This is a genomic window from Aquimarina intermedia (assembly GCF_008124785.1).
GTDB classification, from domain to species: Bacteria; Bacteroidota; Bacteroidia; order Flavobacteriales; family Flavobacteriaceae; genus Aquimarina; species Aquimarina intermedia.
The window spans coordinates 346030-403700 of the sequence record NZ_VNHU01000002.1; the positions used below are offsets into that span (position 1 = coordinate 346030).

The window sequence follows — 57671 nt, forward strand, 5'->3', positions numbered from 1 at the left end:
CCAAAATTTCGGAAGCCGAAGCTGATAATTCATTTACCAAAATTACCAACGGACCATCCCAAAGAATGCTTCGATCCTTATCACTCAATACTTCAGGAGATTCTTCTTTTGTACGAACTTGCACGATAGGTCCTTTTTCGATAAACAAACCGGCAATATCAACGACAGTTTGCAAAGATCCTCCACCATTATCTCGCAAATCAATAACCAATCCATTCATATTTTGTTCTTTTAAACGGATAATCTCTTGTTTAACATCTTTGGCAGCATTTCTTTGATTGTAGTCCTGCATATTAAAATAGAACTTTGGTAAATTAATAATTCCGAAGTTCTTACCATTCTTTTTTACCAAAGAAGATTTGGCATATGTCTCTTCTAACTCGACAACATCTCTTACGATATCAATATTCTCAATGGTACCGTCCACCTTTTTAACAGTTAGGGTAACCTTGGTACCTTTTGGACCTTTAATAAGACTTACAGCATCATCCAAACGCATTCCGACTATACTTACGGGTTCTTGTTCATCTTCCTGCTTTACCTTCATAATAAGGTCTCCAACCTCAACTTTATTTCCTCGCCAAGCCGGACCTCCTGAAATCACCTCAATAATCTTAACATTGTCGTTCTTTTTTTGGAGTCTCGCCCCAATACCTTCAAGTTTACCGGACATAGCGATATCAAAACGATCTTTATCCTGCGGTGCAAAATAATAGGTATGTGGATCAAATTCTTCAACAATAGAATTAATGTAAATTGAAAACCAATCCTTACGTTCTAAATCATCTGCAAATTCAAAGTATTCATTAATTGAGGATTGTGTTAATTTTCTCGCTTCTTCCTCAAGAACAACACCGGTTTTTCGCTTATAATTCTTATTCTTCGCTAAAGAATCCAATTGTTCCTCAACTTTATCATAATAGCTCGATAAACCATTAAACTTAAGCTGTAATCTCCATCGATTCAACATTTCCTCTTTAGTTGTAACATAGGATAGCTTATCATAATTCGTATCAATTGATTCCTGCAAATCAAAGTTGAAAGGTTTATCCAGAATACTTGCATAGAGCACTCTTGCTTCTGCCATACGTTGTTGTAATCGATCATACGTAAGATTAAAGAAAGCTATATCTTTACTTCTAATCTGATCATCTATTAATGTTTCGTATTGCTTAAACTCTTCTATATCACTCTTGTAGAAATAGCGCTTTAATGGGTCTAATGCATCAATATAATCGGAGAAAACTTCTTTAGAGAAATCATCATTTACTTCCTTGGCATCATAATGGCCTTTGCTCAGCACATAGCTAATCAAATCAATTAGTAATTTATCCTTATCGGGATCATTTTCAACATTTGTAGTAAAACTGCACGAAGCAGCAGATATTATAACGGTAAGCATCAATATCAGAAAACTCTTTTTCATACGCTTATTTAATTTAGGGATTTTAAGCAAAATACATTAAAAATCGTGCCAATGAAGAGTAATAATACTAAAATTTTCTTAAACAAACTAATTCTTTAACCGATCTCGAAGTATTCCTAAATTCAGAATAAAATGATGTATTTTTACCTCTTAATTTATTTTTTACATGGCTGATAAAAAACCTCTCATATTAGTAACCAACGATGACGGAATCACCGCTCCCGGAATACGAACGTTAATAGCTGTCATGAAGGAAATTGGCGATGTCATTGTGGTTGCACCTGATAGTCCGCAAAGTGCTATGGGTCATGCAATTACCATAAACAACACCTTGTACTGCGATCCGATAGAGATTGAAAAAAATGCATCTCACAGTGAGTACAGTTGTTCTGGCACCCCGGTAGATTGTGTCAAAATGGCCACCCGTCAAATATTAAATAAAAAACCGGACTTGTGTGTTAGCGGTATTAATCATGGATCAAACTCTGCGATAAATGTTATTTATTCGGGTACAATGAGTGCTGCCGTAGAAGCCGGAATAGAGGGAATACCTGCAATAGGATTCTCGTTATTGGATTACAGCATGACCGCCAACTTTGAGCCTTCAAAAAAATATGTGAAAGCAATTGTAGAAAATGTGCTCACCAATGGCTTACCGAAAGGTGTTGTCTTAAATGTGAACATTCCTAACCTGAAATCCGTTGATATTAAAGGAATTAAAGTGTGCCGACAAGCAAATGCACATTGGAAGGAAGAGTTTGATAAAAGACAGAATCCTATGGGTAGAGATTATTATTGGCTGTCCGGAAAATTCATCAATGAGGATAAGGGAGAAGATACAGATGAGTGGGCCTTACAACATGGCTTCGTCTCTGTAGTACCCACACAGTTTGACTTAACAGCTCATCATTACATACAAGAATTAAATAACTGGAATTTAAATGATTAAGAAAGAAATAGGACTTGGCTTAGCCATCGGGTTGATTGCGAACACTTTTGGTTTTATACTATGTGTACTGGTGTTTTCTATGTTATCGGTATCAGGGCTTTCTTTTACAGAAACACTCGCTGCATCTATTAAGAATGATACATTTGGTAATTTAATTACCCTTGGTGCTATTCTAAACCTGGGGGCTTTTTTTCTTTTTCTGAAACAAAACAAGCCATATCGCGCTCGTGGCGTACTTCTTGCTACGCTTTTTGCAGCAATAGTAATTATGATAAGTAAATTTTTATAACCATATCGTACGCTGTACTTATAAACTGTAATCCTATGAAGTATTATCTTATCGCCGGGGAGGCCTCTGGAGATTTACATGGTTCTAACCTTATGAGGTCTATATTGCAACATGATGAACATGCTGAATTTAGATATTGGGGCGGAGAACTTATGCAAGAAGTAGGTGGTAGCTTGGCTAAACATTATCGAGACCTTGCAATAATGGGGTTTATTGAAGTTATCTTGAATCTAAATACGGTTCTAAAAAATATTGCTTTTTGTAAGCAAGATATTGATGCCTACAACCCGGATGTGATCATTTTTATAGATTATCCCGGAATTAATTTAAGAATTGCAAAGTGGGCCAAACAAAAGGGTTACAAAACCCATTACTACATATCTCCCCAAATTTGGGCCTGGAAAGAAGGTCGAATTAAAAGCATCAAACAAAATGTTGATGCCATGTATGTAATTCTGCCGTTTGAAAAATCATTTTATGAAGAAAAGCATAATTATCCAGTTAATTTTGTCGGACATCCTCTAATAGATGCCATAGCTGCTCATAATCAAATTACACCCCAAGAGTTTAATGACAAGCATGGTCTTGACAACCGACCAATCATAGCAGTTCTTCCCGGAAGCAGAAAACAGGAAATCTCTAAAATGCTCGAAGTGATGTTGAGTGTAGTAGATGATTTTACCGATTATCAGTTTGTTATTGCGGGAGCACCAAGTCAAGATCCGGAGTTTTATCAACAATTTATTGGCAACGAGCGTGTTCATCTTGTTATGAATCAAACGTACGACTTACTAAGTTTGAGTAATGCTGCCCTAGTGACTTCTGGTACTGCTACTTTGGAAGCCGCCTTATTTAAGGTTCCGCAAGTAGTTTGTTATAAAGGAAGCAGTATCTCTTATGAGATTGCTAAAAGAATTGTGAATCTTGACTACATCTCGCTGGTAAATTTGATCATGAATAAGCCGGTAGTTACAGAGTTAATACAAAAAGATTTTAATAGTAAACGCCTCAAGGAAGAGCTTTCGGTGATAACCGATGGTTATAAAAGAGCAGTCATGTTTTTGGATTATTACGACTTAGAGCAAGAATTAGGTGGCAAAGGTGCAAGTGACAAAACTGCTCGGTTAATTGTTGCATCTGTCTCATGACCTAAGCCTCAAATAAACTGTTAAGAAATCTTTTATTATATTCGTAAGAATTCAAGATATACATTACCCATGTTTATGAGATATTTAGGTCCTACACTAATTTTGATCTTTCTTTTAGTCTCCTGCGGACCTTCAAAAAAGGCTGCAGTTATAACCAAACCCACCGCTACCAAAGCTGCTATCATACCTTCCATCCCAAAAGATGAAATGGCAAATAGCATCATCCAATACGCTCAAACCTTTAATGGTACACGTTATAAATATGGAGGTACTACAAAAAAAGGAATGGATTGTTCGGGACTTATCTATACTTCTTTTAAGAAAGAAAATATTGTTTTACCCAGAACATCCCGGGCCATGTCTACGCAAGGTGAATGGATCCCCCTACGCAAAGCGGAAAAAGGGGATTTGGTTTTCTTTAAAACTAACAAAAAGAAAAATATTATTAACCACGTAGGACTTGTTATTGAAACTGGAAGTACGCTGAAGTTTATACATGCATCTGTTTCTAAAGGAGTAGTTGTATCAAGTCTGGATGAGCGCTATTGGAACAATTGTTTTTCGGGAGTGCGTAGAGTTTTATAGCATATAAAATGAGGCTAGTAAACAAACCTTTATTAGCGTTAACTACTTGCATTGTTTTAGGTGTCATTTGCTCTCATATCTTTCAGATTTCTCTTTTACTTTCTTTTCTTTTATTTGGCGCTTGTTCATTATTGCTATGCATTGCATTTATTTGTTCGATGCAAAAAAGATGTAAACCGTTACTATTTTCCCTCATCACCCTAGTAACGTTCTTCTCTTTTGGAAACTTAATCAGCCAAGTTCATCAGCCCAAAAACTACGTATCCCACTATACAAATCAATTCTCACAAGCTCAATTTTCGGATCAAAAGTATGGATTACTTTTGGTTATCGACCAAAGAGTCAATTCTTCAAATTACTATGACAAATATATTGTTAAGGTAAAAGAAGTAAATACAATACATGCACGAGGAACACTTTTGCTCCGTATACCAAAGGTATCACCCCTACGACCTTTAAAACCCGGAATGACTGTAAGCATTCATGCCTTCATTGAGGAACTTCCGAAAGTTTTAAATCCTAATCAATTTGATTACGCGGGCTATTTGAATTCAAAATTTATTTATCATCAAGTAACTGCCAAGGCAGATAAAATAAAAATCCACTCCCACTTTACTTTTTCTTTAAAAGGATTGGCATTCGAATTTCGATCCAAACTATTAAGTTCGTTGAGGCAACACAATTTCAGTGAATCTGATGTAGCGTTCATGAATGCACTCATTTTAGGTCAAAAACAAGACCTCAGTAAAGACACCTCAACAGCTTTCCGAAATGCCGGTGTCATTCATGTATTAGCGGTCTCAGGTTTGCATGTGGGTATTATTTTACTGTTTTTAAACATGGCTTTAAAACCACTGGATCGTTTTACCAAATTCGGCAGGATCATAAAGCTACTTACCATCTTACTACTCCTTTGGGTATATGCAGTAGTATCAGGGTTATCGCCATCTGTTCTTAGAGCTGTAACAATGTTTACCTTTATTGCTATAGCTATTCAAACACAAAGGCGATCCGCTACCCTCAATGCTTTAATAGCTTCCTTATTAGTGTTGCTATGCTATGAACCTTATTATCTTTTCGAAACCGGCTTTCAATTGAGTTATATGGCTGTAGCAAGCATCCTGTTTATCTATCCTAAAATCAGCCAGCTCATACGTCCTAAAAATACTTTTCTAAAAAAAATCTGGGAGCTTTCAAGTGTAACGCTTGCAGCGCAGATAGGTTTATTACCCTTACTGCTATATAATTTTCATCAATTTCCGCTACTTTTTTTACTCTCGAATATTGTTATACTGCCCATCATCACTATTTTATTATTTAGCGGTATTGTGATAAGCATGCTCTCCTTAACTAATAGTTTACCGGATATACTTCGTCAGGGGTATTCATCGTTACTGGACCTGAATCAAAATATAATACACGTTATAGCTTCGTACGACTCACTGATTTTAAAAAATATCCATTTTTCATCGACACTATTAGTCTCAGGATATATAGCCTTACTACTAATAGTAATTGCTTTTTATACCGCACGCAAAAAGAGATTAATGCTCACAGCAATTGCTCTACTCGCTATCTCAACAGGATTTATTATAGAAGACATGCGATTGGCAGGTAAAAAAGAACTCGTAATTTTTCATAAAACAAAGCATTCAATACTAGGGATCTTAGATACAGATCACCTTTTAATTTATGCATCAAATTTAAATTTTGGAACAGGAAGTAACCGCTCTTTTGATCCTTATTTGCGTGCAAACAAAGCTTCGCTCCATACACTTTTTGCTCTGGAGAATGCCTACACCTATTACCGGTTAAAACTCCTTAGAGTAAATTCTGAAACCATTGCGATGAATAGTGATACTACAACAGATATTTTATGGCTCACCGATTCTCCTAAAATACACCTCCTCAAAGTAATAAATGACTTACAACCAAGTCAAATTATTGCTGACGGCAGCAACTACAAGCGTGATATGGATCGATGGGAAAAAACTTGTAAAAAACTAAACATTCCTTTTCATCGCACCGATCAAGACGGGGCCTTTATTATTGAACCAAAATAATGAGATTTAATCATTCATCACTTCATCATATAACTCGCTTATTTTTGGTATAGCTTCTTTGGCATAGGCAGTTGGACTATTAAATAAGATACAAATACCTAAATCCTCTTCGGGGAAGATAGCAATCTCGCTTCGATAATTATTTACGCTACCTCCATGGTGAACCATAATTCTCGGTTTCTCAGCAGTAGTATCTTTAAAGGTATGCACCCTCCAACCTAGTGCATAATAAGATTTAAGATGACCTTTCCAACGTTGATAATATTTGCTACGACCGCCTACCTCAATTACTGGATTAAATACCTGATTAATCATTTTTGGATGCAGTACTTCCGGGTTACTTCCCAACAAAAATTTCATCCATTTAGCCATATCCGTTACACTTGCATTGACACCTCCAGCTGAGATAGCTTGGTAATATTTATGATTGAGCTTAACAGGTTTCCAGCGACCATAGGCTTTTCTATGAGGAACGGCGATATTGGTAGCATCCTCCAAAGCTTCAAAACTAGCGGATGCTGTATGCATTTGTAAGGGATTAAAAATCTTTTCATCTATCACTTCAGCAAGTGCATGTGAGGTTACTTGTTCAATAATCTTACCACTCAATGCAAAAACAGCATTTTGGTAGCTGTAAATTTTTCCCGGATGATATACAGGCGATACTTCTTTAAAACGTCCTGCTATTTTAGTTAATGGAACTCCTGCTTCAACTAGGTTTGTAAAACTGTGATAGGGTAATCCTGTAGTATGTGAAAGCACATGAGATAACGTAATTTCATTAGTAATTTGATCACTAGACATCTGGAAATTTGGCACATAATCTTTTACCTTATCTTCCCAATCCAAAAGCCCTTCTTGCACATGTATACCGGTCAGAATTCCTGCAAAACCTTTTGATAATGATCCGATTCTAAAAATTGTTTGAGAATCAATAGTATTTTGATTCTTGCTACTACGTGAACCAAAACCACCCGTGTAAATAATAGAATCACATTTCACAATGGCTACTGCTGCTCCGACTAAGTCATTATTCGAAATACCTTTACTAAAATAGGCATTGATTTTATCTTCAAGAAGTAGAAGTTTTTTCTTAAACTTTTCATCGTCCTCACTGTTTGACACAGTTTTAACAGTCGCCGGTAGAGTCGGTTTCACTGCAATGCGACGTTCATTTTTGGAGAATGATAAAAGAACAAATATAACAATAGCCATGGGGCTGGCAATAATTAATAACTTCTTCATAGGTAGGTAAACGTGTATTTGGGGATTAAATTTTATATACCATCTAATTTGGGCAAATCAGCTAGTACTTAGTCAATTGTTATTCTTCAAATGTACTTACAAAAGATTTTTCATAATCCTGCCAGGCAGCAGCATTTGTTAACTTCTTATAATCATCATTATGAATCATTTTTAAAAAAATCTCAAGCTGTTTTGGGGATTTGTATCCAACAACGGGCGCGATTACATTTCCTTTTTCGTCAAAGAAAACCATGCTCGGATACCCAGTTATTTTTAGTGCATTCGCAAAGAAGTGCTGACTATTTCTACCTTTGCGATTAGCATTATAATTTGGGTTTGTATAGGTGAAATCGTTATAGTGAATTTCTTCAGTACCCTCGGCATTAAACTTTACCGGGTAATAGTTTTTATTTACATACGCCACAACATCCTTGTTATGGAAAGTTTTTTTATCCAAGAGTTTGCAAGGGCCGCACCATTCTGTGTAGGCATCCATGAAAATCTTTTTAGGTTGTTTCTGCTGCGCTTCAAGTGCTTGATTCATAGTCATCCATTTAATCTCTTGCGCTTTTGAGACAAAGCCAGAAGCAAGAAAAAAAAATATAAGTAGGTTTTTCATATGTTCAATTTTTAGACTTAATATAGCAAAAAGCATTCCTATTTGCAAAAAGTAACCTCCCTACTTGGGCAAAGTAGGGAAGTCCTTGTTCTTTATTATCTAATGCCGTGCATCATTTTTAATAATTTCTTGTTCAGTATAAGCATGATTACTCCTGCTGCTCCCGGAATTACAGTGAAAATCAGAAAGAATACCACCATTCCGTAATCTTCAACAATAGGATCAATATAACTACCTGTTACTCCTGCCATAGTATTCGCAATAAAGTTGGCTACAAACCATACACCAAACATGAGACCAACTAGCTTAACGGGTGCTAATTTACTTACATACGATAATCCTACAGGAGACACACACAATTCTCCCAATGTATGGAAGAGGTATGCTAAAATCAAGAAGATCATACTAACGGAAGCAGTTTTTGCTCCAAGCGGTATTCCAATCGATCCAAAAGCTAAGATACCAAAACCTAATCCTAATAGGATAAGTCCTATGGCAAATTTGACAGGACCTGTCGGGTTATACTTACTCTGCCATATTTTAGAGAATAAGGGAGCAAAAGCAATAATAAAGAAAGAGTTTAATATTCCGAACCAGGAAGCCGGAACTTCTGCTGAATCCGCTACAAATTCTCTTTGCAACATCCAGATAACAATTCCCCATATTATAGCAAAACCTATTCCCAATAATGTATTTGCAAGCGGAAATTTTGCAAAGGTTTGTTTAAATAACAATATCAAGACCCATGTAATGATCATCATAGGGACCACAGTAAGCAAGGTATTGAATATTTTGAAAATCATGGCACCTTGATCAACTAACACTCTGTCTGTATAGTCTGCAGCAAATATTGTCATGGAACCTCCGGCTTGTTCAAAAGCCCACCAGAAAAAAACTGTAAAGAATGCAAACACACCTATGACAATTAATCGATCTCTTGTAATAACGGATCGTTTAGAAGCATCTACGACTTCTTCGATTGTTTCTTTAGTTTCTTCTACAGACTCCTCAATAGCATCATCAAAATCTTTACTTTGTCTAGGTGACAATCCAATTCTTGCAAAAATCTTCTGAGCAAAGTAAAACTGAAGCATTCCGATAAACATAAATATTCCGGCAAGTCCAAATCCATAATGCCAACCCACTTTCTCACCAATGTAGCCACAAAGTAAAATACCTAAAAACGCTCCCGCGTTGATACCCATGTAAAAGATGGTATATCCGGCATCTTTTTCTTTTCCTTGACTTTTATACAATTGACCAACCATAGATGAAATATTGGGCTTGAATAAACCATTACCAATGATTAACAACCCTAAACCAATATAAAAAAAGTAATCCGCAGAAACTTCAAGCGCCATAGAAGCATGCCCCAGAGTCATTAAGAGTGCCCCGATTACTACCGCGTTTCTGTATCCCATTATCTTGTCTGCGATTAAGCCGCCAAATATTGGAGTAATATAAACTAGACCCGTGTACCAACCATACAAAAGTAGTGCACTATCACGTTCCCATCCCCATCCTTCTTCCATAATAGAAGTTACTAAGAATAACACGAGTAATGCGCGCATTCCGTAGTACGAAAATCGTTCCCACATTTCGGTGAAAAAGAGAATAAAAAGACCAGAAGGATGGCCAAGAACAGTTCTTTGATTTGTTTCTGAACCGCCAAATTTAAATTCCATAGAGTTATTTTAAGTTAGTAAAATTATAAAGGATTATACTATAAATTAGTTTTAATAAAATTTGTCATTTTAGTATATAAATGAAGTCGTGTATTACCGCCGTATATACCGTGATTTTTATCAGGATAGATTGCCCAGTCAAACTGTTTGTTAGCCTGTACCAAAGCCTCTATAAGACGCATTGTATTCTGAACATGAACATTGTCGTCTGCACTTCCGTGCACCAGCAAATATTTACCTTTTAAACCATCCACATAATTGATAGGTGAATTATTGTCATAACCAGATGCATTCTCTTGTGGTGTCGTTAAATAACGCTCTGTATAAATAGTGTCATAGAACCTCCAGCTTGTCACGGGAGCTACTGCAATTGCCATTTTGAAGGTATCGGCTCCTTTAAACAAACAATTACTGGACATAAAACCACCATAACTCCATCCCCATATGCCAATTCGTTCAGCATCTACATAATCCAAACCACCAAAATATTTTGCAGCAGCAATTTGATCCTGTACTTCAAGGTTTCCTAAATCATTCTGGGTAGCTTTTTTAAACTTAGCGCCCTTAAATCCTGTACCTCTACCATCAACACAGGCCACTATATAACCTTGTTGCGCTAACATCATATACCAATAATCATTCGCACTATACCATGAATTTTTAACGGATTGCGATCCCGGTCCGGAATATTGATACATTAACAACGGATACTTTTTTGTAGGATCAAAATCTTTTGGTTTGATTATCCAAGCATTGAGCTGCTCACCATTGATATCGATTGTAGAAAATTCTTTTGGACGCACATCGTATTGTGCGAGCTTATCCAAAACTGCTTTATTGTTCTTAATTTCTCTAACAATCTCACCATTTTTTGCTTTATTCAAAGTTATAACAGAAGGTGTGGTACTGTTTGAGAAATAGTTTATATAATAGGTGTAATCTGCACTAAAATCAGCAGAGTTAGAACCTTCTTTTTTACTCAAACGAATCTTATCTTTTCCGGTAAGTGCTATCGAATAGACGTCTCTGTTAATACTTCCATTCTCCACACTTTGATAATAAATCTTTTTAGTTTTAGCATTATATCCGTAGTATGAAGTGACATCCCAGGCTCCTTGTGTTATTTGATTGATCAATTTTCCAGTAGCATCGTAATGATAGATATGATTAAACCCATCCTTTTCACTCGTCCAGATGAAGCTATTATCCTGTAAAAAAGTTAGGTTATCGGTTATATCTACATACGCTTCGTCTTTTTCATTAAGCACTACAGATGCCTTTTTGGTCGAAGCGTCTACAAAAACTAAATCTAAATCATTTTGATGTCGATTTAAAACCTGAACACTTAGAATATCTGCTTTTTGCGTCCAAGACAGTCTTGGTATATAATAATCTTTATAATCACCTAAATTAATTTTATCTACAGACATACTTTCTAAATCAGCTAGGTGTAAAGATACTGTTGAATTTTTCTCACCCGCTTTTGGATACTTAAAAACATCTTGTTTTTGATATAAAGCGCTACCATATACATCCATAGAGAATTCAGGAACCGCAGTTTCATCAAAACGAATAAAAGCTAATTTATTACTGTCAGCATTCCAGTCAAAAGCTCTTACAAACGCAAATTCTTCTTCATATACCCAATCAGTAATTCCGTTAATAATCGTATTCTTCTTTCCGTCATCTGTGAGTTGAATCTCTTGTCCCGTCTCAAAATTTATAACATAAATATTATTGTTTAAAACATAAGCGACCTTTTTACCATCAGGTGATAAGGTTGGCTCTTGAATTTTCTCATCACTTAGCTTAAGAATTTTTTGTGTCCCAACATCGTATAAATAATACACACCGCGTTTAGAGTGGCGATATATCTTTTCTGAATCTGTAAGTAATAAAATTAGATCTTCATTTGAACTAAAAGTATACTCCTGAAAACCCGACAGCTCAGAAATGGCTTGTGAATTCAGTATAGTTTTCACCTTTTCTCCCGAAGCATAATCATATACTTCTATACTAGTTGATCCATCTTCTTTATTGCGTTCGAGAACCGAATATTCTGTTCCGTTATTCATTGAATGAAGGGATTGCAATCCTTCTGTATTAAAGTTACCTCCCCATATTTCTTCTAAGGTAAACGCTTTGTTTTGCCCAGTAGCCACTAAGGCTATCCAAAAAAACAGACCTATAAATAGTTTGGTTCCTTTCATTTTTTTCCTTTAAAAATTTGTTAACGCCAAGAATACTAAAAAATCTCCGAAAAATACAATATTTGTTGTTAAATACAATGTCTCACAAGGTAGTCTGCATGATATTGTTGTTTATTTTATTAAATATGCAATAGAAAACTATGAGCGCGCTATAATTATTTCAAAGATTGCATCTGCTCGTGCAAGCAAATCATGAAATAAACCAGCAGAATACTATCTTTGCCTTTGATTAATAAAGATTCCCTAGAATGGCTCCAGAAATTTCCGGTTTTTCCAAACTTAGTAAAACAGAAAAAATTAAATGGTTAGCGTCTCATCATTTTACAGATGATACGAAAGCTGCTGAAATCTTAAAGCGCTATTGGAACACCGACAAGAAGCTACAACAATTACATGATGAGTTTACAGAAAACACCCTAACAAACTACTATCTGCCGTTCTCAGTTGCTCCCAATTTCAAAATTAATGGAAAACGCTACACGATTCCCATGGCGATTGAAGAGAGTTCTGTGGTAGCAGCAGCTAGTAAGGCAGCCAAATTTTGGATGAAACGAGGTGGTTTCAAAGCTAAAGTTGTTTCTATGGTTAAAGTAGGACAGGTTCACTTCTCCTACTCAGGAAATTATAATGTCCTAAAACGTTTTTTTGAAAACATACAACCTGAGTTATACCAAGCAAGCAAGCATCTTACTGAAAATATGGTAAAGCGCGGCGGCGGAATTCGATCTATCGAGTTAATTGATAAAACAAATGAGTTAAAGAACTATTATCAATTGCATTGCACCTTTGAAACTGCTGATGCCATGGGAGCAAATTTTATCAACTCATGTTTAGAGCAATTTGCGCTTACCTTGACAGAAGAAGCAGAAAAATACCTGCCATTCATTGAAACCAATACGACATTAGATATCATCATGAGTATTTTATCTAATTATGTTCCTAATTGTTTGGTTAAAGCCTCTGTCAGCTGCCCCATTAAGGATTTACCAGAAACAGAAGATCAGTCCGCTGAAGCATATGCATCCAAATTTATACAAGCCATCAAAATTGCAGAAATCGAACCTTATCGTGCTGTTACCCATAATAAAGGCATTATGAATGGTATCGATGCCGTTGTATTGGCTACCGGAAATGACTTTAGAGCTATCGAAGCAGGCGCTCATGCCTATGCATGTCGTAATGGAAAATATACGAGCTTGACAAAGGCATGGATAGAAAAGGATAGTTTTCATTTTTCTATTGAGATTCCTTTAGCCCTGGGAACCGTAGGTGGACTCACATCGTTACACCCCTTAGTAAAACTTGCTATGCAATTATTGGGTTCGCCTACAGCAGAAGAGTTGATGAAAATAACCGCAGTGGCCGGACTGGCACAAAATTTTGGAGCCATTAATTCGTTAATCACCACAGGTATTCAACAAGGTCATATGAAAATGCATCTTATGAATATCATGAACCAATTTGAAGCTACTAAGGACGAAAAAAAGCAGCTTATTTCACATTTTAAAACAACTACAGTTACCCATGCTAAGGTTGTAGAAGCGCTTAAAAAAATCAGGGAATAATGACACAATCTTTTTATAGTCATGGTAAGCTTTTACTAACAGGAGAGTATCTGGTTCTTGATGATGTAGAGGCACTTGCCCTACCCACTAGGAAAGGACAGCATCTTTCTGTTGTCCCGGCAGACAAACCGGGTCTTCACTGGGTAAGCAAAGATCAATTTGGCGAGAATTGGTATGAGGCTTCATTTTTTATTTCAGATCAATCCATTGAATGCGCTACTAACGAACAATTAAAAAATCCAATTACCGAGAAACTACTATTGCTTCTTAATTCAGCAAGATCATTAAATCCGAAATTTCTATCCAAGCTGACTGCTATACGCGTAGAAACAAAGCTTGAATTTGATCGCTCTTGGGGACTTGGTTCTTCGTCTACGTTGATTAACAATATTGCTCAGTGGGCACAAATAGATGCTTTTAAACTTTTGGAAATAGGTTTTGGAGGCAGTGGTTACGATATTGCATGTGCACAGCACAATACTCCACTATTGTACAACCGAAATGATGGTCACCCCAAGGTTAAAGAAGTACAATTCAATCCAAGCTTTAGAGACCACCTCTTTTTTGTCTATCTAAATCAAAAACAAAATAGTAGAGATTCTATCAAACACTACCAGTCATTACCGCTTACTAATTTTGAAAGGGCAGCTCAGAAAATTTCTGAAATTAATGCGCTCCTTTTATCATGTAATGAACTTCACGTTTTTGAAGATCTTATTTCTAGACATGAGACTATTATATCAACTATCATAAAAACTCCGACAGTAAAGTCTGAACGTTTTCCTGATTATCCGGGAGCGATTAAAAGTCTTGGGGGTTGGGGTGGAGATTTTATTTTAGCTTCGGGGACTGAAAGCGACAAACAATACTTCATTGATAAAGGATATACTACTATCATTCGGTATCAAGATATGATTTTATAAAAAAAACTCCTTAGAATTAGATTCTAAGGAGCTACACTATATTTTAATAAATCTTACTACAACTCTAATGCTCTTTTGACATCATTATCCATCAACAACTCCTGAGGATTTTCTAACGCCTCTTTTACTGCCACTAAGAATCCTACTGATTCTTTACCATCGATAATTCGGTGGTCATAGGATAAGGCAACATACATGATTGGCGCAACCACGATTTGACCATCCCTAACTATTGGACGTTCAACAATGTTATGCATTCCTAAAATAGCACTTTGTGGTGGGTTAATGATAGGTGTAGATAACATACTACCAAAAACTCCTCCATTAGTAATGGTAAACGTACCACCGGTCATCTCATCAACAGTAATTTGACCGTCACGAGCGCGAACTGCTAAACGCTTAACTTCGGACTCAACCCCTCTAAAACTTAAATGCTCTGCATTGCGAATTACCGGAACCATTAATCCTTTAGGACCCGACACTGCTATACTTATATCTTGAAAATCATAAGAAATCATATGGTCTCCATCAATCATAGAATTAACCGCAGGATACATTTTTAATGCTTTAACACAAGCCAGTGTGAAAAACGACATAAATCCTAATCCAACCCCATGTCTTGACTTAAACTCTTCTTTATATTGATTACGCAGATCAAATATCGGTTGCATATCTACCTCATTGAACGTAGTTAGCATTGCCGTTTCATTTTTAACTGAAACCAAACGCTGCGCTACTTTACGACGTAACATTGATAATTTTTTCTTGCTTTCACTTCTTGCTCCTGATCCAGGTGTACCCATAGAAGGTTTCGCCTCAATCGCATCTGCTTTTGTGATACGTCCGTCACGACCTGTACCTTGTATTTGCGAAGCGTCTAACCCCTTTTCTGCAATTACTTTCTTAGCCGCTGGAGAGGCAGTTCCTGTAGCATAAGAATCCTGCTTTTGTACTGGAGTTGTCGGTTTTGATGGTGTTTGCGTTTTGGCTTCTGCTTTTGCACTATCAGCTTTGCTGCTGGACTGATCCCGTTGCTTATCGATGTCCATGGCCGCATTACCCTTTCCTCCTTCATCACCTTCATTATCTGCATTACCTTCTGGAGCTTCTGCATCCGTATCGATCAAACAAACAACTTGACCCACGGCAACAGCATCACCTTCCTCAGCTTTGAGCGTAATAATACCGCTAGCTTCGGCAGGCAACTCTAATGTTGCTTTATCACTATCAACTTCTGCTATTGCCTGATCTTTGGTAACATAATCACCATCTTCAACAAGCCATTGTGCTATTTCTACTTCTGTAATGGATTCTCCCGGAGAAGGAACTTTCATTTCTAAAGCCATAATTCTAAATTTATCAGTTGTGTTCTCCTTATTAATTTTGATAAAAAGCGAACCACATGAGTTTTAATTCTTATTATAAATATACTTATCTTCTTTGATTATTCTTTGTTGCATCAAATACAAAGTCAATCACTTCTTGATGTCTTCTTCTAAATCGTGTTGCACTACCCGCAGCAGGTGCCCCATACGGTCGTCTACTTACAAATCTGAAGTTTTTTGCTGCTTCAAAATGCATGAGTATGTGACTCAACGCACCCATATTACGTGGCTCTTCTTGCGCCCAAACCACCTCGTCTGCATTATATTTTTTGATCAAAGCCTCCATTTGTTCTGTAGGTAACGGAAATAATTGTTCGATACGTACCAAAGCAACATCCTCCCTGTTTTCTTTTTCTTTGACTTCTAAAAGATCATAGTAAAATTTACCTGTACAAAAAACAAGAGACTTCACTTTTTTAGGAGTCGCCTCCACATCATCAATTATAGTTTGAAAACTTCCGTTAACAAATTCATCTACGGTAGATACTACTTTAGGATGACGCAACAGACTCTTAGGAGTAAACACAATTAATGGTTTACGGTATTTAGCTTTCATTTGACGGCGAAGCATATGAAACAGGTTGGCCGGTGTAGTTACATCAGCAACATACATATTATCCTTTGCACACAGTTGTAGATATCGCTCCATACGAGCAGATGAATGTTCTGCTCCCTGACCTTCGTATCCGTGAGGTAATAACATAACTAATCCATTTTGAAGCTTCCATTTATCCTCGGCAGATGAAATGTACTGATCCAGCATGATTTGTGCACCGTTACTAAAATCTCCAAATTGGGCCTCCCAAATTGTCAACGTATCCGGATTTGCCATCGCATACCCGTAGTCAAAACCAACGACGCCATACTCTGAAAGCAACGAATTATAAATATAAAATTCGCCCTGTTCCTCTTTTAATCTGTTTAGCAATAAAATTTCCTCTTCGCTATCTTCAACTTTAACCACCGCATGACGGTGCGAAAAGGTGCCTCGCTCTACATCCTGCCCACTCATACGAACATCGTACCCTTCTTCTAATAAAGAACCATACGCTAATAATTCTCCCATAGCCCAATCCAGACTATCATCTTCAAAGTACATTTGGGCACGTTGATCAATCAGACGTTCTATCTTACGTAGAAACTTCTTGTCAGAAGGAAGTTTTGTAATAATCTGAGCAATTTTGTCCAGGGATTCTCGAGAATAGGTGGTATCCACTCCTTTCATCATTACATCTTCCTGAACACGATCAAAACCGGCCCACTCATCTTGCATAAAAGGAGTGATAACCGTTTTTTCTTGCTTACGAGAATCTTCTAATTCCTCTTCCAGAGATTCCTTATATTCTTTTTCAAGGGCAGAAACATAGTCTTTATCTATTATCCCCTCAGCTATTAACTTTTGCGCATAAATATCTCTCGGATTTTTATGTTTCGCTATTGCCTTATAAAGTTTTGGTTGTGTAAATCTAGGCTCATCCCCTTCATTATGGCCATACTTACGATAGCCTAACATATCAATAAAGACATCCCGCTTAAAGGTCATTCTAAACTCCAAAGCAAAATTCATAGCATGCACCACAGCTTCTGCATCATCTGCATTTACATGCATTACAGGAGATAGTGTCACTTTACCAATATCTGTACAATAGGTAGACGAACGTGCGTCCAGATAGTTTGTTGTAAATCCGATTTGGTTATTTACCACAATATGGATTGTTCCTCCTGTTTTATATCCCTCGAGTTGTGCCATCTGCACGATTTCATAAACTAATCCCTGACCGGCTATTGCGGCATCTCCGTGCACTATGATAGGCAGCACACACGATGTATTCTCCTTATAGTGACGATCTTGTTTTGCTCGGGTAATCCCTTCTACCACAGCACCGACTGTTTCCAAATGCGAAGGATTCGGAGCAATATTCATATTTATTGCTTTACCGGACTCGGTTTTACGCTTTGCAGTCCATCCTAAGTGATACTTTACATCGCCATCAAAAATATCTTCTTCATAATCTTTCCCGTCAAATTCACTGAAAATGTCTTTTGGACTCTTACCAAAAATATTGGTTAGCGTGCTCAAACGACCACGGTGTGCCATACCCATTACAAATTCTTGAACTCCCATCTCGGCTGCCTTTTCTATCAACGCATCCAATGCAGGTATTAAAGCTTCACCTCCCTCTAGAGAAAATCTTTTTTGCCCAACATATTTTGTATGCAAAAAGCTTTCGAAAGAAACCGCTTGATTCAGTTTTTTAAGGATATATTTTTTCTCGTCAGCTGAAAATTTAGTTCTGTTCGTGTTGAAATTGATTCTACTCTGAATCCATTCTCGTTCTTCAGGATTACGAATATACATATACTCGATTCCGATAGAATCACAATAAATCTTTTCCAGATGCAGTACAATATCACGCAGAGAACTTGGTCCGATCCCGACGATCTCACCTGCATTAAAAACTACATCCATATCGGCTTGGGTCAAGCCAAAATTCTCGATAGCTAATGTAGGTGCATATTTACGACGTTCGCGTACTGGATTTGTTTTAGTAAACAAGTGCCCTCGTGTTCGATATCCGTCGATAAGACGCACCACCATGAACTCTTTTTGAACATTTTGTGGCACTTCAACTTTACCCTGTGACGCTTGCTCCACATACACTGTTTCACCAGCTTCCTGAGCGCTCTCCATTCCAAAGTCAAAACCTTGAAAAAATGCTCGCCAACTAGGCTCCACACTATCGGGATGTTGAAGGTATTTATCGTATAAATCTGCAAAAAATGCGGTATGAGCCGCATTTAAAAATGAATAGTTATCCATAAGTAAGTATTCCGTTGTCTTTTTTAGTGACAAAACGCCACAAAAATACAACAATTACAATTTACTGCACATTAAAAGATTTATATTTCTATGTAAATTTTTAAGATTTTAACAGTGTAAGCTGTCATTCAACAAAATAGTTGAACCTTACGTCCGACATTGCCTTTTCTAACATTTTGACATTCTTCTCCTAAATTAATCACGAGTATCCATATCATTTCTAAATCTCACCTTATCCCATTCTCTTTTTATGAGTAAACCTATCGCTATTTCAATAATTTCTTCGCTTTTTTTCACAGTGTCGAATCGTATTTTATTTTCAGATACATCAACGGCATAAAGCAAATTAACAAAATCCGAAAAAGAATCATTCAACAGTCCGCGTAGCATCAACCTCAATTCGATAATAAAACTATGCGGATCTTTTTTAGTAAAAGTATAGGAGATACCTGAGCGATACACATCTTTTTGAAGCTGGAGGCGAATGTCAGTAAATGCTTCCAAGAAATAATCTTGTACTATCAAATCTTCTATGTCTGATAGTTTAGACACTGCGATTCATTAGATTTTCTCCAAAAGACCTCAGCAAAACTTTTCTATCCTCGGTAATATCAAGTTTCTTCAAAACACTAAACGCTTTATCCGTGTACTTCTCAATCTCTTTTCGGGTCAGTTCCCTTGCTCCGGTATCCTCATAAAGCGATTTGACTAATTCAATTTTCTGGCTTGGGTTCTCCGGGTTTAAAGAAAATAAGCCCAAGAGCTCTTTCTTTTCTTTAGGTGTACCATGTTCAAAAGCTTTGAGAAAAAGAAAAGTTTTTTTGTTCTCTATTATATCTCCACCCACTTGTTTTCCAAAGGATTTCGGATCTCCAAAAGCATCCAAATAATCGTCCTGTAGCTGAAAAGCCAACCCTAACAATCTACCAAAATCGTATATTAGTGCTTTCTCTTGATCACCTACTCCTGCAACAATAGCACCCATTTTTAAAGCAGCACCGACCAGCACAGCCGTCTTAAACTCAATCATCTTAATATACTCTGCAATGGTGACATTCTCGCGAGTCTCAAAATCAATATCATACTGTTGACCCTCACAAACCTGTATTGCGGTGATACTAAAAAGCTGTGCCAATTCTTTAAATATTTGGCTATCATAATTTTCAAATAATTGATACGCACGAATAAGCATGGCATCACCAGAAAGTATCCCGGTATTAAGATCCCATTTTTCATGCACAGTTTCCTCTCCTCTTCGCAATGGAGCATCGTCCATAATGTCATCGTGGATTAAAGAGAAATTATGAAACACCTCAACCGCAAGTGCCGCATCCAACGCCTTAGTGTAAGATGTTCCAAAAATTTCGGAACTCATTAGCACGAGAACGGGACGAAGACGCTTCCCTCCTAATTGCAGGATATACGAGATGGGTTCGTAAAGGTTTTTGGGCTCTTTCGAAATGTATTGACGTTCTAAATACTCTGAAAAATACTGCTGATATTCTGAAATTGTTTGCACTGTAGCTTTTTTTATGCTAAAGTAAACCAAACTTTTCATATGATCCATATTCTTCCAAAAGCAAGTTCAAAACTTAAGTAAATGTTAAATTATTGTAAAACTTAGGAAACTTTTAATGTTTTTAAAGTTTCCTGAACTATTTTTGCGCCAAATTACCCCACTATATGAAGGAGAAAATTATTGAAAAAGCGAATGAAATGTTTTTAACACTTGGATTCAAAAGTGTTACTATGGATGATCTCGCTTCCGAAATGGGTATATCAAAAAAGACCATTTATGCCCACTTTGAGAATAAAACCAAATTAGTTGAAGCAACAACCGAACATTTATTTTGCTGTATATGTGATGGTATTGACGATATTTTACATGAGAAAAATGAACCTATCGAAGAGCTATACGAGATTAAAGCCTTTGTTATGAAACATCTCAAAAACGAGCAAGCTTCCCCACAGTATCAATTGAATAAATATTACCCAAAGATATATAATGCTTTGAAGTTGAAACAATTCGAAGTGATGCAAGAGTGTGTGATCGAAAACCTAAAGCGTGGTATGCAAAAAGGTGTTTTTAGAGATACTATTGACGTAGAAATCATCTCGAGACTATACTTTATTGGTATGAGCGGCATCAAGGATCAAAACATGTTTCCTGCACAGCAATTTCCTATGCCGAATCTTATGGAAGACTATTTAGAATATCATATTCGAGGGATCGCCACCGATATGGGACTTAACATTTTGAACAATTTAATACAAAAATAATTTTCGAATTCACCACATTTCCACTTCTCAAACAGCAACCGGAATTTGTTTTGGTAATTCTTTTGACAACCAAAAAATAATAAGTAAAACAAATGAAAAACTATAATGTCATCCTATATCTGCTTCTCTTGGTAGCGTTACCAACAGTCGCACAAGAACCTCAATCGGGTACTGCAGTCTATTCCTTTACTTTAGAGGAAGCTATAGATTTTGCCTTAGAGAACAATTACAAGGCGATAAACGCCCGCAGAGATGTCGCCAGAGCAATTAAGAAAAAATGGGAAACGACCGCACAAGGTTTACCACAGATTGACGGTTCTGTTGACTATCAAAACCAATTAAAACAGCCTGTTACATTATTGCCGAATTCAGCTTTTGACAATAGGCAAAGCACTATTAATACGGTTGAACAATATTTTGATAATGTAAATAGAAATGGCGAACAGGTTCAGCCGCTCGAAGGATTCACACCTGTGATTTTTGGCACCAAACAGCAAATGAATCTCACCGCTACGCTATCTCAACTAATTTTTGACGGTTCGTATTTGGTTGGATTACAAGCAGCGAAAACTTTTTTAGAATACACCGATAATCTGGAAGAAAAAACTCAATTAGAAGTCCGCAAAAGTATCATCAACTCCTATGGTGCTGTATTACTTGCAAACGAGAGCGTTCGTATCTTGGAAAACAATAAAGAAACCCTAGAGACAAACCTCAACGAAACCAAGAAAATTTTTGAGAATGGTTTGACCGAAGAGGAGAATGTTGAACAGTTACAAATTACATTTTTACAGATTAGCAACCAGCTAAGCAACACCAAACGTCTGGCAGATATTGCTTTACAAATGTTTAACCTTTCACTTGGTGTTGATGTTACCAGCAATACCGTTCTGACAGATAATTTGGAGCAGCTAGCCTTAAATGATATGGATCTTGCAATTGCGGAACAACCATTTATACCGGAAAACACGATTGATTATAAAATTGGTTATAACCTCACGCAGCAAAGAGGGTTGGAGTTAAAGTTAGAAAAAAGCCGTGCACTACCTTCAATCAGCGCCTTTGTAAATTATGGCACTGCAGCTTTTGATAATGAGTTTGTTTTTTTCGATAGTGATACACGATGGTTTCAATCATCCATCCTGGGTGCCGGAATCAAAATTCCTATTTTCAGCTCACTCAAAAGAAGTGCAAAAACTCAGCAGGCACGTATTGCTCTGGATCAGGCAAACACGCAGTTTATTGAAACACAGCAAAACATTCAGCTAAATTATAATAGAGCCATGAGCGAGTATTTGTATGCCATAGAAACCTATCAAACCAGTAAGCAAAATCTTGCGCTTGCAGAACGCATAGAAAATAAAAATCAAATCAAATATACCGAAGGTCTGTCAACAAGTTTTGATCTGCGACAAGCTCAATTACAACTATACACCTCTCAACAAGAAGCGTTACAATCTATGCTGGATATAATCAACGCTAAAGCAACATTAGAAACCATTTTGAATACACCAGAAAAATAAGCTATACCATGAAAATACTTTATACCATATCCGCATTTACGCTACTATTAATATCCTGTGGCGATAGCAAAAAAGTTACCGTCGAAGAGACTATTGAAAACGGAAATTTGAGCGAGATGCGAGCAAAAAGAGCCGAAGTTGTACAATTACAACAAAACATTAATGAGGAGTTAAAACAACTGGACGCTGCGATTGCAAAAAAAGATACTGTGCAAAAGCTTCCATTAGTCACAACTGTAAAAGCAACAGATACAATCTTTAAGCATTACCTAGAATTACAAGGAAATACAGAAACTAAGAAGAATTTGGTGTTGTATCCCGAAACTTCAGGAATTTTAACGCGCGTTTACGTAGAAGACGGTCAACGTGTGAGTAAAGGCCAGCTTTTGGCAAAAATAGATGACGGCGGACTGAGTCAGCAGCTTTCGCAGGTAGAAGTTCAGGCAGAACTTGCTAAAACTACTTTTGATCGTCAGAAAAGATTATGGGAACAAAAGATTGGATCCGAAATACAATACCTACAAGCCAAAACTACTTACGAGGCACAACAAAATGCAGTAGCGCAAATTAAGCGACAATTAGCTAAAACTACGATTAACGCACCCTTTTCAGGAATAATTGATGATGTAATAACAGAACAAGGGAGTGTTGTTGCCCCGGGACAAACTGAAGTGATCCGTATCGTCAACTTAGACGATATGTATATCGAAGTCGAAGTACCAGAGAGCTATTTATCACAAATTACTGAAGGCAAGGAAGTATTAGTGGATTTCCCTGTATTAGGTAAAACGATTGACACGAAAGTGCGTCAGGTGGGTAATTATATTAACCCTAATAACCGATCCTTTATGGTTGAAGTAGCTATTCCGAATAAAAACAAGATGGTCAAACCGAATCTAACTGCTAAAGTAAAAATAAACGATTATACCAATGACAGCGCAATTTTGATTCCGCAAAGTATCTTATCCGAAAATGCAGAAGGAGAACAGTACATCTATATAACTAATGAAAAAGATAGTGACAGTGTAGCGGTTGCTAAAAGAACAATTGTCAAAACCGGAAGAACACAGGGAGATTTAATCGAAATCACTGAAGGTGTAAGTGCCAATGATCATATTATCAAAGAAGGTGCACGAAGCGTTAAAGATGGTCAAAAAGTGAAAATTTTAAACTAAGCTCAATGGAGAAAACTAAAAAAAACGTAGACAAGGAATTTGGACTATCCTCCTGGGCTATTGACAATAAAACAACCATCTATGTGATGATTGCCATATTCTTAGTACTTGGATTGTCAGCATATTTCTCTATGCCAAGAGAAAATTTTCCTGAAATTAATGAAACTAAGATTTATATCAGTGTTCCTTATCCGGGAAACACCGCTGAGGATATTGAACGACTTATTGTCGATCCTTTAGAGGATCAAATCAAAAACGTAAGTAATGTTGTAGAGATTCTATCAACTTCGCAGGAAGATTATGCAATTATCACAGTCGAATTTGATGAGGAGTTGTCAGTTCCCGAAGCGAAGCAGAAAATAAAAGACGAAGTCGATTCAGAAAAAGCAAATGAAGATTGGCCGACGTTTAACGGTGCCAAGGTAGAACCTAATGTTTTTGATCTAAGTATTTCTGAAGAAACGCCGATCATGAATATTAACATCAAAGGTGATTACCCGGTTGATAAATTAAAAGAATATGCCGAATACCTGGAAGATGAAATAGAAGATTTGCCAGAAATTAAAAAGGCAGATATTCGTGGAGCTCAGGAGCGAGAGGTTGAAGTAGCCGTAGACATTTACAAGATGATGGGGGCCAAAGTGAGTTTTGACGATGTGATCAACACCATACGTGGCGGTAATATGACTATGTCTGCCGGAAATATGATCAGTAGTGGTCAACGAAGAACCATCCGTATTTTGGGTGAAATCACCAACCCATCGCAGCTTAACGATTTTGTAGTTAAATCTCAAAATGGAGCAGTTTATTTAAGAGACATTGCAGAAATCAAGTTTAAGGACGAAGACAAAACTACCTATGCCAGAGAGTTTGGAGAAAGTGTGGTTATGTTGGACGTAAAGAAACGTTCGGGTAAAAACATGGTCGAGGCTGTTGAAAAAATCGATGTGATTTTAAAAGATGCTAAAGAGAATGTGTTTCCGAAGGACTTAGAAATTAGTGTTGCTAACGATCAATCTGCCAAGACCATAAATCAGGTAAATGATCTGGTTAATAATATCATCTTTGGTATTATTCTGGTGGTCGGTGTCCTCATGTTCTTTCTTGGTTTTAGGAATGCATTATTTGTTGGATTTGCTATTCCGATGTCGATGTTTATGTCCTTTATGATTTTATCAGCGTTGGGGTATACGATGAATACGATGATTTTATTTGCATTAATCATGGGACTCGGTATGTTGGTGGATAATGGTATTGTGGTAGTAGAAAACGTATATCGTTTGATGGAAGAAGAAGGCTTATCCAGAATTGAAGCTGCCAAAAAAGGTATAGGTGAGATTGCCTTTCCAATTATCATCTCAACCGCGACTACAGTAGCTGCGTTTGTTCCTTTAGGAATGTGGCCTGGTGTTATGGGACAATTTATGATCTATTTCCCAATCACACTGTCAGTCGTACTAGGATCCTCTCTATTTGTGGCCATCTTTATTAATTCGATGCTGGTATCACAATTCATGGAAGTTGGAGAAAAAGTACTGAAGAGAAAGCAATTGATTCGATTGAGTGTTATCTTAGGAGGATTTGGAACATTAATTTTAATTTTCGGGGGTGAAGTACGAGGTTTAGGAAGCTTGATGATCGTAACCGCTTTAATGTTTTGGGTATATAAATATTTTCTTAAGAAAGGAGCCAATTATTTTCAGAGAAGGACATTGGTATGGTTGGAAAATCAATACCAGCGTTTTTTAATTTTCGCGCTACGCGGAAAACGAGCGTATGCTTTTGTCGGAGGAACTTTTGCCCTCTTAATTGTCGTATTTATGTTATTTGGAGCGTCTGTCGGAAGCCAACGAACCAAAATTGAGTTTTTTCCTGATAATAAACCAAATCAAATTGTGGTTTATATAGAATATCCACAAGGCACTGATATCGAAAAGACAAATAAAATCACTAAAGAAATTGAACAACGTGTTTATGGAATTCTAAATGACAAAGAATATATAAACGAAGAAGGATTTAATTTCTTAGTAGAATCGGCAGTATCACAAGTTGGTGAAGGAGCAGGAAATCCACAAACTGATGGTGGAAGTAATGCAGAAATGCCTCATAAAGCGAAGATAACCGCTACCATGCGTGAATATAAGTTCAGAAATGGAAAAGATTCTGAAGTATTACGACAGAAAGTACAGAAGGCATTAACAGGTATCTATCCGGGAGTAGCTATCTCTGTAGAAAAAGACCCTGTAGGACCACCGGCCGGTTACCCCATCAATATTGAAATTGAAGGTCCGGACTATGATGAATTGATCACCATTGCCGAACGTATGCGCAATTTCATCAATGAAAAAAACATCCCTGGTATCGAAGAACTTAAGATTGATGTAAACAAGGGTAAGCCAGCCATGCAGGTAGTGGTCGACAGAGAAAAGGCAGGAGAACTGGGTGTCTCGGCCGGACAGGTTGGTAATCAGTTACGCCGTTCTATTTTTGGTGAAAAGGCAGGTGTTTATAAAAAAGATGGAGAGGATTATGATATCTACGTTCGATTTAATGAAGAAAATAGATATAATACCAGCTCACTTTTTAATCAGAACATCACCTTCAGAGATCCAGCAACAGGAAAATTAAAAGAGATTCCTGTATCTGCAGTAGCTTCTCAACGCAATACCTCATCATTTAGCGCGATTAAGCACAATGATACAAAACGTGTTGTAACCGTCTATTCAGGTCTTCAACCAGGTTTCACTGATGCAGGCGCAATTGTTTCACAGATCCAAAATGAAATGGCATCATTTTCGGAATTGCCAAGAGGGGTTAAAATAGATTTTACAGGACAGATTGAAGAACAGAACAAACAAATGTCCTTCTTAATGGGAGCATTTTTCTCAGGATTGGGATTAATCATGTTGATTTTGATCTTTCAGTTTAGTTCAATTTCAAAGCCGACAATCATTATGATCGCAATCTTTTTAAGTTTTATAGGCGTTTTTGGTGGTATTTTAATAACAGGTGCATCATTCGTCATTATGATGACCATGATGGGGATTATATCCCTTGCAGGAATTGTAGTAAATAACGGTGTGGTGCTTCTCGACTATACACAATTACTAATAGATCGTAAAAAGGTTGCTTTAGACGTTGAAGATGACCAGTTACTATCAAATGAGATCGTAATGAATATGATTGTACGCGGAGGTAAAGCAAGATTACGTCCTGTATTACTAACCGCTATCACTACGGTTTTAGGCCTTATCCCGTTAGCTATTGGATTTAACGTAGACTTCTTTTCACTCTTTAGTGAGTTTGATCCTAAAATATATATTGGTGGAGATAATGTTATTTTCTGGGGACCCTTAGCATGGACTGTTATTTATGGTTTGATTATAGCGACTTTCTTAACGCTGATCATTGTACCGGCGCTGTTCTTTATCGTACACCGAATCAAAGTACGTTTTAGCAAAAGAGAGGTGGTAAATGAGGTAGCTACTACAACTTAGTATTATTTTAATTTAAAGTATAAAAAACGCCGCGTAATGCGGCGTTTTTTTTGTTTTGATCATTTAGCTTCTTAGCTATAAATTTTCAGATAATGGAATAGGAAATGAACTATAAATAACATCTCCAGATCTATCTTTTGGGAGTGTTTGAGACCGCCCATAACGCCACATATCAAACATTCTATGATTTTCGGACCATAAAGAGTAGCGTCTTTGTCTTAGTAACTCATCCGTTAATGCAGACTGAGTCAAAGCTCCCGTATAATCGGATAATCCAGCTGAGTTTCTAATAACACTCAATGCATTAGCAGCTTCAACAAAATTGGTGGTTAAAATATTTGCTTCCGCATATACTAAAATAAGCTCTTCATTTCTAACAAGATCAACTGGTGAAGTACTAGAAGCGTATAAACGAGTTTCATAATCCCCAGACAAATCATCTTGAATACTAGGGTCTGGTCGTACTGCAGTTTTATCGGCAACTCTAGTATCTCCAGCTTCAGCATCATTAATCCAGCTATCGTGTACAATTATTTGATCCCCATTGTTTGGTTCTGCAGCTGATTCTGAAGGAGCTCGAAACACCGGATTAGCCTGATCATTACCACCTAAACCAAAAACATGCTTAGGCCCGGTTTCAAGTGCTCCGCTTAAATTAAAAAAGGAATCATCCAATGCATCCAATGCATCTTGGCCATTCCCATTGTAAACAGATGCAACTGCAACTAATGCTCTATTAAACTCCAAAAAAGTCGACGGAGTATCAAAACCACTAAAACCAGTACTCAAAGGAAAAACGAACTCTGTTCCAGCAGCATTCAAATCTGTATTAGCTTCGTTCAACAACTGGATTACATAATCAAAACCTGCGCTGATTTCTAATAACGGCCCTAAGTTATCCGGATCCGAAACATCCACTCGTGCTTGATGATACGATTTTAGTATTTGAATTAGCTCATAAGATATCATGGTCTTTGCAAATCCCAGATATCCATTTTTTTCTGTTACATCAACCGCATCAGTATTACTTATAGCCTCTATTAAAACATTCGCATTTTTAATCGCCCGATAGTTTCCGTTCCATTGAGCTGTACTGTAGAAAGAATTGTTATCTAATTGAATTCCATTTTTACCAAGTAAATCTCCAGTATTTCTAGGATCAGCATCAAATAAGTAAAGTTCTCTTGCCATTATTCCACTGGCAGTAACTTCTACACCTAATCCGTTTCTAATTGAAGATTCGATTCCAACTGCGAGTTCATCTAATTGAGTCTTAGTTGCGGCATTTGAAACAACATCTACACTTGGTCCGTTAGGATCAGCTATTTCATCAATAGAACATGATAATAAAGAGGTAAGCACTACACTCCCTGCCATCATATACTTTGAAATTAGTTTTATATTATTTTTCATCATAATCATCTTAAAAATTAACATTTAAATGGAAGTAATATTGCTTAGAACTTGGAAAAGGTGCTACTTCAATTCCACTGGACAATCCAGCGCCTCCATTAACAGAAACCTCAGGATCATAACTACTATAATCCGTAATTGTAAATAGGTTTCTCCCTGAAACTCCCAACTTCACATCACTTATTACATCACCAAAAATTGAACTTATATTTTTTCTTGGAATTCTATAATATATCGAAGCTTCTCTTAATCTTACATAGCCAGCAGGCTCAACAAAACGAACAGCGTTAGCTGGAGAATCCAATCTCGCCTGACCTTCTGGAGTTTCCAAATCCGGTGTAGTTTGCCCTAAATCGGTCAAAAAACGTGATAGGTTGAGGTTTTCTCCCCCTTCTTTCCACTGTAAAAGAAAAGAAATGTCCCATTGCTTGAATAAAGTAAGTGAATTATTGAAAGCCATTTGAAAATCTGGTTCCACATTACCAACTTGAGTTAGCTCTCCATTAACACTTCCTACAAGTTGAGTAACCGGCTTACCTTCTTCAATGTAGAACGTTCCTAAACCTGTTCCAAATCCAGCACCAGGTTGAGCAAAAGCGGGAACATCTAGACGTGTAACCTCTGATCGGTTAAGGTAAAATTGAACACCTGTGTTCCAAGTGAAATTTTCACCATTAAGAATATCACCTCTTAATGCTAATTCAACACCTTTATTTTCTAAATCTGCTAAATTGGTCGTCTCTCTCGTGAATCCTGACGAAGCAGGTAATGATCGTGATAAAATTAAATCTCTAACATTCTTGTAATAGTATGTTGCTTCCAAACTTATTCGATTGAATAATCCAATATCCAGTCCGATTTCAAATTCCGAAGCTGTCTCTGGTTCTACATCAGGATCACCTTTTAAGCCAGCAACTGAAACCCCTAGACTACCACCAATATTCGCAGTAGCCAAGCTAGTAAACGTAGCACCAAAGGCCGCTGGATTTCCAGTCTCTCCATAGGCAGTTCTAAATTTAAATTGATTTACCGCTTCTAAAGTCCAGAAATCAAAATTATTGAAATTTACAGCTAAAGAGGCTTTTGGAAAACCATACAATTTATTAGGATCTCCATTACGTGATGACTTATCCAAACGATATCCAACTGTTGCAATGAAGCGATCCTTGTAATTAGCTTCAATTTGAGAAAAGTATCCAAAATCTTCTTCACTTGACTTAAACTGATCAATTTCTTGATTCACAGATTGATCAACATTTGTTTGGCCTGCTGCCAAGTCATATCCTCTTCCATTAACCAAGTTACCTTCTTGTTTTAAATAGGTTACACCTAGCTGTGTTGTTAAATTTAAGTCTCCTTTTAAGCCTGTGTGATCCCAAACTCCAATAGCTTGTGAATTAAACTGTGTGAAATTATTTTTACCTTGGGCAATGAATCCGGCCTGTCCATCAATTCTAGCTTGATGCGTTTCAGGAACATATACATAAGTTTCGTTTGCCAAGTAGTCTACTCCACCATTTACAACAAAACGAACTCGGTTTTTATCTCCAGTATATAATTTAGTGTTTAATTTAAATCCTTGTATGATACGATTATTGGAATCTTCATTTTTTGCTTGATCTCTAACAAATAGTGGATTACCCGAATAATTTGGATTATTTGGATACGCGCCGTTAGCATCTGGATACAAATTAACCCAAGGTCTCGTAAATGCTAAAGTATAGCCATAACTTAATCCTCCTTCATTTTCATTACCTGTAAAGCTTCTACTTGAATTACTGCGCACATAATTTGTTGTAGATGTAAAATCAAAAACATCCGATATACGATGATCAATATTAGCTCGCAATGACAAACGATCGAAACCGGTGTTCTTAATAATTCCTTCCTCATCTCGATAAGATCCTCCAACATAGAACTTTGTTTTTTCATCTCCTCCGGTAGCGCTCAATCTTGTATCAGTAATAAATCCAGTATTACCATAAATCTCTTCTTCATAATCATACAACTCACCGTTAGCAGCAATTGTCGCCTCGTACTTCGCTCGTTCCGCAGCATTAAATGTGTTCTCTACTGATTGAGCAGTCCATGGTCTTAGCCCTAATTTGTTTTGAATCACATTAATACCTGTGTCTTGACTAAAACTTATTTTTGTACGTCCACCTTTACCACGTTTTGTGGTTATAATTACCACACCGGCATTACCTCTTTGACCATATATGGCTGCGGCCGACGAACCTTTTAAAACTTCTATATTTTCAATATCATTTGGATCCAAATCCGCCAAACGGTTAGATGAGTTTTCTTCGTTTCCTGCATTACCACCAGACGCGAATCTCAGCCCAGATGGAATTTCAACGTTGTTAACGTATACTCCATCAACAATTACTAATGGCTGGTTATTTCCATTTATAGAAGAGACTCCTCTTAAACGAAGCGCAAAACCTCCACCTGGAGCACCAGAACTTGACGTAATATTTACTCCTGTTACTTTTCCATAAAGCGCTCCATCTACCGTCGTTTGACCTGTATTACCAACCAATTCTTCTGCAGTAACAGTAGATACAGCATTTGCTAGATTACTACGTTTTATAGAAGACGCTAATCCTGTAACCACCACTTCTTCTAACGATTCAGAGGACTCTTCAACTTGTACCGTGATAGGTCCTGTAGTTTTTACATCAACTAATTCCTCAGAAAATCCTAGAGCAAAAATTTTCAATTTAACCGGTAGTTTCTCTACACTTAAGGTAAAATAGCCATCAATATCGGTGGCAGTACCATTTTTGGTGCCATCTTCAATAACATTCATAAAAGCGGCTCCCTCGCCACTTTCTTGGATAACGACTCTACCTGTTATCGTCTCCTGAGCCATGAATACTACTGGCAGCATCAATAAAATTAGCAACATCCATTTGCTATGATGTGTTTGTTTTTTCATAATGATTTGTTTAAATATCGCGATAAATCTATTAAAATAATTTTAGAAAAATACATAATAAACTATGTATTTGTCACATAAATAGCAGTATCATTACGTTAAAACCGTAATCAGAATACTTTTATTATCAAATTGATATTTCGAATTACCACTATAATTAGGTCAACTAAATATTCAATTCGTCAAAGTAGTTCTCTTAAATCTTCTTATTTTTGCTGCCTTAACAGAATAGTATATTATGTATAGAAGTCATTCTTGCGGTGAATTACGAGCCACAGACATTAACAAAGACGTTACGCTTTCCGGTTGGGTACAAAAAATCAGAGATAAAGGCTTTATGGTCTGGGTTGATTTACGGGATCGATACGGAATTACCCAACTTATCTTTGATGCAGAGCGTTCTCCTAAAGAATTATTAGAGACCGCACAATCCTTGGGTCGGGAATTTGTAATTCAAATACAAGGTACTGTCATCGAACGAGAATCCAAAAATGACAATATTGTCACCGGTGCAATAGAGGTTGTGGTTCAAAAATTAACTATTCTAAACGAAGCGCTGACTCCCCCTTTTACTATCGAGAATCAAACGGATGGCGGAGAGGATATACGTATGAAGTATCGTTATCTCGATATTCGTCGTAAACCTGTTCAAGAAAATCTTATTTTTAGACATAAAGTAGCCATGCAGGTCCGCAGTTATCTGTCTGAGCAGGAGTTTATAGAAATCGAAACGCCTTATCTGATAAAATCTACCCCAGAAGGGGCTCGTGATTTTGTGGTGCCTTCACGGATGAACGAGGGACAATTTTATGCGCTTCCTCAATCACCACAAACCTTCAAGCAGTTGCTTATGGTGGGCGGTATGGATAAATACTTCCAAATTGTAAAGTGTTTTAGAGATGAAGACCTACGAGCAGACAGACAGCCTGAATTTACACAGATTGATTGTGAAATGGCTTTTGTTGAGCAAGAAGATATCCTCAATACTTTTGAGGGATTAACACGTCACTTACTACAATCCATTAAGGGTATTGATATTGAAAGTTTTCCTCGTATGTCTTACGAAGACGCTATGAAAACGTATGGTAATGATAAGCCTGATATTCGTTTTGATATGAAGTTTGGCGAACTCAATGCGGTTGCTCAACACAAAGATTTTAAAGTTTTTAATGAAGCTGAATTAGTTGTTGGAATTGCTGTTCCGGGTGGTGCCTCATACACGCGTAAAGAAATTGATAAGTTGATTGATTGGGTAAAGCGTCCGCAAGTAGGAGCTTTAGGCATGGTATACGTTAAGTGTAACGATGATGGCTCTTTTAAATCATCAGTTGATAAATTTTACGATGCGGCAGATTTAGCTACATGGGCTGAAGCTACTCAAGCTAAACCGGGAGATCTGATTTGTGTTTTATCCGGTCCAAAAAATAAAGTACGTGCGCAACTGAGTGCGCTACGTATGGAAATGGCAGAACGTTTAGGGCTGAGAAATCCTGAAGAATTTGCTCCACTCTGGGTAATTGACTTTCCACTGCTAGAATGGGATGAAGATACAGAGCGTTATCACGCAATGCATCACCCTTTTACTTCCCCAAAACCAGAGGATATGAAATTATTGGATACTGATCCTGGTAAAGTACGTGCCAATGCATACGATCTTGTATTAAATGGAAACGAAATAGGTGGAGGTTCTATCCGTATTCATGATAAAGAAACACAAGCGCTAATGTTTGATCACTTAGGATTTACTCCTGATGAAGCTAAAGCGCAATTTGGCTTCTTGTTGGATGCTTTTCAATATGGAGCACCGCCACATGGCGGAATAGCCTTTGGTTTAGATCGTTTGGTCGCTATTCTCGGAGGACAGGAAACTATACGAGATTTTATTGCTTTCCCTAAAAACAATAGTGGTCGTGATGTAATGATCGACGCCCCCTCAAAACTAGACACAGAACAGCTCAAAGAATTACACATTGAACTTGATCTATAATAATTAAATCCCGCGCTAAGCGGGATTTTTTAGTATCTTTCGTTTTCTTAACCTCGTTACTATTTATGCAACGCACCCAAAAGAAAACGATACTATATAAGTTTTTGAAATGGCGATATCGACATATATCGACCAAAAACTTCATTTTAATCCTAAGTATACTCATTGGTTTTCTTGCTGGTTTAGTTTCCCTATTTTTAAAGAATGCTACGCATTTGATTCAGGCGCTACTGGAGCAGGATTTAATACAATGGCAGACTTCCTTTTATTTTATAACCCCCATTGTTGGACTCTCTATTGTATATCTCATTTTAAAATACATTGTAAAAGAGGATCTCAAGTCGGCAATACCCCTTGTTCTTTATTCCTTATCCAAAACAAAAGGCATTATTAATACTGCTCAAGCCTATCTACCTCTTATTTTGGCTCCGATTACGGTAGGTTTTGGAGGTTCTGTGGGACTCTTAGGGCCAGCAATTGGTTCGGGCGCTGCGCTAAGCTCTAATCTCAGTTCTTTGTTTCACGTAAAAACAAAAACAAGAACGTTACTAATTGGATGTGCGGCTGCGGGGGCTATTTCTGCCGTGTTTAAATCTCCATTGGCCGGATTAGTTTTTGCCGTAGAAGTATTTAGTTTGGACCTTACGCTCACTTCACTCCTCCCTCTATTATTGGCCTCCGTTTCGTCTATCATAACGTCATACTTTTTCTTAGGTGATGAAGTTTTATTCCGTTTTGAAGTGCTTGAGCGATTTCAAATTTTTGATATTCCTTTTTATATAGTTTTAGGTATAGGTACCGCTTTCGCATCTATCTATTTTACTAAAATGTACTTTTGGATTCTGAAATTCTTTGACAGATTCACCAAAAAAATTCATAAGCTCATCATTGGTGGTCTTGCGATTGGCGTGATGCTTTATTTTATCCCTCCATTATATGGGGAAGGTCTCGGTTTTATAAATAGCTTACTACACGGAAATCATTTTGCAGCACTGGGGCAGACACCTTTTGATCACTTAACCAATAATGCATGGGTAGTCATCGCATTATTGATCGGGATAACCATCTTTAAAGCAATAGCCATGACTACGACCTTTGCTGCCGGTGGTTGCGGTGGTATCTTCATTCCTACGATGGTGATGGGAAGCGCCTTGGGGAATGTAATCGCTAAAATTATTAATAACCTCGGTCTAGGTCTTCACGTTTCTGAAGCTAATTTCACATTATTAGGGATGGCAGGTCTTATTGCAGGTGTATTACATGCGCCTTTAACATCGATCTTTCTTATTGCAGAGATTACGTCATCCTATGAATTATTTGTGCCGCTAATGATTACAACAGCGATCTCTTTTATTATATCTAAAAATCGAATAGAACATAACATTTATACCAGAGAGCTAGCTGAACAAGGACAACTTTTAACCCACAATAAAGATCAAAATGTGCTTACCTTATTAAATCTTGAAGATTGTTTGGAAACAAATTTTGTTACTGTTGAAGAAACTTACACTTTAAAACAATTGCTGAGTGAAGCCGTTGCAAAGTCAAATCGTAATGTATTTCCCGTAGTCAATCATGATCAAAAATTAGTAGGCATCGTGCGCTTGGATGATATTCGGGATATTATGTTCGATATAACATTATACCACAAAGTAACCGTAGCTACACTTATGACAAAAATCTCGACTACCATTATTATTGAAACTGATAATGCTAAAACAACGATGCGCAAGTTTCAGGATTCAGGAGCATGGAATCTTCCCGTGATTAAAGAAGGTAAATACATTGGTTTTATCTCAAAATCAAAATTATTGACCGCCTATCGAAGAAAGTTGATTAGTTTTGCATAAAAGAACCTTTTTGATCGGTCTGTATGGCTAAAATTTAGTCTGTCCACTTGTCAAATGTCTTCTTTTTGAATATACATATCAAAGAATGAAACATATAATCAGACTTCTTTTCATAATTTTTGCAGTCCTTATTGCTATTGGATATTACTTCAAAAATTCAGGTAATCATCCCAAGGGAGACACCTTAATTGGCATTGCAATTTTACTGGGATCATTTGTTCTCATGCCAGTATTTATCTATCATCGATGGAAAGACAGAAAAGTAAAGGACTACATGTTGACGAATGATAATATACAGAAGATGAGAGACTTCAACGACGATAAAAAAAAATAGAATTCAATTTCCTTCAAAAATTTTTACATTATAATAACATTTTTTATCAGATTAAAAAGTAACTTTAGGTTTCATAAAACATTTTATATTACACCATGGAAGGAACAGTTAAATTTTTTAATGAATCCAAAGGTTACGGATTCATAACCAACGACGAAACAGGAAGAGACATCTTTGTACATGCATCAGGATTAAACGGCGAAGCATTAAACGAAGGTGACAAAGTAGAGTATCAGGAAGAAGAAGGAAGAAAAGGAATTATTGCTGCTCAGGTACGCGTAATTCATGATTAAGATATACGTTACTAAGTTTCTAAAAAGCACTGCGTACGCAGTGCTTTTTTAATTTTTTATAATTCCGTAGTGTTTCTTATACTCTTCTGCCTGATCCATAATATAAGAGAGTACTTTTAATTTATCAGATATCGCGATAATAGAATCAATATCCTTTTGTTCTGCTAAAAAATCGATGAAATTATATACTTCACTTTGCGGAATGTCAATATGATTTCTTATAAATTCAATCGAATAAAAATCAGTAACTTCTGCTGTTGATATATAGGTTTTCTTCTTCTCAAAAGTAGTTGTGACATGCTCAAAAAGCTTTAATAAATCAATCGATGCTCCCCCGGGGGCACTCGCAAGCGCATTATTTTTGACATTGGATTGCTTGTCATTAAATCCGGAAACTCCCATCCGTTCAAGCTCAGCAGCGCTCCATAACGGTAAAACATTTTCATAGGTGGTGATACTTTGTAAATCCCTGGATAAATTGCCTGTAAGCGAATGAGTAGAGAGCATGACAGGATCCAATTCATTCAAAGCGATTTCTAAATGAACTTTTATTAGCTTTGAAATAATATCCTGTTTCTGAACTACGTAGGATTTAGCAGAATGTTGAATTGAAGAAAAAATTAAGGTGTCTTTTAAAAACACCTGCATGATAAATTCACCTTTAGCATTGGAAACGGTTCCAGCATTTTGTGTTTTATTATATATGTGAACTCCTTCAATATTTCCGGATTCATCAGAAATTATACCAGAAATCCGCTCTATTTCCTGAGCTTTTCCCACAAGCGTGAAAAAACATAATACCACAAAAGTAATTTTTTTCATGCATCGATCTATTCAAACTAAAGACCGATCATCTTGCGCAACGTTGCACAAGAACAGCAACAACTACATTCGTTTATTAATTGAGATTCCGCTTTTCTACAAAAAAGCGTTTTAGCAGCGTGCTGCATTCTTCTTCAAGCACTCCCCCACTCATCTTAGTTTTAGGGTGCAATGTAGTTCCCATCGCAATGCAACCTCGCTGTTCATCCCGTGCGCCATACACTATTTTTTTTATTTGACTCCAGAATAAAGCACCGGCACACATTTGACATGGCTCTATGGTCACATACAAGGTACATTCATTCAAATATTTCCCACCAAGAAAATTTGCTGCTGCAGTAATAGCCTGCATTTCGGCATGTGCTGTCACATCATTCAGCAATTCGGTTGAATTATGAGCCCTGGCAATAATTTGATCCTGAACCACGATTATAGCACCAATAGGAATTTCGTCTTTAGCGTAGGCCAGTTCGGCCTCCTGCAATGCCTTTCGCATAAAATATGCATCGTCAAATGGTTCAATCATTATATTTTCTTTCAAAATTACTAAAATTTACAAGAGTCCTATAAGATAAACTTCGCAGTATTACTCATCATTAAAACAAAATCTTATTTTTGCTTAGGTGTTGAAAGCAGGTACCGGTGTATTCTTTGACTTCTTCTTCCACAAACCAAAAAGACTTTAGTTTTGAACGATTCCATAAAGTATCCTTTGTTATCTGATATTGAATATCCTTCTGATCTAAGAAAATTATCGTCAGCACAGCTTCCGGCATTAGCCCAGGAATTGCGGAAATTCATTATAGACATCGTTGCTTCCAAAGAGGGGCACCTCGGTGCAAGTTTGGGAGTTATTGAATTAACCATAGCCTTACATTATATATTTGATACTCCTAACGATCAGCTTGTTTGGGATGTGGGGCATCAAGCCTATCCTCATAAAATATTAACCGGAAGAAAAAATCGCTTTCATACCAATCGACAATTGGGTGGACTTAGCGGTTTCCCAAAACGAGATGAAAGTGCGTATGATACCTTTGGCGTGGGTCACTCTTCTACCTCAATATCTGCGGCTTTAGGTATGGCAATTGCTTCAAAATTGAAAGGAGACACATACAAACAACACATTGCAGTGATCGGAGACGCCTCAATTGCCAGCGGAATGGCTTTTGAAGGATTGAATCACGGCGGTGTAACGGATGCAAACCTCCTGATTATTTTAAACGATAATGCCATCGGAATTGATCCAAGTGTGGGTGCACTCAAAGAATATCTCACCAAAGCAAAAGTAGGCCGTAAGCCAAAGACCGATAACATTATTGAAGCGCTGAATTTTAAATATTATGGTCCTGTTGACGGACATGATTTACCAACTCTGTTGCGTGAATTAAAACGATTACAGTCAGTTGAGGGACCAAAACTGTTACATATCATTACTACCAAGGGTAAAGGCTTAAAACAAGCTGAGGAAAATCAAGTACAATATCATGCTCCGGGTAAATTTAATGCACATACGGGTGAATTGTTGCCAAAAAAAGACGTTCAGGCACCACCAAAGTTTCAGGATGTATTTGGATTAACACTCCTAGAATTAGCGCGTAACAACCCAAAGATTGTAGGTATTACGCCTGCTATGCCCACAGGAAGTTCGCTCAAATACATGATGGACGAGATGCCGGATCGCGCATTTGATGTAGGCATCGCTGAGCAACATGCAGTAACCTTGGCTGCCGGGATGGCCACTCAGGGACTTACGGTTTTTTGCACTATCTATTCTACTTTTCTGCAGCGTGCGTATGACCAAATTATCCATGATGTAGCACTGCAAAATCTCCCAGTTATTTTTTGTGTTGATCGATCAGGATTGGTCGGAGCCGATGGAGCCACGCATCACGGAGTGTTTGATATTGCCTATCTCAATTGCATTCCCAACCTACTTATTGCGGCACCTAGTAACGAAATCGAACTGCGCAATTTGTTATATACAGCCTCTTTGGGTCTTAGTCATCCTATTGCTATACGCTATCCTCGCGGTAGAGGAACACTACTTAACTGGCAAAAACCTTTTGAGAATTTTGTAGTCGGAAAAGGAATTTGTCTTAGTAAAGGTACTAAAGCAGCCATTATATCAACTGGCACTATAGGCGCCAATGTGATGGAAGCAATTCGCATAAGTAAAGCTAATCTTGCCCATTATCATTTTCCATTTATCAAACCTTTGGATACAAAATTGTTGCATACGATTCTCGCGGCGTATGATACTATTTTGACCGTGGAAGAAGGTACGATTATAGGAGGATTTGGGAGTACAATAGTCTCCTATGCAACGAAACAAAAGTACAAGGGCACGCTAGAAACACTCGGAGTACCCGACACCTTTATAGAACAAGGCACCCCTGAAGAGTTACAACACCTTTGTGGTATCTCAATTAACGCTCTTGTTGAACGATTTAAGGGATTATAAGAATATTATTATTTATTTCGTTATTTTATAAATTAAAGTTTGAGCACAGTAATGAAGATGGAACCACATTGACCGAGATTTGGACTTTCAAAAAATAAGATACTACTACAATAGTTATAAAAGCTCCCTAAAGTTAACTTTGGGAGCTTTTTGTTTATGATTCAATAGTCTATTATTTAACTTAAGTGCTCTCAAATCTTTTTTGAAATTACCATTAAAAACAGAAAACGTATCTAAATTGTATCATTACACCTTAGCTCCACGTATTTTTTGAAACTTCAACAAAGCATTGCTATCTGTTAGACTTGCTACATAGTTGCAAATACTTATCAAACGACTATACGAATCTTCATTTTTATAATCAAAGTGGGCACCTTCAGCTCTTAAAATTAATTTATCATAGTTAGAGCAGTTGTCCTCCATATAATTTTTGGTTGCTTCGCAATAGGTATGTAATAAAGTGGCAAGTATCTCGTATCCTGCAATTTCCTTCTCGGTTACTTCCTGACTTTGGTAAATCTTAGATACGCTGATTTTGATGATATCATCGATTTGTGCTTCGTACTTACTCTTGTCAATCAATCCACTCGTAAAAGTTCCTGCGAGAATAGCTTCTTCATTAGCTATAAAGATATCAGCCGCTTCACGAATTAGGGTGTTTATTGCCAAAGCTCTTAAATAACTCAATCGATCCGCAGTTGTGGTTAAGCTATTATACTTGGACGTATTGATGCTATCCTTTACCAGTTTGATCAAATATTCTAATGCATATTCCTCCTGAATTAGTCCCAAATTAATTCCGTCCTCAAAATCAATAATGGTATAGCAAATATCATCGGCAGCTTCTACCAGATAAGTTAGTGGATGGCGACTGTAGGTTATCTCTTTACCAAAATTATATTGAAGCAAGCCAATTTCGCGAGCTACCTCTCCAAAGAATTCTGCTTCATTTTGAAAATAGCCAAATTTCTTATGTGCAATATGCGCACTTGGCTTTTTAGGCAAAGATGCTTTTGGGTATTTCATAAAAGCGCCCAAGGTAGCATACGATAAACGCAAACCACCTTCTATACCGGCACGGGATTCGGTAAGAATCTTAAAGCCGTTGGCATTACCTTCAAAATCTATTAAATCTTGGTATTGCTTAGCAGTAAGTTGTGATTGATACTGTGCACCACTTCCATTTTTAAAGTACTCTCCAATCGCTTTTTCCCCTGAATGGCCAAAGGGCGGATTACCAATATCATGTGCCAATGCGGCGGCCGCTACAATAGCGCCAAAATCGTTAAAATGATATCCATGAACCGCAGCCAGATGCGGATGCTTTTCCAGCAATTGTTTTCCCACTACTCTACCCAAGGAGCGCCCTACTACAGATACTTCGAGACTATGCGTAAGTCGTGTGTGCACAAAACTCGTCTTCGATAAAGGAATTACTTGTGTTTTATCTTGCAAACTACGAAACGCCGAAGAAAAAATAATCCTGTCATAATCCACCTCAAATCCCAAACGGGTTTCATCCTGTTCTTTACGCAATCGTTTATTTGTGTCACCTTGTCTGCGGAGTGACAATAGCTCTTCCCAGTTCATCATACTTTAAATGGTCTATTAATAAAATAGTGGATCAAAATAATAATAGTCCAAAGATACTATTATCAAATTATGTACGAAATGAATTATCATTCCTAACCATAAACTTTGATAGCGATGTCTTAAATAACCAAGTAAAAGTCCGAAAGGAAAGATCCACAGGATCGATATAAAGGAAAAATGCACTAAAGCAAACAAAAATGCCGTTAGCAAGATGGTGATACGAACCGAGGTAATTCTTTCTAATTGATTAAATAGAAACCCTCTAAAGGCTACTTCTTCAAAAATCGCAGGAAGTATTGCTATAAAAACAAAAGCCAAAAGAAAAGGATTATTATACTCCACATAAGTAGCGTAGTAGTTTGTACTTTCATCAAATAAGACAGCATTCATCCACTCTATTCCGTAATAAACCGAAAAACCGGTTATAAAAGGTGCCCAAAGTACACCGATCCACTCAAGAGGACGTAATTTTGGCAAGGAATATAACGGAACTATATTTTTGATGTCGAAAAACACAAAGATCAATACTAAAGCAGCTGAAACACTCTCTATAGCAATTTCTGTAGTTAATGAGGTGTGATCATTATAAATGAGATGTACTATTGTTAAAAATACCAGCTCAACTATATAAAACACAATAATAAGGTTAAGGCCCTCACTACGCGTTTGTCTTTTTCTTAAACTTATGGATGTTCCGCAATGTGCACAATAGTTTGAACTAGCATTAATCGGTTGGGTACAGGAATGACACGTCATATAGTACGCATTGAAGTGCTTTGTGATGCTGAATACAGTCCCTTAATTAAAAGCGAAAGGAAAATTACTTTCATTATAATTCCGCTTAAAAGACTCATAGGATCGACAACTGCATTAATTGCTATAACTGTAAGGTACAATAGTAAAGCAGACAATAGCGTTGCAAACGGTTTCTCTTTTGTCCAGAACGCTAACAGCAAATACAAGATAGAAAGTATGGCGTTTGTAATAAGAATAGAGATATCCTCTGTCCTAAAGAAATAGAACAATCCGAAAACCAGAAATATTCCCGACATCCAGTATAGTGTTTTTTGCGCTGAAGCTATACGTTTTGTATTTACTTCGTGTTGTTGATTAGCCATCACGCGTTTAGCATGAAATTGAGATTGTTCTTTTTCTGATCCCAGTTCAGGATATCCACAGTGGGTACAAAATTTAGTTTCTGTTGTAAGCACTGTTTCACACTGACTACAGACAGGTTGTTGCATGGTAAGTTCTTCCATAATATTAGGTTACATTGATAAAAGGGGTTTTTAAAAGTATTAAAAAAAGGGAAGCTTTCATAAGAAAACTCCCCTTTTCAGAATCTAAAACATGTAACCTTATGATCCACACATCAGGCAATCGTCACCCTCTGCTTCTTTGGATTGTGCTATAATCGCTCTTAATTCATCCGGACTTAGCGCGGTACCTTCTGGCGCAACCGCCTCTGGTGCCGGGCTTGGCTTTGCCACCTGAGCTTCTAGAACTTGCGCGGCATTGGCAGCTACCTTTTCTGCTTGTGGCACTTGAGCGACTTCTTTTTTCAACGTAAACTTAATAGCATCTACGGCTGATTTTGTTCTTAGGTAGTACATTCCCGTCTTAAGTCCACTCTTCCATGCATAAAAATGCATTGAAGTTAGTTTGGACATCGTAGCGCCTTCCATAAATAGGTTGAGCGACTGTGACTGATCGATAAAATATCCTCTGTGACGTGACATATCGATAATATCTTTCATACTCAACTCCCATACTGTTTTATATAATTCTTTAAGATCCTGTGGTATGATATCTATATTCTGTATCGATCCATTAGCACGCATAATTGCATCTTTCACCTCATCACTCCATAAATTCAATTTAACAAGATCCTCTAACAAGTGCTTATTAACAACGATAAACTCCCCTGATAACACTCGACGCGTATAAATGTTACTTGTATACGGTTCGAAGGCTTCATTATTCCCTAATATTTGAGAAGTAGAGGCAGTTGGCATTGGTGCTACTAATAAAGAGTTACGTACTCCGTTTTCTAATACTTTTTTACGTAATCCATCCCAGTCCCAGCGACCGCTTAATTCTTCATCTTTAATATTCCATAAATTATGCTGGAATTCTCCTCTTGAAATCGGAGACCCTTCATAGCTTTGATACGGTCCGTCGATTTTTGCTTCTTCCATAGAGGCCGTCACCGCTGCAAAATATAGTGTTTCAAAAATCTCCTGATTTAATTTTTTTGCTTCATCACTGGTAAATGGCATACGTAACTGGATAAAAGTATCCGCAAGACCTTGTACCCCTAGCCCAATAGGACGGTGACGTACATTAGAGTTTTCTGCTTCTTTAACCGGATAGTAATTACGATCTATGACGCGGTTTAAGTTTTTGGTTACTCGTTTAGTGATTTTAAAAAGCTCTTTGTGATCAAAGGCACCATTTTTCACAAACATTGGTAATGCTATAGAAGCTAGGTTACATACAGCAACCTCATCAGGACTTGTGTACTCTAATATCTCTGTACACAGGTTTGAGGAGCGTATCGTTCCCAAATTTTGTTGATTTGATTTACGGTTTGCCGCATCTTTATACAACATATACGGTGTACCCGTCTCAATTTGAGATTCTAAAATTTTCTCCCAAAGCTCACGTGCCTTAATGGTTCTACGACCTTTCCCTTCAGCTTCGAATCTCAGATACTTTTCTTCAAACTCATCACTATGCACATCAAAAAGACCAGGACATTCATTAGGACACATCAGCGTCCACTCTGCATCTTCTTGCACACGTTTCATAAACAAATCCGGTATCCACATGGCGTAGAACAAGTCTCTTGCCCTCATTTCTTCTTTACCGTGATTCTTTTTAAGGTCCAGGAAATCAAAAATATCCGCATGCCATGGCTCCACGTAAATTGCAAAAGATCCTTTACGTTTCCCACCACCTTGATCTACATATCTAGCCGTGTCATTAAAAACACGTAACATCGGCACTACACCGTTAGACGTACCATTGGTTCCTGCTATGTATGATCCTGTTGCACGCACATTATGTATTGATAATCCAATACCACCCGCTGATTGCGAGATTTTAGCTGTTTGCTTTAAGGTATCATAAATACCATCAATACTATCATCCTGCATGGTTAATAAGAAACATGATGACATTTGTGGCTTTGGTGTCCCGGCATTAAAAAGTGTTGGTGTAGCGTGGGTAAAATATTTTTTGGACATTAACTCATACGTCTCAATAGCTGCGTCAAGATCATTAAGATGGATCCCAATTGATACACGCATAAGCATATGCTGTGGACGCTCGGCAATTTTACCGTTTATTTTGAGCAGATACGAACGTTCCAGTGTTTTAAACCCAAAATAATCGTACCCAAAATCTCTATTATAAATAATAGTAGAGTCTAATTTTTCTTTGTTTTTCTGCACCACTTCGTAGACATCATCTGCAATTAAGGGCGCTTTTTTATTGGTACGAGGATTTACATATTCATACAAATCTGTAACCACTTCAGAAAAAGTCTTTTTGGTGTTTTTATGTAAATTAGAAACAGATATTCTAGCTGCTAACTTTGCATAATCCGGATGCGTGATTGTCATCGTTGCGGCAATCTCTGCAGCCAGATTATCAAGCTCGCTCGTAGTAACGCCATCATACAATCCTTCGATAACACGCATAGCTACTTTGACCGGATCAACCAGTGGGTTAAGTCCATAACAAAGTTTTCTTACCCTTGCGGTAATCTTGTCAAACATAATGGGTTCTTTGCGACCGTCTCTTTTAATTACATACATACTACGTGGTGGTTTTAAGTTCTTCCCTTAAAAAGAACATGCTACTAATTTGTGTTATTATTCGTACAGTCTGCCGGATATAATCCTGATGATATAGCGTCCTCCCCAAGTGACTACACACTATATCGTCAAAAGTATTTTTTATTAATACATAAGCAGAGCTGCCCCTTTTTATTAAAATCTTAAAGTCTTTGGTAGACGTATCAAACTGAGCTAGCCTTATTAAACATAGGCACTAGTCATGACTAGCTCAGAATGAATATATTGTTTGATAAGTTACGGACTAAAAATCTGCGTCAAAACTTATCTTACTATCCTCGTTATCTTTATTAAGCACTCCGGCTTTTTGGTATTCTGACACTCGTTTCTCAAAGAAATTAGTCTTTCCCTGAAGCGAGATCATGTCCATAAAATCAAATGGATTTGCAGTTCCGTATTCTTTTTCGCACTCTAGCTCAACTAACAATCTATCAGTAACAAATTCCAGATACTGTGTCATCAGTTTTGCATTCATCCCGATTAAACTTACAGGAAGTGACTCCGTAATAAACTCACGTTCTATCGTAAGTGCGTCGATGATAATTTCTCGGATACGTTCTTTTGGCACTTTGTTTACTAAATGATGATTATGCAAGTGTACAGCAAAATCACAATGCACACCCTCATCTCTGGAAATTAGCTCATTAGAGAAAGTAAGTCCGGGCATTAAACCTCTTTTCTTCAACCAGAAGATTGAACAGAAAGCTCCGGAAAAGAAAATCCCCTCTACCGCCGCAAATGCAATTAAACGCTCAGCAAAAGAATCAGATTCAATCCATTTCAGGGCCCAATCCGCCTTCTTCTTTATAGCAGGAAAATTATCAATTGCTTTAAAGAGCATATCTTTTTCCTTCTCATCTTTGACATAGGTGTCAATTAACAAAGAATAAGTTTCAGAATGGATATTCTCCATCATAATCTGAAAACCGTAAAAGAATTTTGCCTCACTATACTGTACTTCGTTTACAAAATTTTCTGCCAAATTTTCATTAACAATTCCATCAGATGCTGCGAAGAATGCCAAAATATGTTTTATAAAATAACGTTCGTCATCTGTAAGTTTTGATGACCAGTCTGTAATATCCTGATGCAGATCAATTTCTTCTGCGGTCCAAAAACTCGCTTCAGACTTCTTGTACCAATCCCAAATATCATGGTGCTTAATTGGAAAAATTACAAATCGGTCTTTATTTTCTTGCAAAATTGGCTCTTCAACATTCATCGTGATCCGTTTTATTTTTTGTAGTGATTTTTGTTTCGCTCGTCTTTTACAAAGATCAAAAATAAGATGAGATTTACCCCCAAAACTTCACAAACGTTTTCAACAAAGTTTTCAACATGGGTTTATTAAGCAAAGCTGCGCAAACCCCTAATAGAAAGGCTGCAACCTATTGAAATTCATGCAATTAGGTTGTAAAAAAATCTTTGAACATTTAACGCCAAAAATTTGCAATAACCCCTAATTTTACACTTGCTAAGCCGTTTTTCAACTTATAAACAACAAAGGGAATTCCCAAGCTCTTTTACGGAGAAACCGTAACTATAATTTCACCTATTTTGTCCAAAAAAATCATTTATATTAAAAAATAACGTGTCCCGTTAAACAAAATATCCTTAAAAAAGAGCAGAAAGCGATTGCTCCATACAACACCAATTATTTACAAAAAAACACCCTTTACTTAATTAAGCAAAGGGTGTAAAAATTTTAATCTATCTTATCACAAAGCAATGTGTTGCTACTTCTTCTTATGTTGCTCTGCTACTTTTTCAAGTTCGGAATACCAGTCTTCACCAAATTTTCTGATAAGAGCAGCCTTAACGAACTTATAAACCGGTACCTGAAGCTCTTTGCCCAACGTACAAGCATCATCACAAATTTCCCACTTATGATAATTAACCGCCGCAAACTCAGAATAATCCTGCACTCGTATTGGATACAAATGACAAGAAACCGGTTTTTTCCAATCTACTTCTCCTTGATTATACGCTTCTTCAATAGCACAGAGTGCGGTACCTTTTTCATCAAAAATCACATAAGCACAGTCCGCGCCATTAATTAACGGAGTTTCCCATTCACCATCCGTACCTTTGACAAAAATACCCTGAGACTCAATCGCAGCCACACCTTCTGGACGCAAGTATGATTTAATTACCGGATAGATGTTTTCTAAAATTTTTGTCTCATCTTCTTCTAATGGTGCACCAGCTTCACCGTCAATACAACATGCGCCTTTACACGCTGACAGATTACACACAAAATCTTTTTCTATAATCTCTTCTGAGATAATGGTTTTTCCTAATTGAAACATGGCGCGAAGATACTAGTTTTTCTAAATTGAATCCTACAAAAACATCTTTCCAAATCACACTTGTATACCCTTTTTTTGTCCAAACTTGTTATTTTGCAAATTTGCCCTACATTTATATCGTATTAACCTATACTTTTGCAGGAATTAAAAACAGCCGACTATGTTTTCTTTTGACTTTAGAGAGATTTTTACCGCTAGCATGATTCTGTTTGCGGTTATTGATATAATAGGAAGTATTCCCATTATCATAGACCTAAGAAAAAAAGTAGGTCATATCCAAAGTGAGAAAGCAAGTATTGTGGCCTGTATACTTATGATAGTTTTTCTATTTCTGGGAAAAGAAATTCTAAATCTTATCGGGATTGATGTAAACTCTTTTGCCGTCGCAGGATCCTTTATTCTCTTTTTTATTGCTTTGGAGATGATTCTAGGTATCCAATTGTATCGCGATGATGCACCTGAAACAGCCGCCGTGGTTCCCTTAGCATTTCCATTAATCGCTGGAGCAGGTACGATGACTTCTTTACTTTCGCTTAGATCAGAATTTCAGACTGTAAATATCATTGTCGCCATCATCGTAAACATTATCTTTGTATATATTGTTTTGAAATCATCCGGGCGAATTGAACGCGTATTGGGAAAACAAGGCATCAATGTTATTCGGAAAATATTTGGTGTGATTTTATTAGCGATAGCTGTAAAGTTATTTACCGCAAACATTAAAGACTTATTCTAAATGAAAATTTTCATCTATATTCTCATTGTTCTTGGTATTGCTCTAATGAGTTACAATATAACATTACTGGACACGAGTAACATTTTTGAAGGCGACAGTAAAACTGCCTTAATTGGAGTCATTGCTCCAGCTTGTGCAATATTGCTCTTGCTTATTTTGCTTACCTCAAAAAAAATCAACGACAAGCGTAAATAAAACACCCTGTTTCACTAAAGCAAGGTAACACACATCAAGATTGTTATAGGTATTGAAATCAACATTAAAGCAATAAAAGCGGTGTGAAGTCTTCTAAAAATTAAAGCTTTTTGCAAGGCTTTTTTGAGTTTGGGATTCTGTGTTTTATCCAATTGTTCACGTATCAAATCTGCTGATACATACGAAGAGTCTACCAAAATTTCGTGATCAAGAAACATGGACGCACTATTATCCAGTAGCCGGCAAGCAACGGCAAGAATAAAAAAGAAAATAGGCGAACATATCGCAATCGGGATGAGGTACTCGTTCCACAACACCATACCTACTCCTTCTGGTCGTTATGAGAAAGGGTTAACACTCGTTCGATCATAGCATCATTTTTATTCAATATTTTCTCAAATACGTTGGTTCCAAATAATTGTTCTGCCATAGTTGCTTTCAAATATCGCTTTAATGGTTCTGCAAACTCCGATGCATTCATTTGTATATCCCGTCTTCTCGCAAATAACAGAAAACCATCCACAAATTCATCATCTACTATAGTACTATTTTTAAACTCTGCTAATGAAAGTTTATTGTATGTCGCTCTTTTTTCATCCAAAGCCTCAAATACATAACGCCCAATAAATCCTGAACGCAGCATATAATTTAAGGTCTCTCCTACTCTCGTACTATCTTTAGCCACAAAATGATCAGGAATGATACCTCCGCCGCCATAGACAATTCTTCCTTTAGGTGTTTTAAACTTTAAAGAATCGGCTACCTGAATACTATCAACACTTTGCAACTCTCCGTTTTTATAACGCTCCAAATATTCATTAAAATATGCTTTATTACCATTTCCATAAGGTTTTTGGATAGATCTTCCGGTAGGTGTATAATATCTTGAAATTGTTAACCTAACCGCACTCCCATCGCCTAAGGACATCTCACGTTGCACAAGCCCTTTTCCATAAGACCTGCGGCCGATAATAGTACCCCGATCGTTATCCTGGATAGCTCCCGCCAAAATTTCACTGGCCGAAGCGGAATTTTCATTTATCAAAACGCTAATCTTTCCTTCCTGAAAACTACCTCTTCCTGTGGCATAATTTTTCTCGACGGCTCCTTTTTTATTTTTGGTAAACATGATTAAAGTTTCTTCTTCCAAAAATTCATCAGCGATTCGCAAAGCCGGTGTGATAAAACCGCCCCCATTATCCCGCAAATCCAAAACCAGCTCATTCATTCCAGCTTTCAATAAGACATTGAGAGACTTCTTAAATTCTTTGTAGGTAGTTTCAGCAAACCGATTTATCTTAATATACCCAATCTTATCGGTCAACATATAGGAGGCATCTACACTTTTGATAGGAACTTTTCCTCTTTTTACTACCACATCAAAGACTCCCTTTCCTTTTCGGAAAACTTTTAGTTGTACTTGGCTATTTAAAGCACCTTTCAATTTGCCTGCCAGTTCGTCTCGCAACAGATTTTCACCAAACAGCGTATCTTGATCCGCCATTAAAATACGATCCCCTGCCTTAATACCTGATTTCTCACTTGGCCCGCCTTTAATAGTGTTTATAACTGATATAGTGTCTCTATAAGGATAGTAACTCACTCCAATACCTATAAAATCCCCCTGCATACTTTCGGTTACACCTTCTAACTCTTCGGGGGAAATATATACGGAATGGGGATCTAAATTTTCTAAAATACGATTCACGGTCACATCGACAATACTGTCGGTATTGATTTCATCAACATATTCATAATCGATATAGTCAATTAATCGATTGAGTTTTTCTTTTTTTACATTCGAAGAAAATAAGGTATCTGATTGATCTTGAAAGTTAAGTTTACTCCCAAGAAAAACTCCGGCTCCCATTGCTAATCCGATCCAAAAAGGTATATATTTTTTTGAAGTTCCCATCTTCCTTCTATTCATCTAAGTCTACTATCTGTTCTATGATAACTCCCGCCTTTTCTAAAAACCGTAATCCGGCATCATCTTTATATCCGTATTGATATACAATTCTCTTAATACCAGCCTGATGAATCAACTTACTACACTCTTTACAAGGTGACAACGTGATGTATAAGGTCGCCCCTTTACAAGATTGTGTTGAGGACGCTACTTTTGATATCGCATTGGCCTCAGCGTGTAAGACATACCACTTTGTATAGCCTGCTTCATCTTCACAAGGATTTTCAAAACCGGTAGGGGTTCCATTGAAGCCATCAGAAATTATCATCCTATCTTTTACAATAACCGCACCAACTTTTTTACGTTCACAATGGGATAATTTACCCCATTCTCTGGCGATACGTAAATATGCCTTGTCATACTTAAGCTGTTTTTGATTTGGCATCCTTAATTTATCATAAAAATATAATTACATTTCATTTGTGACTCTTAAGATATTAAAAATCTACCAAATTCTGGCATTGAATATCATCGGCAAAACTAAACCAATAACAATTGAAGAAATCACCAAAATCCAGTCTCTTCTTGAAAATCTGAAGATCGTCTGAAATATAAAACTAAAAATTAAAACCAGTAACACTACCACAATCTGAGCCGCCTCAATTCCAAGAGCAAATTCTAAAAGTGGTAACAATTTTGATCCTGTATTAGAACTGATTGCTTTAAAATAACTTGAAAAACCTAAGCCATGGATTAATCCAAAAAATATAGTAGTACCATATAAAATTCCCGCTTTTGCATTTTTTGAGGAATTACTTGCCGTAAACAATGTAAATAATGCGGCTGCAAAGATGGTAACAGGAATCAAAAACTCTATCATATCAGAGTTTACAGAGATCACATTATAGGCCGCCATAAACAAGGACAAAGTGTGCCCAAGCGTAAAGAAGGTAACTAATAATAAAATGCGCTTCCAGCTATCAAAAGTATACGCAACGGTAAGCACTATTAAAAATAGAATGTGGTCATAGGCATTCCAATCCAGTACGTGGTTAAAACCAAGTTTAAGATATAACCAAAATTCGGACATAGTATTTAGGGTTTTGAATTTATGCTAAAATACAATTTTATGGATTCAACGCAGAACTACGCTAAAAATTCTTTAACAAAAGAAAAAACCAGATCAAATTGACCTGGTTTTTATCGAAGTACTCGAGGTGGGAATCGAACCCACACTCCCGAAAGAACTGGATTTTGAATCCAGCGCGTCTACCAATTCCGCCACTCGAGCTTAACTAACTTATATTTTTATTCCTATACTGTCTTAGTTGTTCTTTACCAACACCAGACTTCCAATATTTTTCTCTCTTTCGAGCTGCTACTCTATCACTACACTCTTCGGTATAAATTAACCGAAAAGGAGCATAAAACCTTGTTGTTCTTTCTCTCCCGGCATTATGACGTTTCAAACGTTCATCCAAATCGGCCGTCATTCCTACGTAAATATAGTTCTTTTCTATACTAGAAATCGCATAAACCAAGATCATTTACTCAAAAAATTATACCCAAGCGCGCCTGCCTGTCGGCAGCAGGCCTGTCTACCGACAGGTAGATCTACCAATTCCGCCACTCGAGCATTAATGGATGGCAAAATTAATAAAATATTCCATTTTCACCATTAAATATCTAACAATTTACTGCTAGAGTTGAAATAAATTTCTAAATTTGCACCTTGTTTTGAAAAAGCACACGTTAATCGATTATTAAACAATAGTTTATCTATGTCAACCGCAGTTACAGAAGCAAAGTTTTTTGCTTGTAATCAAAGTACCGAACTTGCCGAAAAAATTGTTTCCATTTATGGTGCTAAATTAGGAAAAGTAATTACCTCCACCTATAGTGACGGAGAGTTTCAACCTTCATTCGAAGAATCTGTGCGAGGATCGAGAGTATTTATCATCGGATCCACACATCCTAACTCAGACCATTTAATGGAAATGTTGTTAATGCTGGACGCTGCTAAACGAGCTTCTGCAAGACACATTACGGCTGTGCTCCCCTATTACGGTTGGGCCAGACAAGATCGTAAAGACAAACCTCGTGTGCCAATTGCCGCAAAACTTGTTGCCAAAATGCTGGAAACAGCCGGTGCAACCCGTATCATTACCATGGATTTACATGCAGATCAGATTCAAGGATTTTTTGAAAAACCCGTAGATCACCTTTTTGCGTCTACTGTATTTTTACCCTACTTACAATCGCTAAATTTGCAAAATTTGACGATTGCATCTCCGGATATGGGAGGTTCAAAGCGAGCTTACGCCTACTCTAAGGCATTGGCAAGTGATGTAGTAATTTGCTATAAGCAGCGCGCTAAAGCCAACGTAATTTCTCATATGGAATTAATTGGTGATGTTACCGGTAAAAATGTAGTATTAGTTGATGACATGGTAGACACTGCCGGTACATTGACCAAAGCCGCTGACCTTATGATGGAGCGAGGTGCCTTAAGCGTAAGAGCTATATGCACACACCCGATTCTATCAGGTGACGCTTATACAAAAATCGAAAACTCAAGATTGCAAGAATTAATTGTTACTGATTCAATTCCTTTAAAACAATCTTGTGAAAAAATTAGAGTCGTTAGCTGTGCTAACTTATTTGCCGATGTTATGCATCGTGTTCATAACAATGAGTCGATAAGCTCTAAATTTATAATGTAATTAATAACTCGTAATATAAATTAAAATGAAATCATTAACAATCAATGCATCTCAAAGAGAAAGCGTAGGTAAAAAATCAACAAAAGCCATACGTAATGCTGGACAGGTACCTTGTGTAGTTTACGGTGGAGACACTGTTACACACTTTGCGGCTCCAGAATCAGCTTTCAAAGATCTAGTGTACACTCCAGACGTTCATACCGTGGTAATTGCGTTGGATAATGGGACAAAAATTAACGCAATCCTTCAGGATATTCAATTTCACCCTGTAACTGATAGAATTTTACATATCGATTTCGTTGAAATTTTTGATGATAAGCCAATTACTATCGAACTTCCATTTAGAACTACCGGAAACTCAAGAGGTGTTCGTAACGGTGGGGTTTTACGTTTTAACTTAAGACGTATCAAAGTAAAAGGATTAGCATCAAACTTACCTGATGTTATCGAAGGAGATATCACTAACTTAAAAATCGGAAATAAATTATATGTTACCGATGTAGCGAGTGATGATTTTACTATTCTTCACCCGGACAATACAGTAATCTGTATGGTTAAAACATCTCGTAATGTTGTTGAAGAAGATGAAGACGAAGAAGAAGGAGAAACTCCAGCTGCAGAAGCTCCGGCTGCTGAAGCATAATTCTTACATTCAAACAAATCAAAAGCATTCTGATTCATTTTCAGAATGCTTTTTTTATTTTTACCATTTGATAAGTGTGGTGGACGTGACCCAAAAGGGTCGGGCTATTCACTTTTACTCCTCAATTATGCACTTTTGCAAAATGCAAAAGCTCATACTTTGCGGGGTAATCGCTGCTATCCCTCACGCAAAAAAGCAACTGTATGCCTTTGTTAATTACGAAATTCTTGAAAAACTATTTTCGCAAGAGCGAGATCAAAAATTTAGATGATCCAATGAAAAAATTTCTTATCACAGGATTGGGCAATATAGGACCCAAATATGATAACACTCGTCATAATATAGGCTTCAAAGTATTAGACACATTGGCCAGAGAAGAAAAATTAGCTTTTGAAACTCAAAAACTCGGAGATATAACTACCTACAAATATAAAGGCAGAACACTTATTTTACTCAAACCCAATACGTATATGAACCTAAGTGGTAAAGCGGTACGTTATTGGTTAGAAAAAGAAAAAATACCTGTAGAAAACCTGCTGGTGGTAACCGACGATCTCAATCTGGATTTTGGGATGCTGCGCTTAAAAGGTAAAGGCAGTGCAGGGGGGCATAATGGGCTTAAAGATATTGAAGCGCAACTTAACACCTCAAATTATGCCCGTTTTCGATTTGGTGTAGGTGCGAGCTTCGGCAGAGGCAGGCAAGTTGATTATGTTTTGGGGGAATGGGACAAAGAGGAAGCTGCAGCATTACCAGAGCGCATTGACAAAACCATACAAGCCATACAATCGTTTGCTACTGCTGGTCTTGGTAACACCATGTCCAGCTTTAACGGAAAATAAAGGAGAAGTCTCCGCACAATTGATTAATTTTACCATGAAACAGAAAGTACATAAGACGATCTTATAACAGCTTCCTCTTTATGGATTATATATAACCTATTGCAGTTGAAAAGGTATACAGATGCCAATACATACAATAATGAAACACCTTCGGTAGTTACCATTGGTACTTTTGACGGAGTTCATATTGGGCATAAAAAAATAATAGAACGTTTAGTCGACGCAGCCAAGCATAATGGGTTGGAATCTGTGATTCTTACTTTTTTTCCCCACCCCCGAATGGTCTTGCAGCAAGACTCTAATATCAAATTGATCAATACCATTGATGAACGTATTCAGATATTGGAGAGTACGGGACTGGATAATTTGGTCATTCATCCTTTTACCAGAGAGTTCTCCAGACTAACAGCAGGTGAGTATGTCGAGAAATTACTGGTTAAGAAATTAAAAGCGCGACATGTCATCATAGGCTACGATCATCGATTTGGTCGTAATCGCAATTCTGACATTACTGATTTGGCAACCTTTGGTATGCAGAATAATTTTACCGTCGAAGAAATATCCAAACAAGATATTGATGATGTAGCTGTAAGCTCCACCAAGATTCGACAAGCTCTTAACAAGGGAGATATTGCCAAAGCCAACAAATATCTTGGATATAACTTCATGCTAACCGGCAAAATTGTACGAGGCAAAGCGTTAGGTCGTAAATTAGAATATCCCACAGCTAATTTAGTTATTGAAGAGTCCTATAAACTTATCCCAAAGCAGGGTGTATATATTGTACAGTCCAAAATCGACGAAAAATTATATTTTGGCATGATGAATATTGGGACAAATCCTACGGTAAATGGTACTCACCAAACTATTGAAACCCACTTCTTTGATGCCACCTTTAATCTTTATGAAAAGAAAATTCAGATAGAACTGCTGCATCGCATCCGTGAGGAAAAAAAATTCGGTTCTCTCGAGGAACTAAAAACTGCTATGCAGGAAGATGAGGATTTTGCGAGAGATTTTATAAACGATATGTTATGATTAATCGTTGGTTGTTCACCCAAATAGACAACAGTTCTCTGATTGTTTTTAGGGTGATTTTTGGGTTTTTAATCATGCTCGAAGCTGTTGGTGCCATTTTTACCGGCTGGATCCAGCGAACACTAATCGCTCCTAAATTCACCTTTAACTTTATTGGTTTAGATTTTCTACAACCGCTGCCCGGTGATGGTATGTATTATTATTATGCCGTTTTAGGTGTTTTTGGGTTTTTGGTTATGATCGGTTACAAATACCGTTGGAGCATGGCAGGCTACACCATTTTATGGGCGGGAGTTTATTTTATGCAAAAAACCTCCTACAACAACCACTACTATCTCTTGCTATTACTTTGTTTGATGATGCTGGCATTACCCGCAGCCGATTATTTTTCTGTTGACAGCAGACAACATCCTGAGAAGCAAAAAATCTATATGCCGCGTTGGTGCGTACTCATCATCATCGCTCAATTATGGATTGTGTATACGTATGCTTCGGTTGCAAAACTATATCCTGACTGGCTGGATGGTACCGTTCCTAAAAATCTAATGGCGGCCAGAGCATATTACCCGATTATTGGTGAGTGGTTGCAAGCAAGCTGGGTGCGTTATTGTATCGCGTATACTGGTATTCTTTTTGACCTACTAGTCATCCCCTTGCTATTATGGCGTCGTACACGCTTTGCTATTTTTATCATTAGTATCTTTTTTCATATGTTTAACTCGATTGTTTTTCAAATCGGGATTTTTCCATATTTATCACTTGGTTTTACCGTCTTTTTCTTTTCGAAAGAACGTATTCACCGCTTATTTATGAAGAGAAAACCTTTTTACACTGCCAATGAAATTAAAATTCCGAGATACAGCAAAGCTCTGATAGCGGTGTTGTCGGTTTGGCTAGTGATACAAATTACATTACCAGTACGTCATTGGTTTATCCCGGGAGATGTATTGTGGACCGAAGAAGGCCATCGTTTGAGCTGGCGTATGATGTTGCGCGGTCGCTCGGGGCTGACGCACTTCTATGTGGTGGATAAAAATGATCCTGAAGGCAAACGAGAGCGTGTCGATAAAAATCTGTTTTTGTCCAAAAAACAGCTACGCACTGTGGCCAGTAAACCCGATGCTATGTGGCAGTTTGCGCAACGCGTCAAAGCTGCATACGCAACTCAGGATCGCGACGTGGCGGTGTATGTCGATAGTGAGATCTCTATCAATGGCAAGCCCCGTAAAAAGTTTATCGATCCCGAGGTAGATCTTGCCAGTGTCCCCTGGAACTATTTTACAACCAATCCTTGGATTATAAAATATGAGGAGTAAGCTGAAATACTTAATTAATAGAACATAGCTCTTTTAAAAGAATCCAGCTTCAAAGCAATGTAACTGTCTCTTGTCTTTTATTTTCTTTCTTGTATCAATTACTCATCCGCAGCACGGAATGCAATTCAGCGCGATCATATCCGGGCGATCGGGATTACTTACCGTAATGAAAACGACAAGCGGCTATTAATAATTGTTCATTTTCATATTTGTACACCAATCGATGTTCTGATGTAATCCTTCTTGACCAATATCCCTGCAAATCTCCTTTTAAGGCTTCAGGTTTTCCTATACCTTCAAAAGGTGTACGCATACAACTCTTAAGGAGTTCGTTAATTCGTTTTACTAATTTCTTATCGACTTTCTGCCAATACAAATAATCTTCCCAAGAGGAAGTAGACCAAATTAATTTCATCTATTCCATCAAATCTTTTTCTATACCCTTACCTGCTTCTAATTCCTTGATAGAGTTTAATAAAATATCTCTATTTCTTCCCGTAAGCAGATAGGTAGTCTCTTTTAATGAGTTGTATTCATCCAGTGATATTAAAACGAGGTCTTTACCATTTTTACGTTTGATAATGATATCGCTTACATCATTGATGACCTTATCGAACCAATGCTTTAGATTGGAACGAAAATCTGTATAATTTACTGTTTCCATAAGGCAAAGATATTAAAAAAGTACTTATTAACGTACTTTTCTATTGCTTTAACTAATAGGGATTAAGAAAACTAATAAGGTATCACAGGATAACTTGCGAAAAGTATCGTTATACACGGGGTAGTGCGGTAATTGGCAGATATGAAAGTTCAGAGATTACACCCTCTATTGAGATTGCTCGTAAAATTGCTGATATCCTTGATGTTTCTTTGGATTACTTAACCGGTAAGGCTGACGTACAGATGGATAAAATTACACGACAACGTATTTTGGAAGTCTCTAAGTTTGAGGATACTGATAAAGAACATATCTTCTCCGTTATTGATGCTTTTATTGCCAAACGTAAAATAC

At 37.2% G+C, this 57671-nt stretch carries 50 protein-coding genes, 1 tRNA gene and 1 pseudogene (2 of these 52 only partly in view); 25 read left to right on the forward strand and 27 right to left on the reverse strand.

Going from position 1 to position 57671, the window contains the following annotated elements:
• Positions 1 to 1426 carry the 5' portion of a carboxy terminal-processing peptidase gene (locus BD809_RS04185; RefSeq protein WP_148781691.1) on the reverse strand. The gene continues 713 nt to the left of window position 1, outside the view, so 1426 of the gene's 2139 nt are visible here — the first part of the coding sequence; its start codon is at positions 1424 to 1426; its stop codon lies beyond the left edge, outside the window.
• A 166-nt stretch (positions 1427 to 1592) separates the two neighbouring features.
• Between BD809_RS04185 and surE the strand changes: the two genes are divergently transcribed.
• From surE to BD809_RS04210, 5 genes are all read left to right on the forward strand, one after another.
• Complete coding sequence (surE, locus tag BD809_RS04190; RefSeq protein ID WP_148781692.1) at positions 1593 to 2375, forward strand: 5'/3'-nucleotidase SurE; 783 nt, start codon at positions 1593 to 1595, stop codon at positions 2373 to 2375.
• Positions 2368 to 2664 (forward strand): hypothetical protein, encoded by a 297-nt coding sequence (locus BD809_RS04195; protein WP_148781693.1) that lies wholly within the window; start codon positions 2368 to 2370, stop codon positions 2662 to 2664. The genes surE and BD809_RS04195 overlap by 8 nt, the downstream gene beginning before the upstream one ends.
• A gap of 35 nt (positions 2665 to 2699) precedes the next feature.
• Positions 2700 to 3812 (forward strand): lipid-A-disaccharide synthase, encoded by a 1113-nt coding sequence (gene lpxB / locus BD809_RS04200; RefSeq protein ID WP_148781694.1) that lies wholly within the window; start codon positions 2700 to 2702, stop codon positions 3810 to 3812.
• 75 nt (positions 3813 to 3887) lie between these two features.
• A complete protein-coding gene (locus BD809_RS04205) occupies positions 3888 to 4397 on the forward strand; it encodes a C40 family peptidase (protein WP_148781695.1) in 510 nt (169 codons plus the stop codon).
• 8 nt (positions 4398 to 4405) lie between these two features.
• Complete coding sequence (locus BD809_RS04210) at positions 4406 to 6460, forward strand: ComEC/Rec2 family competence protein (protein WP_148781696.1); 2055 nt, start codon at positions 4406 to 4408, stop codon at positions 6458 to 6460.
• A 6-nt stretch (positions 6461 to 6466) separates the two neighbouring features.
• Here the strand turns inward: BD809_RS04210 and BD809_RS04215 are convergent, their stop codons facing one another.
• From BD809_RS04215 to BD809_RS04230, 4 genes are all read right to left on the reverse strand, one after another.
• The gene (locus tag BD809_RS04215; RefSeq protein ID WP_148781697.1) at positions 6467 to 7705 is read right to left on the reverse strand and encodes a serine hydrolase domain-containing protein; all 1239 of its coding nucleotides are present in this window, start codon (positions 7703 to 7705) and stop codon (positions 6467 to 6469) included.
• A 79-nt stretch (positions 7706 to 7784) separates the two neighbouring features.
• Positions 7785 to 8324, reverse strand: coding sequence for a thioredoxin family protein (locus tag BD809_RS04220; protein ID WP_148781698.1), 540 nt, complete (start codon positions 8322 to 8324; stop codon positions 7785 to 7787).
• A gap of 95 nt (positions 8325 to 8419) precedes the next feature.
• Positions 8420 to 10009 (reverse strand): peptide MFS transporter, encoded by a 1590-nt coding sequence (locus BD809_RS04225; RefSeq protein ID WP_148781699.1) that lies wholly within the window; start codon positions 10007 to 10009, stop codon positions 8420 to 8422.
• A gap of 38 nt (positions 10010 to 10047) precedes the next feature.
• Positions 10048 to 12219, reverse strand: a complete 2172-nt coding sequence (locus BD809_RS04230; protein WP_148781700.1) for a S9 family peptidase — start codon at positions 12217 to 12219, stop codon at positions 10048 to 10050.
• A gap of 248 nt (positions 12220 to 12467) precedes the next feature.
• Here BD809_RS04230 and BD809_RS04235 point away from each other — a divergent pair, with 248 nt between their 5' ends.
• Complete coding sequence (locus BD809_RS04235) at positions 12468 to 13784, forward strand: hydroxymethylglutaryl-CoA reductase, degradative (protein ID WP_148781701.1); 1317 nt, start codon at positions 12468 to 12470, stop codon at positions 13782 to 13784.
• Entirely contained in the window at positions 13784 to 14707 is a 924-nt protein-coding gene (locus BD809_RS04240; protein WP_148781702.1) for a GYDIA family GHMP kinase, read from the forward strand. Before BD809_RS04235 ends, BD809_RS04240 begins: the two co-directional genes overlap by 1 nt.
• Positions 14708 to 14763: 56 nt before the next feature.
• Here BD809_RS04240 and odhB read toward each other — a convergent pair whose 3' ends face one another.
• The 4 genes from odhB to BD809_RS04260 form a co-directional block, all read right to left on the reverse strand.
• A complete protein-coding gene (gene odhB, locus BD809_RS04245; RefSeq protein ID WP_148781703.1) occupies positions 14764 to 16053 on the reverse strand; it encodes a 2-oxoglutarate dehydrogenase complex dihydrolipoyllysine-residue succinyltransferase in 1290 nt (429 codons plus the stop codon).
• 85 nt (positions 16054 to 16138) lie between these two features.
• Positions 16139 to 18913 carry a 2-oxoglutarate dehydrogenase E1 component gene (locus tag BD809_RS04250; protein ID WP_148781704.1) on the reverse strand — a complete coding sequence of 925 codons (2775 nt, stop codon included), beginning with the start codon at positions 18911 to 18913 and terminating at the stop codon, positions 16139 to 16141.
• 195 nt (positions 18914 to 19108) lie between these two features.
• On the reverse strand, positions 19109 to 19465 hold the full coding sequence (locus BD809_RS04255; protein WP_148781705.1) for a hypothetical protein: 357 nt from the start codon (positions 19463 to 19465) through the stop codon (positions 19109 to 19111).
• Positions 19458 to 20432, reverse strand: coding sequence for a polyprenyl synthetase family protein (locus BD809_RS04260; RefSeq protein ID WP_148781706.1), 975 nt, complete (start codon positions 20430 to 20432; stop codon positions 19458 to 19460). The genes BD809_RS04255 and BD809_RS04260 overlap by 8 nt, the downstream gene beginning before the upstream one ends.
• Before the next feature lie 164 nt (positions 20433 to 20596).
• Here BD809_RS04260 and BD809_RS04265 point away from each other — a divergent pair, with 164 nt between their 5' ends.
• The 4 genes from BD809_RS04265 to BD809_RS04280 all read left to right on the forward strand — a co-directional run bounded on the left by BD809_RS04265 (position 20597) and on the right by BD809_RS04280 (position 27388).
• On the forward strand, positions 20597 to 21193 hold the full coding sequence (locus BD809_RS04265) for a TetR/AcrR family transcriptional regulator (RefSeq protein ID WP_148781707.1): 597 nt from the start codon (positions 20597 to 20599) through the stop codon (positions 21191 to 21193).
• Positions 21194 to 21285: 92 nt separating this feature from the next.
• On the forward strand, positions 21286 to 22716 hold the full coding sequence (locus BD809_RS04270; RefSeq protein WP_148781708.1) for a TolC family protein: 1431 nt from the start codon (positions 21286 to 21288) through the stop codon (positions 22714 to 22716).
• A gap of 8 nt (positions 22717 to 22724) precedes the next feature.
• Complete coding sequence (locus BD809_RS04275; RefSeq protein ID WP_148781709.1) at positions 22725 to 23891, forward strand: efflux RND transporter periplasmic adaptor subunit; 1167 nt, start codon at positions 22725 to 22727, stop codon at positions 23889 to 23891.
• 5 nt (positions 23892 to 23896) lie between these two features.
• Positions 23897 to 27388 carry an efflux RND transporter permease subunit gene (locus BD809_RS04280; RefSeq protein WP_148781710.1) on the forward strand — a complete coding sequence of 1164 codons (3492 nt, stop codon included), beginning with the start codon at positions 23897 to 23899 and terminating at the stop codon, positions 27386 to 27388.
• A 75-nt stretch (positions 27389 to 27463) separates the two neighbouring features.
• On the opposite strand, the gene BD809_RS04285 is transcribed toward BD809_RS04280, so the two are convergent.
• Positions 27464 to 28801 (reverse strand): RagB/SusD family nutrient uptake outer membrane protein, encoded by a 1338-nt coding sequence (locus BD809_RS04285; RefSeq protein WP_246131423.1) that lies wholly within the window; start codon positions 28799 to 28801, stop codon positions 27464 to 27466.
• Positions 28802 to 28811: 10 nt separating this feature from the next.
• Positions 28812 to 31742, reverse strand: coding sequence for a SusC/RagA family TonB-linked outer membrane protein (locus BD809_RS04290; RefSeq protein WP_211356691.1), 2931 nt, complete (start codon positions 31740 to 31742; stop codon positions 28812 to 28814).
• Positions 31743 to 31980: 238 nt separating this feature from the next.
• On the opposite strand from BD809_RS04290, the gene aspS reads away from it, so the two are divergent.
• The 4 genes from aspS (at position 31981) to BD809_RS04310 (ending at position 36206) form a co-directional block, all read left to right on the forward strand.
• The gene (aspS, locus tag BD809_RS04295) at positions 31981 to 33729 is read left to right on the forward strand and encodes an aspartate--tRNA ligase (protein WP_148781712.1); all 1749 of its coding nucleotides are present in this window, start codon (positions 31981 to 31983) and stop codon (positions 33727 to 33729) included.
• 65 nt (positions 33730 to 33794) lie between these two features.
• Positions 33795 to 35579 carry a chloride channel protein gene (locus tag BD809_RS04300; RefSeq protein ID WP_148781713.1) on the forward strand — a complete coding sequence of 595 codons (1785 nt, stop codon included), beginning with the start codon at positions 33795 to 33797 and terminating at the stop codon, positions 35577 to 35579.
• A gap of 85 nt (positions 35580 to 35664) precedes the next feature.
• Positions 35665 to 35913, forward strand: a complete 249-nt coding sequence (locus BD809_RS04305) for a hypothetical protein (protein ID WP_148781714.1) — start codon at positions 35665 to 35667, stop codon at positions 35911 to 35913.
• Between the two features lie 95 nt (positions 35914 to 36008).
• Positions 36009 to 36206, forward strand: a complete 198-nt coding sequence (locus BD809_RS04310) for a cold-shock protein (RefSeq protein ID WP_148781715.1) — start codon at positions 36009 to 36011, stop codon at positions 36204 to 36206.
• Between the two features lie 48 nt (positions 36207 to 36254).
• On the opposite strand, the gene BD809_RS04315 is transcribed toward BD809_RS04310, so the two are convergent.
• Together BD809_RS04315 and BD809_RS04320 are read right to left on the reverse strand one after the other, a co-directional pair.
• Positions 36255 to 37028: a carboxypeptidase-like regulatory domain-containing protein gene (locus tag BD809_RS04315; protein WP_148781716.1), complete on the reverse strand. Its 774-nt coding sequence runs from the start codon at positions 37026 to 37028 to the stop codon at positions 36255 to 36257.
• A 76-nt stretch (positions 37029 to 37104) separates the two neighbouring features.
• Positions 37105 to 37554 carry a nucleoside deaminase gene (locus BD809_RS04320; RefSeq protein WP_148781934.1) on the reverse strand — a complete coding sequence of 150 codons (450 nt, stop codon included), beginning with the start codon at positions 37552 to 37554 and terminating at the stop codon, positions 37105 to 37107.
• Positions 37555 to 37728: 174 nt separating this feature from the next.
• Between BD809_RS04320 and BD809_RS04325 the strand changes: the two genes are divergently transcribed.
• Positions 37729 to 39492 (forward strand): 1-deoxy-D-xylulose-5-phosphate synthase, encoded by a 1764-nt coding sequence (locus tag BD809_RS04325; RefSeq protein ID WP_148781935.1) that lies wholly within the window; start codon positions 37729 to 37731, stop codon positions 39490 to 39492.
• A gap of 246 nt (positions 39493 to 39738) precedes the next feature.
• On the opposite strand, the gene dgt is transcribed toward BD809_RS04325, so the two are convergent.
• The 6 genes from dgt to BD809_RS04355 form a co-directional block, all read right to left on the reverse strand.
• Positions 39739 to 41082, reverse strand: coding sequence for a dGTP triphosphohydrolase (gene dgt / locus BD809_RS04330; RefSeq protein ID WP_148781936.1), 1344 nt, complete (start codon positions 41080 to 41082; stop codon positions 39739 to 39741).
• 18 nt (positions 41083 to 41100) lie between these two features.
• Positions 41101 to 41841, reverse strand: a complete 741-nt coding sequence (locus BD809_RS04335; RefSeq protein WP_148781717.1) for a CPBP family intramembrane glutamic endopeptidase — start codon at positions 41839 to 41841, stop codon at positions 41101 to 41103.
• Entirely contained in the window at positions 41838 to 42344 is a 507-nt protein-coding gene (locus BD809_RS04340; RefSeq protein WP_148781718.1) for a zinc ribbon domain-containing protein, read from the reverse strand. The genes BD809_RS04335 and BD809_RS04340 overlap by 4 nt, the downstream gene beginning before the upstream one ends.
• A 99-nt stretch (positions 42345 to 42443) precedes the next feature.
• Entirely contained in the window at positions 42444 to 44906 is a 2463-nt protein-coding gene (locus tag BD809_RS04345; protein ID WP_148781719.1) for a ribonucleoside-diphosphate reductase subunit alpha, read from the reverse strand.
• Positions 44907 to 45189: 283 nt separating this feature from the next.
• On the reverse strand, positions 45190 to 46167 hold the full coding sequence (locus BD809_RS04350) for a ribonucleotide-diphosphate reductase subunit beta (protein ID WP_148781720.1): 978 nt from the start codon (positions 46165 to 46167) through the stop codon (positions 45190 to 45192).
• Between the two features lie 514 nt (positions 46168 to 46681).
• Positions 46682 to 47254, reverse strand: coding sequence for a DUF3109 family protein (locus BD809_RS04355; protein ID WP_148781721.1), 573 nt, complete (start codon positions 47252 to 47254; stop codon positions 46682 to 46684).
• Positions 47255 to 47414: 160 nt separating this feature from the next.
• Here BD809_RS04355 and BD809_RS04360 point away from each other — a divergent pair, with 160 nt between their 5' ends.
• On the forward strand, positions 47415 to 47990 hold the full coding sequence (locus tag BD809_RS04360) for a MarC family protein (RefSeq protein ID WP_148781722.1): 576 nt from the start codon (positions 47415 to 47417) through the stop codon (positions 47988 to 47990).
• Positions 47991 to 48185 carry a hypothetical protein gene (locus BD809_RS04365; protein ID WP_148781723.1) on the forward strand — a complete coding sequence of 65 codons (195 nt, stop codon included), beginning with the start codon at positions 47991 to 47993 and terminating at the stop codon, positions 48183 to 48185. It begins immediately after the preceding gene.
• A 14-nt stretch (positions 48186 to 48199) separates the two neighbouring features.
• Here the strand turns inward: BD809_RS04365 and BD809_RS04370 are convergent, their stop codons facing one another.
• The 6 genes from BD809_RS04370 to BD809_RS04395 all read right to left on the reverse strand — a co-directional run bounded on the left by BD809_RS04370 (position 48200) and on the right by BD809_RS04395 (position 51641).
• Positions 48200 to 48505 carry a hypothetical protein gene (locus BD809_RS04370; protein WP_148781724.1) on the reverse strand — a complete coding sequence of 102 codons (306 nt, stop codon included), beginning with the start codon at positions 48503 to 48505 and terminating at the stop codon, positions 48200 to 48202.
• A gap of 2 nt (positions 48506 to 48507) precedes the next feature.
• Positions 48508 to 50115, reverse strand: coding sequence for a S41 family peptidase (locus BD809_RS04375; protein ID WP_246131424.1), 1608 nt, complete (start codon positions 50113 to 50115; stop codon positions 48508 to 48510).
• On the reverse strand, positions 50108 to 50539 hold the full coding sequence (locus BD809_RS04380) for a deoxycytidylate deaminase (protein WP_148781725.1): 432 nt from the start codon (positions 50537 to 50539) through the stop codon (positions 50108 to 50110). The genes BD809_RS04375 and BD809_RS04380 overlap by 8 nt, the downstream gene beginning before the upstream one ends.
• Before the next feature lie 60 nt (positions 50540 to 50599).
• Positions 50600 to 51184 carry a HupE/UreJ family protein gene (locus BD809_RS04385; protein WP_148781726.1) on the reverse strand — a complete coding sequence of 195 codons (585 nt, stop codon included), beginning with the start codon at positions 51182 to 51184 and terminating at the stop codon, positions 50600 to 50602.
• Positions 51185 to 51303: 119 nt separating this feature from the next.
• Positions 51304 to 51385, reverse strand: a tRNA-Leu gene (locus tag BD809_RS04390).
• 4 nt (positions 51386 to 51389) lie between these two features.
• A complete protein-coding gene (locus BD809_RS04395) occupies positions 51390 to 51641 on the reverse strand; it encodes a GIY-YIG nuclease family protein (protein ID WP_148781727.1) in 252 nt (83 codons plus the stop codon).
• A 234-nt stretch (positions 51642 to 51875) separates the two neighbouring features.
• Here BD809_RS04395 and BD809_RS04400 point away from each other — a divergent pair, with 234 nt between their 5' ends.
• The 5 genes from BD809_RS04400 (at position 51876) to BD809_RS04420 (ending at position 56656) form a co-directional block, all read left to right on the forward strand.
• Positions 51876 to 52817 carry a ribose-phosphate pyrophosphokinase gene (locus BD809_RS04400; RefSeq protein ID WP_148781728.1) on the forward strand — a complete coding sequence of 314 codons (942 nt, stop codon included), beginning with the start codon at positions 51876 to 51878 and terminating at the stop codon, positions 52815 to 52817.
• Positions 52818 to 52842: 25 nt separating this feature from the next.
• Positions 52843 to 53460, forward strand: coding sequence for a 50S ribosomal protein L25/general stress protein Ctc (locus BD809_RS04405; protein WP_148781729.1), 618 nt, complete (start codon positions 52843 to 52845; stop codon positions 53458 to 53460).
• A 275-nt stretch (positions 53461 to 53735) separates the two neighbouring features.
• Positions 53736 to 54302 (forward strand): aminoacyl-tRNA hydrolase, encoded by a 567-nt coding sequence (pth, locus tag BD809_RS04410; RefSeq protein ID WP_148781730.1) that lies wholly within the window; start codon positions 53736 to 53738, stop codon positions 54300 to 54302.
• A gap of 105 nt (positions 54303 to 54407) precedes the next feature.
• Positions 54408 to 55340: a bifunctional riboflavin kinase/FAD synthetase gene (locus tag BD809_RS04415; RefSeq protein WP_148781731.1), complete on the forward strand. Its 933-nt coding sequence runs from the start codon at positions 54408 to 54410 to the stop codon at positions 55338 to 55340.
• On the forward strand, positions 55337 to 56656 hold the full coding sequence (locus BD809_RS04420) for an HTTM domain-containing protein (RefSeq protein ID WP_148781732.1): 1320 nt from the start codon (positions 55337 to 55339) through the stop codon (positions 56654 to 56656). The genes BD809_RS04415 and BD809_RS04420 overlap by 4 nt, the downstream gene beginning before the upstream one ends.
• A 154-nt stretch (positions 56657 to 56810) precedes the next feature.
• On the opposite strand, the gene BD809_RS04425 is transcribed toward BD809_RS04420, so the two are convergent.
• Both BD809_RS04425 and BD809_RS04430 read right to left on the reverse strand, forming a co-directional pair.
• Entirely contained in the window at positions 56811 to 57071 is a 261-nt protein-coding gene (locus BD809_RS04425; RefSeq protein WP_148781733.1) for a Txe/YoeB family addiction module toxin, read from the reverse strand.
• Positions 57072 to 57320 (reverse strand): type II toxin-antitoxin system Phd/YefM family antitoxin, encoded by a 249-nt coding sequence (locus BD809_RS04430; protein WP_148781734.1) that lies wholly within the window; start codon positions 57318 to 57320, stop codon positions 57072 to 57074.
• Between the two features lie 131 nt (positions 57321 to 57451).
• Here BD809_RS04430 and BD809_RS16025 point away from each other — a divergent pair.
• Positions 57452 to 57529 (forward strand): annotated as a pseudogene (locus tag BD809_RS16025) (helix-turn-helix domain-containing protein); the annotation flags it as partial.
• Positions 57530 to 57562: 33 nt separating this feature from the next.
• Positions 57563 to 57671: the 5' portion of a hypothetical protein gene (locus BD809_RS15950; RefSeq protein WP_262712876.1), read on the forward strand. 14 nt of this gene lie beyond the right edge of the window; 109 of the gene's 123 nt are visible here — the first part of the coding sequence; it begins with the start codon at positions 57563 to 57565; its stop codon lies off the right edge, out of view.

Coding starts and splice junctions, on each gene's coding strand:
- surE (WP_148781692.1), top strand. CDS start 1,593: ATGGCTGATAAAAAACCTCTCATATTAGTAACCAACGATGACGGAATC.
- BD809_RS04195 (WP_148781693.1), top strand. CDS start 2,368: ATGATTAAGAAAGAAATAGGACTTGGCTTAGCCATCGGGTTGATTGCG.
- lpxB (WP_148781694.1), top strand. CDS start 2,700: ATGAAGTATTATCTTATCGCCGGGGAGGCCTCTGGAGATTTACATGGT.
- BD809_RS04205 (WP_148781695.1), top strand. CDS start 3,888: ATGAGATATTTAGGTCCTACACTAATTTTGATCTTTCTTTTAGTCTCC.
- BD809_RS04210 (WP_148781696.1), top strand. CDS start 4,406: ATGAGGCTAGTAAACAAACCTTTATTAGCGTTAACTACTTGCATTGTT.
- BD809_RS04215 (WP_148781697.1), bottom strand. CDS start 7,705: ATGAAGAAGTTATTAATTATTGCCAGCCCCATGGCTATTGTTATATTT.
- BD809_RS04220 (WP_148781698.1), bottom strand. CDS start 8,324: ATGAAAAACCTACTTATATTTTTTTTTCTTGCTTCTGGCTTTGTCTCA.
- BD809_RS04225 (WP_148781699.1), bottom strand. CDS start 10,009: ATGGAATTTAAATTTGGCGGTTCAGAAACAAATCAAAGAACTGTTCTT.
- BD809_RS04230 (WP_148781700.1), bottom strand. CDS start 12,219: ATGAAAGGAACCAAACTATTTATAGGTCTGTTTTTTTGGATAGCCTTA.
- BD809_RS04235 (WP_148781701.1), top strand. CDS start 12,468: ATGGCTCCAGAAATTTCCGGTTTTTCCAAACTTAGTAAAACAGAAAAA.
- BD809_RS04240 (WP_148781702.1), top strand. CDS start 13,784: ATGACACAATCTTTTTATAGTCATGGTAAGCTTTTACTAACAGGAGAG.
- odhB (WP_148781703.1), bottom strand. CDS start 16,053: ATGGCTTTAGAAATGAAAGTTCCTTCTCCGGGAGAATCCATTACAGAA.
- BD809_RS04250 (WP_148781704.1), bottom strand. CDS start 18,913: ATGGATAACTATTCATTTTTAAATGCGGCTCATACCGCATTTTTTGCA.
- BD809_RS04265 (WP_148781707.1), top strand. CDS start 20,597: ATGAAGGAGAAAATTATTGAAAAAGCGAATGAAATGTTTTTAACACTT.
- BD809_RS04270 (WP_148781708.1), top strand. CDS start 21,286: ATGAAAAACTATAATGTCATCCTATATCTGCTTCTCTTGGTAGCGTTA.
- BD809_RS04275 (WP_148781709.1), top strand. CDS start 22,725: ATGAAAATACTTTATACCATATCCGCATTTACGCTACTATTAATATCC.
- BD809_RS04280 (WP_148781710.1), top strand. CDS start 23,897: ATGGAGAAAACTAAAAAAAACGTAGACAAGGAATTTGGACTATCCTCC.
- BD809_RS04285 (WP_246131423.1), bottom strand. CDS start 28,801: ATGAAAAATAATATAAAACTAATTTCAAAGTATATGATGGCAGGGAGT.
- BD809_RS04290 (WP_211356691.1), bottom strand. CDS start 31,742: ATGAAAAAACAAACACATCATAGCAAATGGATGTTGCTAATTTTATTG.
- aspS (WP_148781712.1), top strand. CDS start 31,981: ATGTATAGAAGTCATTCTTGCGGTGAATTACGAGCCACAGACATTAAC.
- BD809_RS04300 (WP_148781713.1), top strand. CDS start 33,795: ATGCAACGCACCCAAAAGAAAACGATACTATATAAGTTTTTGAAATGG.
- BD809_RS04305 (WP_148781714.1), top strand. CDS start 35,665: ATGAAACATATAATCAGACTTCTTTTCATAATTTTTGCAGTCCTTATT.
- BD809_RS04310 (WP_148781715.1), top strand. CDS start 36,009: ATGGAAGGAACAGTTAAATTTTTTAATGAATCCAAAGGTTACGGATTC.
- BD809_RS04315 (WP_148781716.1), bottom strand. CDS start 37,028: ATGAAAAAAATTACTTTTGTGGTATTATGTTTTTTCACGCTTGTGGGA.
- BD809_RS04320 (WP_148781934.1), bottom strand. CDS start 37,554: ATGATTGAACCATTTGACGATGCATATTTTATGCGAAAGGCATTGCAG.
- dgt (WP_148781936.1), bottom strand. CDS start 41,082: ATGAACTGGGAAGAGCTATTGTCACTCCGCAGACAAGGTGACACAAAT.
- BD809_RS04335 (WP_148781717.1), bottom strand. CDS start 41,841: ATGACGTGTCATTCCTGTACCCAACCGATTAATGCTAGTTCAAACTAT.
- BD809_RS04340 (WP_148781718.1), bottom strand. CDS start 42,344: ATGGAAGAACTTACCATGCAACAACCTGTCTGTAGTCAGTGTGAAACA.
- BD809_RS04345 (WP_148781719.1), bottom strand. CDS start 44,906: ATGTATGTAATTAAAAGAGACGGTCGCAAAGAACCCATTATGTTTGAC.
- BD809_RS04350 (WP_148781720.1), bottom strand. CDS start 46,167: ATGAATGTTGAAGAGCCAATTTTGCAAGAAAATAAAGACCGATTTGTA.
- BD809_RS04355 (WP_148781721.1), bottom strand. CDS start 47,254: ATGTTTCAATTAGGAAAAACCATTATCTCAGAAGAGATTATAGAAAAA.
- BD809_RS04360 (WP_148781722.1), top strand. CDS start 47,415: ATGTTTTCTTTTGACTTTAGAGAGATTTTTACCGCTAGCATGATTCTG.
- BD809_RS04365 (WP_148781723.1), top strand. CDS start 47,991: ATGAAAATTTTCATCTATATTCTCATTGTTCTTGGTATTGCTCTAATG.
- BD809_RS04370 (WP_148781724.1), bottom strand. CDS start 48,505: ATGGTGTTGTGGAACGAGTACCTCATCCCGATTGCGATATGTTCGCCT.
- BD809_RS04375 (WP_246131424.1), bottom strand. CDS start 50,115: ATGAATAGAAGGAAGATGGGAACTTCAAAAAAATATATACCTTTTTGG.
- BD809_RS04380 (WP_148781725.1), bottom strand. CDS start 50,539: ATGCCAAATCAAAAACAGCTTAAGTATGACAAGGCATATTTACGTATC.
- BD809_RS04385 (WP_148781726.1), bottom strand. CDS start 51,184: ATGTCCGAATTTTGGTTATATCTTAAACTTGGTTTTAACCACGTACTG.
- BD809_RS04395 (WP_148781727.1), bottom strand. CDS start 51,641: ATGATCTTGGTTTATGCGATTTCTAGTATAGAAAAGAACTATATTTAC.
- BD809_RS04400 (WP_148781728.1), top strand. CDS start 51,876: ATGTCAACCGCAGTTACAGAAGCAAAGTTTTTTGCTTGTAATCAAAGT.
- BD809_RS04405 (WP_148781729.1), top strand. CDS start 52,843: ATGAAATCATTAACAATCAATGCATCTCAAAGAGAAAGCGTAGGTAAA.
- pth (WP_148781730.1), top strand. CDS start 53,736: ATGAAAAAATTTCTTATCACAGGATTGGGCAATATAGGACCCAAATAT.
- BD809_RS04420 (WP_148781732.1), top strand. CDS start 55,337: ATGATTAATCGTTGGTTGTTCACCCAAATAGACAACAGTTCTCTGATT.
- BD809_RS04425 (WP_148781733.1), bottom strand. CDS start 57,071: ATGAAATTAATTTGGTCTACTTCCTCTTGGGAAGATTATTTGTATTGG.
- BD809_RS04430 (WP_148781734.1), bottom strand. CDS start 57,320: ATGGAAACAGTAAATTATACAGATTTTCGTTCCAATCTAAAGCATTGG.